The sequence below is a fragment of the Pelagerythrobacter aerophilus genome (assembly GCF_003581645.1).
GTDB lineage: Bacteria > Pseudomonadota > Alphaproteobacteria > Sphingomonadales > Sphingomonadaceae > Pelagerythrobacter > Pelagerythrobacter aerophilus.
Genome location: NZ_QXFK01000016.1, coordinates 337,500 through 395,170, shown reverse-complemented (window position 1 = coordinate 395,170; position 57,671 = coordinate 337,500). Strand labels below are relative to the sequence as shown.

Genomic DNA, 57,671 nt, shown 5'->3' with positions numbered 1-57,671 from the left:
CCGTCATTGCGCGCGGCATGGCTGCTGTTGCCGACGACCGGAGCGACGTTTCACCCGGCCATTTTCGCCAACCGCTCGCGCAGCATGGTGCGGGCGGCCATAACATCGCCCCGGCGGTCGGCAAGCAGGTAGCGCTCCAGCAGAGGCCCTTGTGCAGCAAGGATTTCCAGCAGCGGCTCAAGCCCGGCTTCGGCAGGCGGCGGCCCGCCGCCGTAGCCAAGCTCGCGCAGCAGCAGCGCCTCGTAGCCGACCAGCGCACGGAGCCAACCGCGCGCGGAGGGGGCATGACAGATCGCGTCAAGAAGCGCCGTCAAGGCACTATAGAGATTGGGGTAGGCATTACGCTCCGGCAGCGCGGTGGCGGTCAGCGCGGTGACCCAGCCGATCGCAGCGGCCGGGAGCGGCTCGGCCAACCAGGGGCCGCGGCTCTGCACCAGTTCGAGCCTGGCGAACGGAAGCTGGCTGTCCGACCGCGCGCGCAGGTCGACCTCCACGACATTGCCCGGGATCACCACTGGCCGAAGCTGCCGCCCGCGGCCGCCCGCCACGTAACCGGCGACGAGTCCATGCTCCTCGGTCAGTACGCGCGCGATCACCGCCGTCTCCCCATGCGGCCGCGCCGCGAGGAGGATGGCGGGTGCGCGAAAATTCATCGCGCGGGGCGGTTCAACCGCCGCCGATGCGGGCTTCGAGGGCGGCGAGGCGGTCGGCGAGGGCTTCGTTTTCCTCGCGCGCACGGGCGGCCATGGCCTTAACCGCGTCGAATTCCTCGCGGCTGATGAAGTCCATCCCGCCCATCGCTTCCTTCACCCGCTCGCGCGCGCTTTCGCGTGCCTCGCGGGTCATGCCGGCGAATGTGCCCGCGGCTCCGTTGAGGAGTTTCACGAAATCGGCGATCATCGGGTTCTGGCTCTGCATGCGCGCTATTTGGGCGCGAGAGGCGCGAAGCTCAACTCAAATTTCGATCCGCTGCACGGCACCGCGACCGGCGCCCGCCCCGTCCGCCTCGGGGTTGAGGCGCAGGAACTCGTAGTTGAGCAGCGTCGCGAAGAGAATCCACGCCAGATAGGGCAGCAGGAGCAGCGCAGCCGGCCGGCGTACCCGCCAGAACAACACGATCGTCACCACCACCAGCACATCAAGCGTCAGCAGGATGCCGAGCGCGGCGATGATCTGGTGCAGGCCGAAGAACACCGGCGTCCACGCAAGATTGACCACGAACTGCGCGCCGAAGAGCACGACCGCCGCCGTCCGGCCGCGCGCGCCGGAGGCTGCACAGACGAGCGCGAGCGCGAAGCCCATGACCGCGTAGAGAATCGTCCATACGATCCCGAACCACATCGGCGGCGGGAAGATGCCCGGCCTCGTCAGTCCGGCGAACCACTCGTTGTCGGGGCCGCTCTGCGCGAGATTGCCCGCAAGAAAGCCGAGCAGCATGCAGGCGGGGACAGTGAACAGCGCCCAGCGCACGACGCTGGCGCGCAACTGTCCGCGCGAAGCAAGAGCGGTCATGGAATCTCCCCCAAGGCCTGCGATTCGGCCGCGGCGAATATTGACGGGACTCCTCCGGTCGCACAAGCAAGCCGCCCTGCGGCGTGCCAGTGCGGGATCGCGCTCAATTTCGCGCCGCCGAGATCAGGAACTCGACGTTCCCCTCGGGCCCGGTGATCGGGCTCTCGACGATCCCCTGCACCGCCCAGCCCGCACCTTCGAGCCACGCCCGCACGTCATCGCACACGCGCGCGTGCAGCGCCGGATCGCGCACCACACCGCCCTTGCCGACTTCCTCCCGCCCGACTTCGAACTGCGGTTTGATGAGAGCCACCAGTCGGCACTCGCCTGCAACCAATTGCAGTGGTCTTTCCAGCACCTTGGCGAGCGAAATGAAGGACGCGTCGCAAACGACCCAGTTGCATTCGCGGTCGATCTGCTCGCGCGTGAGAATGCGCGCGCTGGTCTGCTCGAGCACCGTGACGCGCGGGTCCTGCCTCAGCTTCCAGGCGAGCTGGTTGGTGCCTGAATCGACCGCGAAGACATGTTCGGCACCGTTCTGCAGCAGCACGTCAGTGAAGCCGCCGGTCGAGCTACCGACGTCCATCGCCACCGCGCCTGAAGGGTCGAGCGCGAAGTGCTCCAGCGCATGCGCCAGCTTGATCCCGCCGCGCGAAACCCATGGATGATCGCGTCCGCGCACCTCGAGCGGTGCGTCTTCCGGCAGTTGCTGACCGGCCTTGGCGAGCTTGGTTTCGCCTGAGAACACGAGGCCTGCCATCACCAGCGCCTGCGCACGGGTGCGGCTTTCCGCGAGGCCGCGGGCGACGAGCAACTGATCGAGGCGCTGTTTGGCAGGCATGGACCCGAACCCCGTTACCGGTCATTGTCGCTTTGAGAAACCGGGAGATTCGCTTGAACTACCGCTGCGCCCTTGCCGTTGCCACAACTTGCCTCGCGCTCGCCTCCTGCATCACGCCGGCGCCGGAGCCGGCCCCGCCCGCTCCAGCGCCGGAGCCGGTGGCGCCCGCGCCGGCTCCGCTGCCGGTGACACAGCCGACCTACGACAACTGGATGGACGCGCCCGCGACGCCGGGCGACTGGTACTTCCGCAGCACGTCCGGCGGATCGCAGGCGGTCTTCGGCCCGGCGAACAGCGAGGCGATCTTCGCGCTCACCTGCAATCGCGCAGAGCGCACGATCGCAATGACCCGGGCCGGCAGTGCAGCCGGGGCAACGGCGATGCACATCCGTACCGAGACCCGCGAGCGCGCAGTTCCTGCGCAGCAGGCGGGCACCCAGTTGCCGATGCTCGCCGCGACGCTGCCGGCGGCCGATCCGCTGCTGGAGGCGATGGCATTCTCGAAGGGGCGGTTCGCGGTCGAAACGCAAGGCCTGGCGACGCTCTACATTCCAAGCTGGCCCGAAGTGACTCGGGTGATTGAGGACTGCCGGTAAATCCCCGCGCCTGAGCGGCAACAAAAAGGCCCGCGAAAGCGCGGGCCACAGCGATCAATTCTGACGTGGGAAAAGTTTTTTTCAAGGCTTGTTTTCCGCCACTCACTGACTCACATTCCCAGGTGAGGCCAGCGGCGAGCGCGGTTCTCACCCGGCGGTGAAACGCAGGGTTCGGCTTAATAGCGCGAAAGGAGGTGATCCGATGTCTCATGGTTCAGCAGGGAGGTCGGTACGTTTCCGCGCGAGGCACTATCGCTGAGCAGACAGCGATAGAGGTTTCGTGAGCGGCGCTATCGGCCGCTGACCATGCGAAAGGTCGTTTCGGCTCAGGCCGAAGCGGCCTTTCTCATTTTGCGGCTCGGGGCTTTTTCGCGAAAGGATCGGTCTTGCCCTGCCCGCTTCTCCCCATTACGCGGCGCTCATGGATTTCGAACATATCCCCCACGCCGCCCCGGTTCCCTCCGCCACGCGCGATGAGGCGCTCGCCAACCCTGGTTTCGGCACGCTGTTCACCGATCACATGGTCGAGATCGACTATGATGCGGACAAGGGGGGATGGTTCACCGCGAGAGTCTGCCCGCGTGGTCCGATCAGCCTCGATCCGGCCGCGGCGGTGCTGCACTACGCGCAGGAAATCTTCGAGGGCATGAAGGCCTATCGGCAGGACGACGGCGGGATCGCCCTCTTCCGGCCCGAGGCGAACGCACGGCGCTTCAACCAGTCGGCCGACCGCATGGCGATGCCCCATCTGCCCGAGGAGCTGTTCCTCGAATCGATCCGCCGCCTGCTCTCGGTCGACAAGGACTGGTTTCCCACCGTCGAGGGCGGGTCGCTCTACCTGCGTCCGTTCATGTTCGCGAGCGAGGCGTTCCTCGGCGTGCGCCCGGCAAAGCAGTACAAGTACCTGCTGATCGCAAGTCCGGCGGGCAACTACTTCAAATCGGGCGCGCCCGCGGTGAAGATCTGGGTCAGCCGCGACTACGTACGCGCGGCTCCGGGCGGCACGGGCGCCGCCAAGACCGGCGGCAACTATGCTGCGAGCCTGGTGCCTCAGGCCGAGGCGATCGAGAAGGGCTGCGACCAGGTCGTGTTCCTCGATGCGGCGGAGCGCAAGTGGGTCGAGGAACTGGGCGGCATGAACCTGTTCTTCGTGTTCGACGACGGCAGCGTCGTCACCCCGCCGCTCGGCGGCACGATCCTGCCCGGTATCACCCGCGACAGCCTGATCCAGCTCCTGCGCGATGAAGGGCTGGAAGTGCGCGAGGAACCCTATTCGATCGACCAGTGGCGCGACGATGCGAACAGCGGACGCCTGATCGAGACGATGGCCTGCGGCACCGCGGCGGTCGTCACCCCGGTGGGCACCGTGGCCGGGCCGGACGGCGAGTTCACCATCGGCGGCGGCGGCCCCGGTCAGATCACGAGCAAGCTGCGTGAGAAGCTGGTCGGCATCCAGCGCGGTCGGGTGGATGATACTTACGGCTGGGTCACGCGGTTGAGCTAATTTGGCTCCCGCCGCTCGAGCTCCTCACATCGGCGGCAGCGCTCGGCGCAGTTCCTCCAGCCACACGTCGGCCACCGCGTCGCTCGGTGCGCGCCAGTCGCCGCGCGGGCTCAGGGCGCCCCCGGCGCTGACCTTCGGACCATTGGGCAGCGCGCTGCGCTTGAACTGGCTGAAGGCGAAGAAGCGCTTGAGGAAGTTCTCCAGCCACTTCGCGATTTCGGCGAGATCGTATTCGTTCTTGGCCGCTTCCGGAAATTCCGCAGGCCAGAGGCCGCTGCGTGCATCCTTCCACGCATGCCACGCGAGAAAGGCGATATGGCCCGGTGTTTGGCCCCACCGGATTGTGTGGTGGAGGAAGAAGTCGTTGAGCTCGTAGGGGCCGATGATGCTCTGCGTGGACTGGATCTGGCCATCTTCGCCAGCGGGTACGAGTTCGGGACTGATCTCCGTGGCCAGGATCGCTTCGAGCACCGCGTCCGTCTCGGGGTCGAACTGGTCGGTGCGCGTCGTCCAGCGGATCAGATACTGGATCAGCGTCTTGGGCACGCCTGCGTTGACGGCGTAGTGGCTCATCTGGTCGCCCACACCATAGGTGCACCAGCCGAGCGCGAGTTCGGACAAGTCGCCGGTGCCGAGCACGAAACCCGAATGCTGCCCGGCGAGGCGGAACAGGTAATCGGTGCGCAGGCCCGCCTGCACGTTCTCGAACGTCGTATCGTAGACCGGCTCGCCCCCCGCAAACGGATGGCCGATGTCCTCGAGCATGCGCTGCGCGGCGGGGCGGATATCGATCTCCTCCGCGGCGATGCCCATCGCCTCCATCAGCTTCCAGGCGTTCGACTTCGTCCCTTCCGACGTGCCGAAGCCGGGCATGGTATAACCGCGGATCGTGGTGCGCGGCAGGCCGAGCCGGTCGCAGACCTTGGCCGCGACGAGCAGCGCGTGGGTGCTGTCGAGGCCGCCCGACACGCCGAGCACGATGTGCTGGCCTTTCGTGGCCTGAAACCGGCGCGTGAGCGCGTCGACCTGGATGTTGAACGCCTCGTAGCAATCCTCGTCGAGCTTGTGCGGGCGGTTGGGGACGAAGGGAAAGCGGCGGATAGGGCGGATCAAGCCGCTGTCGCCCGGCACCGCGGCATGCTCGAAGCGAACGCGTCGGTAAGAATCCTCGGGCCGTCCGGCAGCCTCCGTGCCGTCGTTGAAGGTCTGCATCCGCATCCGGTCGCCCAGGATGCGGCGGACGTCGACGTCGGCAAGGCACAGCTCGGGCTCCAGGTCGAAGCGCTGGCTTTCGGCCAGCAGATCGCCGAGCTCGTAGACCATGCCCTGCCCGTCCCACGCGAGATCGGTCGTGCTCTCGCCGTGACCGCTGGCGGAATAGGCATAGGCGCAGACCGCCCGGCTCGACTGCGAACGGCACAGCATGTGCCGCTCGTCGGCCTTGCCGATCGTGATGTTCGAGGCCGAGAGGTTGAGGACGATCGTTGCCCCGGCCAGCGCCGCGCGGGTAGACGGGGGCTCGGGAGCCCAGAAGTCCTCGCAGATTTCCACGCCGAAGCAGAAGCCGGGCAGGTTCTCCGCTTCGAACAGCAAGTCGGTGCCGAAGGGCGCAAGCTCCCCGTTCACCGCGATCTCCAGCCCGGTGCAGCCGCGCCCATGGGCAAACCAGCGCTTCTCGTAATACTCGCGGTAGTTGGGCAGAAAGCTCTTGGGTACGACCCCGAGCAGGCGCCCGCCCGCGATCACGAGCCCGCAGTTGTAGATACGGCCGTTCCTGCGCAGCGGGGCACCGATGACCGCGACCGGCGACAGCTCGGCGCTCGCCGTCACGATCTCGCCCACACCGCGTTCGACCGCATCGAGCAAAGCCGATTGCAGATGAAGATCGTCAATCGCGTAGCTGGAGAGGGAGAGCTCGGGAAACAGCACCACGTCCGCCTGCCGTTCGTGCGCATTGCGCAGCTCGGCGAGGATGCCCGCGGTATTGGCCGCGACGTCGGCGGTCCGCGTGCGGGGGGTGGCGGTGGCAACGCGCACGAACCCATGGGTGCGGCGGTCGAAGAACGGGTGATCGTTACGGTCGGTCATGCGCGGAGCGCGTTGTCCACCATGTCCAGCGCGACTGCAAGCGCGGCGATGCGCACGCCGTCGCGGCCGATCGCACCGAAGTGCTCCTCGCGGTGGGCGATCTCCCCGTCATGGGCACCGCAGGCGAAGTGGACCAGGCCTTCTTCATCGTCATCGTCCCCCGGCCCCGCAAAGCCGGTGATCGCCACGCCGATCCCCTTCCGCGAACGGTCGAGGGCGCCCTTCACCATCGCGATCGCAATCTCCCGGCTCACCGCCCCGCACCGCTCGAGCTCGCCGCGGTCGACCAGCAGCAAGTCGCACTTGGCATCGTCCGAATAGACGACGAAGCCGCGCTCGAAGATATGGCTGCAGCCCGGCACATCGGTCAGTAGCGCTGCAAGCAAGCCACCGGTGCAGCTTTCGGCGGTGATCAGCGGGACCTCACGCTCGGCCGCAAGCTCGAGCACCTCGCAGGCTTTTTGCGACAAGTCTTCCGGCAGGATCGGGTCCAGGGTTTCGGTCTTGGTCACGCGGCAAGCAACTCCTCGGCACCGGGCGCCTTCTCGAGCAATTCAATAAGTCCGCGTTCTTCGCGGGTCAGCCACTGAGTCGACCGCGGAAGCCGCAACGAGGAACGCCATTCCTCCTGCTGTTCGACCAGATCGATGACCGCCGGGTGGACATAGCTCTTGCGGGTTATCGCAGGCGTGTTGCCGAGATGCTCGGCGACGACGTCGAGCATGGCCTTGAGCGTCAGCCGCTCTTCCGCCCTGGCCAGCATCTGAAAGCCCAGCACGCTCGCATGCCAGGTGCGGAAGTTCTTGGCGGTGAAGTGCTCGCCCATTGTCTCGCACAAGTATTCGTTGACGTCGTGCGAGCCGACCGCGTGCAACTCACCCTCGTCATCGACGTACTGGAATACGTGCTGCCCGGGCAGGTCCTGCATCGTGCGCACCACTCGCGCGAGCGCCCCGTCGGTCAGCGAGACTTCGCGCAGCTTGCCGGACTTGCCCTTGTAGCGCAGCCGCAGGGTCCTGCCGGTCACTTCCGCATGGCGCTGGCGCAGCGTGGTCGCGCCGTAGCTGCGGTTCGTCTTGGCGTAGCCCTCGTTCCCGATCCGCATCGCGCCGAGATCGAGCAGGCGAACGACGCTCGCGATCGCGCGCTCGCGGGTGAGCTTGCGGCCGGCGAGATCATCCTCCACCCGCTTGCGCACCAGCGGCAGGAGATTGCCGAAGACAAGGCAGCCGTCGAACTTCTCGCCCTCACGCGCGGCGCGGAAATCCGGGTGATAGCGGTACTGCTTGCGCCCCTTGGCATCGATCCCCGTGGCGAGGATGTGCCCATTCGGCGCGGGGCAGAACCAGGCATCGGTGTAGGCGGGCGGCAAGGCGATCGCGTTCAGACGCTTGCGCTCCGCCGGGTCGCGGATCAGCTTGCCGTGCGCGTCGTAGTACGCCCAGCCCCTCCCCGACCGCTTGCGCGTGATGCCCGGCAGCTCGTCGTCGACATAGATGAGCTTGGGCGGGCGGGTGGCCATGCGAAGTGGAACCGCGCTTCCCGCTTGCGGTTCCGCAAGTGCCGACCCATTTGGTGCTCTCGACGCACAAACAGGGAGCACGCGATGGCCGATCCGACCTACACCCCGCCCGAAGTCTGGACCTACACCGAGAGCGGCGGGAAGTTCGCCGGGATCAATCGCCCGACCGCGGGCGCACGGGAAGAGCGCGAGTTGCCTGTGGGCGAGCACCCGTTCCAGCTCTATTCGCTCGCCACGCCCAACGGGGTGAAGGCCGGCGTGATGCTGGAGGAACTGCTCGAAGCCGGTCATGCTGCCGAATACGATGCTTGGACGATCCAGATCTCCGATGGCGACCAGTTCACCAGCGGCTTCGTCGATGTGAATCCGAACAGCAAGATCCCCGCCCTGCTCGACTGCAGCGGCCCCGAGCCGGTGCGCGTGTTCGAAAGCGGCGCGATCCTGCTGCACCTGGCGGAGAAGTTCGGGACGCTGCTCCCCACCGACCACACCCGCGCCGAAGTGCTGAGCTGGCTCTTCTGGCAAGTCGGCAGCGCACCGTTCATCGGCGGCGGCTTCGGTCACTTCTACGCCTATGCGCCCGAGAAGTACGAATACCCGATCAATCGCTACGCGATGGAGACCAAGCGGCTGTTCGACGTCGCCAACCAGCGCCTGGCGCAAAGCGAATACCTCGGCGGGAAAGGCTACACGATCGCCGACATCGCAACCTGGCCCTGGCTCTCCCCGTTCGTCATCGGCGGCATCTACGGCGAAGCGCGCCAGTTCCTCTCGATCCACGAATACGAGCATGTCGAGCGCTGGGTCAGGCAGATCGCCGAGCGCCCCGCCGTCCGCCGCGGCCGTATCGTCAACAAGACCTGGGGCGAGGACGACGAGCAATTGCACGAGCGCCACTCACCCGCCGATTTTGCCGGAAAGAAGCTCTGATCGCCCCCTTCCCCTGGCGGATCAAACCGCTATAGGGGCCCGCGCTGCTGGGGCGTCGCCAAGTGGTAAGGCACCGGTTTTTGGTACCGGCATTCGCAGGTTCGAATCCTGCCGCCCCAGCCACCGAGTCCTCTGGATTCGGTTCCTTTTGCAGCGCTTAGAGCGAAATCCCGCAGCTGAGAAAAAAGACACCGCCAACCCGTTAGACTGGATTCCGCGGTTACTTTGAAGATTTCCGCAATAATTTCATCTGCCGGGAGCAGCCGGAGTCGGTTCTGCAAGGAAAGTTGCGCTCAGCTGCGGCCGACATTGCTGACGCTGCCATTGCGCCGCAGTTTGGAGAAGTCACCTGTTGTCCGTCCCTTGCTAGTCGCAATCTTCAGCGACAAGAATGTGGAGCAGGCCGCCGCCCGCGTCGTGGATGTGGCGGATCTTCGGCTTCGACCGCAAGGCCGAGAGGTCGAACGCGGTCGGTTCGGCGAGGCGGACCATGATGCGTCCTGGCGCGCGCGCGATGCTGACGACATTGGCCTGCCCGCCCAGGAGGTCGTAAAGGTCAGGAACGGCCGCATGCGGCTCCTGCGGTGGCGGCGGCTCGGGCTCGTCCCCCGACGCCGCCATATCTCCCCGAGCGCGTTGCCCGGCATGGCCAATCTCGGCGCAGAGCAGCTCGGCTGTCGGCCCCACGATCACCTGGAGCGTATCGGCGGTCGGACGGATGGTGCCTCTAGCACCGAGCGCCGTGAGCGCGGTCTCGTCGACGCGCTCTGGATCGCGGAGAATCAGCCGCAGCCGCGTGGTGCATGCGCCGAGCTGAACAATGTTCCCGGCCCCGCCGAGCGCCTCCAGCCAGGCGCCGCCCTTGTCGCTCTCGCCGCCTTGCGTATCCCCTTGCGCGGGAATCCCCTCGGCGCCGCGTCCGGGCGTCGCGAGGTCGAAGCGTCGGATCACGAAGCTGAAAGTGAAGTAGTAGATCGCGAAATAGGCCAGCCCGACCGGCAGGAGCAGCAGCGGGTTCGTAGCGATGCCGTAGTTGAGGACGTAGTCGATCAGGCCGGCGGAGAAGCCGAAGCCCAGCTTCACCTCGAGGAGGTCCATCACGACCATCGACAGCCCGGTCAGCACTGCGTGCACGAGGTAGAGCAGCGGGGCGAGGAAGATGAAGGTGAACTCGATCGGCTCGGTGATGCCGGTCAGCGCGGATGTCAGCGCCATCGAGAAGTAGAGGCCCGCGACCTCCTTGCGCCGGGCCGGCAAGGCCGCGCGGTACATCGCGAGGCAGGCGGCGGGCATGCCGAACATCATCACCGGGAAGAACCCGGCCATGAAGCCACCAGCGGTGGGATCGCCCGCGAAGAACCGCCTGAGATCGCCGGTCGTGCCCTCGAAATCGCCGATCACGAACCACGCGACGTTGTTGAGGATGTGGTGCAGCCCGGTGACGATTAACAGCCGGTTCAGCGCACCGTAGAGGAACAGACCGACTTCGCCCGCACCGACGATGGCGCGGCTGGCGTGGTCCATCGCGCTCTCGGTCTCCTGCCAGAATTCGCCGAACAGGAAGCCGAGCGCGAGGCCGGCCGCGCCGCTGACGATGGGGACGAAGCGGCGGCCGCCGAAGAAGGCGAGGAATTCGGGCAGGCGGATGTCGGAGTAACGATTGAACAGCACCCCGGAGAGGATGCCGCACAGGATTCCGATGGGGACGCCCAGCTTGGCCATGGCCGCGTCGCGGTAATCGGCGAGCGCGCGGGCGACCTCCTCCGCCGTTCCTCCGTCGAGCGTCCCGGGCGGCAGGTCGATCAGCATCTTCGCGCTGTTGGTGGCGACGAGGAAGGCAACCAGCCCGGCAAGCCCCGCGGCGCCATGGTTGTCGCGCGCGAAACCGATCGCGACGCCAACCGCGAAGATAATCCCGAGATGCGCGAAGATCGCCTCGCCTGCAGCGGAGATGAAGCCGATGTCGAGCAGGTCTGGCTGGCCGAGGCGCAACAAAAGCCCGGCAATGGGAAGGACGGCAATCGGCAGCATCAGCGACCGGCCGAGCTGCTGAATGCCAGCGAACAGTCGCCTCACTCCGCCCTCCCCAACAGCCTGCCAAGCTCGCCGCGCGCTTCTTCCGCCGACGCGGCGGCTAGCGCCGCCTCGGCAGCGGCGCGGCACTGCTCAAGCGTGAGCGCCGACAGCCACTGCTTGATTTCAGGCACGCGCGCGGCGCTGACCGACAGTTCGCGCGCGCCTAGGCCGACGAGCACCGCAGCCGCCAGCGGGTCGCCAGCCGCGCCGCCGCAGATGCCGAGCATTCGGCCGTGCGCACGGCAGCCCTCGGCCGCGATTCCGACGAGACGGGTCACGGCCGGATGCAGCGCGTCGAGGTCGCGCGCGAGATCGGAATTGGTGCGGTCCGCCGCGAGCGTATATTGCGTGAGATCGTTGGTGCCGACCGACAGGAAGTCGGCCTCCCGCGCGAGGGTGCCGGCGATGAGCGCCGAGGCGGGCGTTTCCACCATCGCCCCCAGCCTGACCGGTGCCGCATGCCCGGTCTCCGCAAGAACGCGATCGAGCATCGCGCGCAACTGCGCGAATTCGCCGGCCGAAGACACCATCGGCGCCATGATGTGCGCGGTGCGCCCGCCGGCGCCGCGCAGGATCGCGCGCATCTGCCCGGCGAGCAGCTCGGGATAACGCAGGCCCACACGTATCCCGCGCACGCCGAGCGCAGGGTTGTCCTCCTTTGCAAGCGGCAGGTAAGGCGCCGGCTTGTCGGCCCCGATATCGAGCGTGCGGATGCTGACCGGCCGATCGCCGAAGCTCTCGATGATCGCGGCGTAGATTTCCGCCTGCTCCGCTTCGCTCGGAGGCTCGGCGCGGTCGAGGAACAGGAATTCGGTGCGCACGAGGCCCGACCCTTCGGCGCCGAGCCGCACGGCCTCCTCGGCATCGGCAACGCTGCCGATATTGGCGAAGACCTCGATCCGCTCGCCGCTGGCAAGCCGGGCTTCGCGCTGCGCCGTCGCCAGCGCCGCGCAGTAGCTCGCTTCGCGATCGGCCAGATTTTTCCGCAGCTCCTCGACTTCCTCTCTCGCCATGGCATGACGCAGCGTTCCCGCGTCGCCGTCGAGATAGACGAGTTCGCCTTCCTCGACCCCGCACAGCGGCTCGCCGAACGCCACCGCCATCGGAATGCCGGCCGATGCAGCGAGGATCGCCAGATGCGAGGTCGGGCCGCCGGCGACCGTAGCAATGCCAGCCACGCCCGCGGCCCGGAGCGGCTTGAGATCGGACGGATAGAGATCGCTTGCGATCACGATCGCGCCCGCCGGCGCGGTGGCTTCGCTCTCCCTGCCGAGCAGAATCCGCAACATGCGCTGTTCGAGATCGAGGAGATCGTCGGCGCGCTCCGCAAGCCGCGCGTCGGACAAGGCGCGGAGCGCCTCGGCTTCGCGCTGCATCACCGCCTGCCAGGCCCCCGCGGCGCTCCCCCCGGCGTCGATCTTCGCCTCCGCCACGGCAACCAGTTCCTCGTCCTCGAGGATCGCCAGTTGCGCCGACGCGATTGCCGCACCGGCGCCATCGTCTTCGTCGGCGAGCCGAGCGCGAAGAACGGAGAGGGCATCGCGAAGCCGCGCCTTCTCGGCCGGTGGACTTTCGGCATTGCCGGTGACTTCGATGCGCGCGCGATGGACGTAGTAGGCCGGGCCGATCGCCTTGCCCGGAGCGGCCGCGACGCCGGACAGCAGACCCGGCTCGGTGGGTCCGTCGGGATTGGCGCGGCGCAGGATGACGGGCTGCCCCGGCGCTTGCGGAGCCGCGTGTGGTTCGGCGATCTCGTCTCCCGCCCCGCGTTCGATCAGGGCGGCGATGGCCTCGACCGCGGCTTCGGCTTGCTCGCCGCGCGCCTCGATCTCGACCCGAGCGCCCAGAGTCGCGCCGAGCTTCATCAGACCGACGGTGCTCCCCGCTGCGGCGCTACGCCCGTCTGTCCGGAGCGTGACCATAGCGGGCCAGCGGCGCGCCTCCGCGGCGATCGCCGCACAAGGGCGTGCGTGGAGTCCATGCGGGAGGGGCAGGATCACTTCACGGGTCGCTACGGGCCCGTTCTCGACGCGGGGATCGCCGTTCGCGCCGCGCGCTCCCTCGCGGTGAAGCTCGAACAGCTCGGCTCCGGGCTCAACCAGGCCGTCGGGATCGGAGCGGAAGCTGAGCGAGCAGCCCCCCGCCTCCACCAGCACGATCGGCGTGGCGGCGCTCTTTCCGGCGGCGACGAGGGCCTCCAGATCGACCCGCAACAGCGGATCGCCCGTCTCCACCCGGTCGCCCACCGCGACTAGCGGCTCGAACGGCTCGCCTTTCAAGGAAACGGTGTCGATCCCGCAATGGATCAGGATCTGCGCCCCATTGCCGCAATCGAGCGTGACCGCATGGCGCTCTCCGGCGACCGCCGCCACTTCGCCTGCGCAGGGCGCGCGGATCACATCGTCGAGCAGTTCAAGCGTTACCCCGGGGCCGAGCGCGCCGCTCGCGAAGGCCGGATCGGGCGTCGCTTCGAGCGGCAGCAGCCAGCCCTTCGCCGGTGCATGGACCCGCAGCCTCACGAATTCGGCCGCTGATCCACCACGCGCCACACCTGCCTCCATCGTCCTCGACCCCGGTAGATTCCCGCGGACCCATGCGAGCCGCGGGAAATCAGTCCGTCAATACTCGAAACGGGCGCCGAAGAAGAAGTAGCGGCCGTTGTCGTAGATCGCACGAGGGCGGAAGGATTCGCCCGCGAACTGGCGGATTTTCTCGTTGGTGAGGTTCACCGCGTCGAAGGTCAAGCTTGCCCAGTCGGTCAGCCTGAAGTCGAGCGAGGCGTCGAGCGATCCGAAGCCTTTCTGGTTGAGCGGCGAGGCGCGGTCGAAGGTGATGAAGAAATCGTCGCGCCAGTTGTAGGTCAGCCGCGCGCTGAGCCGTTCGTCTTCGTAGTAGCCGCCGACTTGGAACGCGTGCTTCGAATTGCCGGGAATCGGATCACCGCTGTCGGTCTTGGCGTCGGAGAAGCTGTAGTTGGCGTTGATGCCGAAGTTGCCGAACAACGGAGTTTGCGCGATCAGCTCGAGCCCCTTCACTTCGGCCGTGCCGCCGTTCGTGCGCCGGTTGATCGCGAACTCGCAGTCGTAGAGATCGGGATTGGTCGAGCCCGGCGTCGACACGCAGCGGGTCAGATCGGGCGCGCTGGTCTCGACCGAGAAGACTTCGTTGACGATGCGGTCGGTGACGAAGTTCTGCACGTCCTTGTAGTAGAGCGCGATGGCGAACAGCGCGTTGTTCGGCGCGTAGTATTCGAGCGACAGGTCGAACTGGTTCGCCCGGTAAGGTTGAACGTCGGCGCTCCCCCCCGAGCCGGTCAGCGCGCCCGGATTGAGCGCCACGCGCGGGGCGATATCGGTGTAGTCGGGCCGAGTGATGGTCCGCGCCGCGGCCGCGCGCAGCACCAGATCGTCGGTCAGGTCGAATGTGACGTTCAGGCTCGGCAGGATGTCGGTGTAGCTGCGCTCCTCGGTCACCGGGAGGAAGTCGCCGAAGGCGTTGGAGACCTGCCCCGGTCCCTCGGCGCCCTGGACGTATCCGCGCGAAACCTGATCGGTGCGCACCACGCGCACCCCGAGATTGCCGCGCCAGCCTTCGCCGGCGAAGCGCCCCATGACGTAGCCACCGTAGGTCTTCTCATCGACCGAGAAGATGTCCGAGTAGAGCGGGATCCGGTCGGTGGAGGCCGGGAAGCTGCCGATCAGGTCGCGGATGCGCGCGGGATCGGGCAGGAAGTAGTCGGTCAGCGTGCCCGAGATCGCGATATTGTCGAGATAGTCGTCGGGGGTCAGCCCGCCGCCGAACGAGGCAGCGGTGCACGCGCCGCCGTTGCAGCCGGTGTCGCGGAACGGGACGAAGAAGTCGCCGTAGGTGGTCGCTTGGAAGTCGGTCTTGCGGCTGTGGTCGGTATACTTGACCCCGACCTTGATCGCTTCGAGCACCCCGAGCGCGACCTCCTGTTCGGCATCGAGGTAGGCGAAGAACTCGCTGTCGTCGTTGCCGATCGAATGGTTCGAGGCAAATTCGAAAGCGAAGTCGTCCGGGTTGGTCGGATCGACGCTGTCGAACGATACCGTCGGTGCGTCGCCCGTCAGGTCGTAACTGAAATCGCTCGACCCGAGGAATTCCACGAACGGTTGGCGCACGGTGTCGCCGTCGGCATCGGTATAGCCGAGCTGCCCGCTGAGCGTGAGGCCGCCATCAGTCTCGTAGGAGAAATTGCCCGCGATATAGCGCGATTCGGCGTAGGCCTCGCGGTCGATGATATCGTAGACCTGCCCGAAGCCACCGGCTTCTCCGACGTTACGGATCGTGCCCGCGACGATGGTGTCGCCGACCACGGTCTCGTCGGTCAATTCGGTGGTTCCGCCGCCGAGACCCGAGCGCGAGGGCCAGGCGAGGAAGTTGTAGTTGGTGTTGTTGGCGTTGAAGCGCGTCCACAGCCCGCTGATGCCGAACTCCAGATTGTCGCTCGGGCGGAACTGAATCTCGATATTGCCGCCGAGGCGTTCGCGCTTCTGCAGAAATAGCGCCGAGCCGATCAGCACCGGCACCTGCCGGCCCTCTCCGGTCGGATCGAGCCCGGGATCGTAGCCCAGCACCTCGATACCGTCGCGGCGTACATCGCGCTGCTGGAAGACGCCGGCGGCGAGGATGCCGAACGTCCCCGCCTCGTTCGACCAGCTCACCACGCCCGAGATCTGCGGATCGAGCGAATCGGCCTTCTCGGTATAGGCGCCTTCCACCGAAAGCGCGGCGACGAAGGGGTCGAGATCGAGCGGCTTGCGGGTCAGCACGTTGATCGTGCCGCCAATGCCGCCTTCCTCGATGTCGGCGGTCGGGCTCTTGAACACCTGGACTTCGCCGACGACGTCGGAAGGCAGCACAAGGTAGTTGAAGTTCCGGGTCGCGGTCTGCTGGTCGAGGATGAACCAGTCGGCGGTGGCGACCCCATGGCCGTTGACCAGCGTGCGCGTCTGGTTGGGCGCGAGCCCGCGCAGCGAAACGCGCTCGCCCTCGCCATATTCGCGGTTGGTCACCACGCCGGGGACGCGCTGGAGCGACTCGGCGACGTTGCGGTCCGGAAACTTGCCGATGTCCTCGGCGGCGATGGCATCGACGATGGCGCCGGCGTTGCGCTTGGTGGCGACCGCATCGGCGAGCGAGGCCCGAATGCCGGTGACGATGATCGGCTCGCCGGTCGTGCCCTCAGGCGGCGCCGGATCGGCCTCCTGCGCCAGAGCGGCGCCGCCGCTCAGCGCAAACGTCGACACACCAAGCACCCATGCTACGGACTTCCTCATAGCTTTCTCCCCTTTGTCCGACGCTGCCGCGGAGCCTTCCCACTCCGGAACCGGGCGGTCGGTTCTTCTGCAGCATGGTTTAGGACAACCTTGTTGCCAATTGCAATACCAAACTATAACCAATGGTTGTTTCTGAAGCGAATTGGTAATATTGGTCTTATATGGCTTTGTCGGTGGTTTCGTGCTGGAACGGCAATAAGCGGCAACTTTCAGGGATTTGAGCGGGTGAACGCACTTCAGGGCCTCAAGAGCACCTTCAATACCACGGCCGGGACACCGCTATACCAGCGGCTCACCAAAGTCCTGAGAGGCGCGATCGAGTCGAGCTTGTGGGATGCCGATGACCCGCTCCCCTCCGAACGGGACATCGCCGAAACACTGGAGATTTCGCGAGTCACGGTGCGCAAGGCGATCGACGGGCTGGTCGAGGATGGCCTACTGGTCCGCAAGCGCGGATCGGGTACTTTCGTTGCCGGCCGCGTCGAGAAAAGCTTCGCCACCCTGACCTCGTTCACCGAGGACATGGTCTCGCGCGGGCGCAAGGTCCGCAGCGACTGGTTGATGCGCGAGCGCGGGCTGGTCACGCCCGAGGAATCGCTCAGCCTCTCGCTCAGCCCGGGCGCGGCGGTGCTGCGGTTCCACCGCCTCCGCTGCGCCGACAACGTCCCCATGGCGATCGAGTACGCCACCGTCCCCGCCGCATGCCTGCCGTCGGAACATGCGGTGGAGGATTCGCTCTATGAGGCGCTTCGCATCCGCAACCAGCGCCCGGTCCGCGCGCTCCAGCGCTTGCGCGCAGTGCTCTTTACCGAGGAACAGGCGAAACTGATGCTGGTCGAACCCGGCAGCGCCGGGCTGTTCATCGAGCGCATCGGCTTCAACGCCGCCGGCGCCGCGGTCGAGTGGACCCGCTCCTACTATCGCGGCGATGCCTACGACTTCGTAGCCGAACTCAATCTCGGCAACTGACATCCGGCAAGGATCGCGCATGACTGACACTGCCCGCGAAAACGCCACGCTGATGTTCGCCGAAGCCGGCGAGGCGCACGAATGCGTCGCCCGGCAAGCAACCGATTCGGCCGAGGCGATCGCGGAGATCGGTGCGGCTTTGCGCGCGCTCGAGCCGCGACTGATCGCCACCGTCGCGCGCGGAAGCTCCGATCACGCCGCGACTTATGCCAAGTATCTGGTGGAGACGGCAGCCGGCGTGCCTGTAATCTCCTGGGCCCCCTCGGTGAGTTCCCTCTACGACGCCGAGAGCGCGCTCGAGCGGGCGGCCTGTCTGGCGATATCGCAATCCGGCCGCAGCCCTGACATCATTGCGGCGGCGCGAAGCGCGCGCGAGGGCGGCGCACGGCTGGTCGCACTGGTGAACGAGGTTTCGTCCCCGCTCGCCGAGCTGGCCGACCACGTCGCGCCGCTGCATGCCTTTCCCGAGACATCGGTCGCCGCGACCAAGTCCTATCTCGCCTCCCTCGCGATGATCGCCCGGATCGTGGCCGCCTGGGCGGAGGATGAGGAACTGCAGTCCGCGCTCGCGGCGCTGCCCGAGCGGATGGCCGAAGCCTGGGAGCTCGACTGGAGCGCGGCAGACGAGAAGCTGGCGGGCGCGCAGAGCCTGTTCGTCATCGGGCGCGGCATCGGCCTTTGCGTGGCGCAGGAAGCAGCGCTCAAGTTCAAGGAGACTTGCCGCATCCACGCCGAAGCCTACAGTGCCGCGGAAGTCCTGCACGGCCCGGCGGCCATCGTCCGCCCTCGCTTCCCCGTCCTCGCGCTGGCGCAGGACGATGCGACCGCCGGCAACGTCATCGAAACCGCGGAGAAGCTCGCCGAAATGGGCGCCGAAGTGATCATTGCCGGAGCGTCGGCGCGCGGATGCCTCACGCTGCCGACCCTGGCCAGTGACCCGCGCCTGCAGCCGATCCTGCTCGCCCAATCGTTCTATCGCCTCGTCAACCGGCAAGCGGTAGCGCGGGGGGAGAACCCGGATTCCCCGCCGCACCTCAGCAAGATCACGGAGACGACATGACTGCGAAGGCTTTCGTTGGCGGCAGGATCCTCGCCGGCGGGCGCTTCCTGGAAGGGCGCGCCGTTGTGGTCGAAGACGATCGGATCGCCTCGGTCGTCGACGAATCCGAGCTTCCCGGCGATGCAGAGCGGATAGAGCTCGATGGAGCGCACCTCCTGCCCGGCTTCGTCGACATTCAGGTCAACGGCGGCGGCGGGGTGCTGTTCAACGACGATCCCTCGGTCGCCGCGATCCGCACCATTGCCGAAACCCACGCGCGCTTCGGCACGACCGCGCTGCTGCCGACGCTGATCAGCGACGACCTCGACAAAGTGGCCGCTGCGATCGAAGCGGTCGAACGCGCGATCGCCGAGGGCGTCCCCGGCGTGATCGGCATCCATCTGGAGGGCCCCTTCCTCAGCACCGACCGCAAGGGCGTCCACGACGAGACCAAGTTCCGCCCCTTCCTCGAAGAACATGTCGAACTGATGTCGCGCCTGCGCGGCGGGACCATGGTCGTGACGCTCTCCCCCGAGCAGGCCGACCCGCCCGTAATCCGCGCGCTGCGCGGGCGCGGCGTGCGCGTCTGCGCCGGCCACACCAACGCGACCTACGACGCGATGCGCGCGGCGCTGGACGCCGGAGTGACCGGCTTCACGCATCTGTTCAATGCCATGTCGCCGCTGACCAGCCGCGAGCCCGGCGTCGTCGGCGCGGCGCTGGAGGATCTCGAAAGCTGGTGCGGGCTGATCGTCGACGGGCACCACGTCTCACCGGTCACCTTGCGGCTCGCGCTGCGATGCAAGCCGCTCGACCGATTCATGCTGGTAACCGACGCCATGCCCTCGGTCGGGATGGAGGATGGCTGCTTCTATCTCCAGGGCCGCCGCATCCATGTCGAGGCGGGCACCTGCCGCGCCGATGACGGTACGCTTGCCGGTTCCGATCTCGATATGGCCCGCGCGCTGCGCAACGCGGTCGAGACGCTCGACCTCGATCTGGCGCAGGCGGCGGCGATGGCCTCGACCCACCCGGCGGCCTTCCTCGGGTGCGAGCGGGACCACGGGGTGCTGCGTGAGGGCGCACGCGCCGACTTCGTGGTGCTGGGCAGCGGATTGCAATTGCAATCGACCTGGATCGGAGGGCGCAAAGTTCATGGCTGACGTGAGAAGACCAGGGATTGCGACCGCGCTCCTTGCGCTGATCGCCGGAGCCGGGATGCTGACGCCGGCTATTGCCGAAGCGCCCCGAAGGCCCGCTGGGGACGCCGAAACGATCGGCGCGACGCTTGATCTCACCTATCGCGTGCGCGCCAATCGCGGCGAGGGATCGTGCCGGCTCCCGGACGGCCGGGTCAGCGGAGACCAGCCCTGCGCCGAGGCGGAGATCGTCCTCAGCACTTCGCGTCCGCTCGCGCTGGCGGGGCGCGAAATCTACTTCAGCCAGGTCGATCCGGTGGCGCTCACGTCAAACGGCGGCGCGCATGTGGAGCATATCAACGGCGATCTCCACGTACTGCGCTTCGCGTCGGATGCGCGGCCGTTGCAGCCGGGCGAGAGCCGCCGCATTGCCTTCGTCGTCGGCGGGTTGATCCTCACCCGGGCCAAGGTCATGCCCAACTACTACGTCGTCGATCCGCGAGGCGACGCGGCGATCATCGACAGCACGCGCGAGGTCGCAGGGCTTTACCAGGGCAGGAAGACTCTGCCGCATCTTGCGCCGCTACCCGGCTCGGTACGCCGATCGAGCCGCGACCTGACGCCGCTGGAGACGCCGGAACTGGTCGGTGCGGAAAATCGCGACGTGGCTTTCGCCCCCGACACGGTGGATAGCGGGATCATCCCCATGCCGAGCCACGTCGAACGTGATCCGGGCGGTGCGCGGCTCGATCTCGCGCGTGGTCTCACGCCAAGCGGCGATGCCCGACTGACCGCAGCACTGGCGCCGGCCATGGCGCGCCTTGCGGCGCTCGGCGTTCCGCAGGCGCGCGCTGGTGTCCCACTCGTCGTCGAAACCGATCCGGCGCTGGGCCACGAGGCATATCGGTTGCGGATCACGGGCGAGACCATCTCGGTCGCCGCGGGCGATGCCGCGGGCGCATTCTATGCGGTGCAGAGCCTCGCGGCGCTGGTGCGTCCCGGTCATAGCGACATCCCCGCACTCGCGATCGAGGATGCCCCGCGCTTCGGCTTTCGCGGACTTCACCTCGATATCGCGCGCAACTTCCACGGCCCCGAGACGATCCGCGCGCTGATCGATCAGATGGCCGCCTACAAGCTCAATCGGCTCCACCTCCATCTCGCCGACGACGAGGGATGGCGGCTCGCCATCGAGGGCTTGCCCGAACTGACCGAAGTCGGCGCACGGCGATGCCACGATCTGGAGGAAGACCAGTGCCTGCTGCCCCAGCTCGGCAGCGGTCCGTTTGCCAAAGGTTCGGGAAGCGGCTTCCTCTCCGCCGAAGACTATGTGGGCCTGCTTCGCTACGCTGCCGAGCGGCAGATCGAGATCATTCCCTCGTTCGACATGCCCGGCCACTCGCGAGCGGCCGTCCGCGCCATGGATGCGCGCTACCGCAGGCTGGTCGCAGCCGGGCGGCCGGAGGAAGAGGCTGCGCAGTTCCTCCTGTCCGATCCGGAAGACACCACCACCTATCGCTCGATCCAGCACTATTCGGACAACACGATCAACGTCTGCCGCCCGTCGACGTACCGGTTCGTCGGACACGTTCTCGACCGCCTGATCGCAATGCACGAAACGGCTGGAACGCCGCTGGAGCGCTATCACATCGGCGCCGACGAAACCGCGGGCGCCTGGGTCGAATCGCCGATCTGCCGAGAATTCCTCGCCCGCGGCGAAGGCCCGTCGGAGGTCGGGGATCTCGGCGGCTACTTCATCGCGCGCGTGGCGAATATGGTGGCCGAACGGGGCGTGATCCCGGCCGCATGGAGCGACGGCCTGTCGCATGTTGATGCGGCCGCGCTGCCCGATCGCGTCCAGTCAAACGTCTGGGGAACGCTGGCCGGCGGCGGCGCCCAGACCGCCCACCGGCATGCGAATCTGGGGTGGGACGTGGTCCTCTCGATCCCCGATGCACTCTATTTCGACATGCCCTATGCAGCCCATCCCGAGGAAGGCGGATACTACTGGGCGATCCGCCGGGCGCCGACTCGCAAGCTGTTCTCGATGATGCCCGAGAACCTGCCCGCATTGGCGGCCTACTGGCGCGACAACGACGAGCGCGCGCTGACGGTCGACGACCGGCCGGGCCGCGGCGAAGCCTCGCATCGTCCGCTCGAGGAAGGCCGCAGGTTCGCCGGTATTCAGGGCCATCTCTGGACCGAGACGATCCGGGATCGCGGGACGTTGGGATACCAGCTCTTTCCCCGAATGTTCGCACTTGCCGAACGTGCCTGGCACCGACCGTCCTGGGAGGTGCCCTACGACCATGCGGGCACGCGGGTCGGTTTTGGCGACCCTTTGGTGGGGGCCGATCGCCGCGCCGCGATAGCCGCTGACTGGAACCGCTTCGCCAGCATCGTCGGTGCGAAGGAACTGCCCAAACTCGCCGCGGCCGGCTGGAGCTTCCGTCTGCCGACAGCGGGCGTGGTGCGCGAGCACGGCGTCGTGCAGACCAGGGTCGCGATCCCGGGCCTTTTGATTCAGTGCGATGCCGGAGCGGGATGGACAGAACTGGCAAGCTGCAAGCCGGGACCCGACAGTAAAATCGAATTGCGCACCGCTCTTGAGGCAGATGGACCTTATGGGCGTGCGACCGAGATCGACGTCGCTGATGGCACGCAGGTGGCTCAGGTCGAGTGATTCCCGTGAATGCTCCGGTCACTCGACACACCGATCCAAAGCACCGTCCAGCAGATATCACGCCGAATTGGATCGTCACCCTCGCCTGCGCCCATAACGATACGCGGCTCGCTGGCTCGTGGCGACCGCCTTCCTGCTCCTTCCGTCCTTGGCCACTCAGGCAAGTTGAATTGCTGTCGGCCTCCCCTCCGCGTCGACGGCGACTAAGGTGAAGCGCGCAGTCGCGGCGTGTCTTCGGGCCCCGCTCAGAAGAGCCTCGGACCACAGCTCGACGGTCACATGAATCGAACTGCGACCGGTCTTCGTCACATCGGCCACCAGCTCGACCATGTCGCCTTCGCCGATCGGTGCGGTGAAGTCGATCCGCTCGGAGGACGCCATGACCAGCACGGCCCGTGCGCGGCGCGTTGCGGCGATGAACGCGGCTTTCCCCATCATCCGCAGCGCATCGCCGCCATAGAGGGTGCCGTAGTGATTGGTCTGGCCCGGGAAGACCATTTCGGCGAGCCGCAGCACGCCTTCAGGCTTGGCAGTTGGGTTCAGCGCGAGGGGCGGCAGCGGCAGTAGGGTGTCCGGCCCCTTTCGTGCCACGAGTGTGAAGCGTCCACGGGTGCAAAGGCGACGCTCTCCCGATACCGGCGCCTCGGCGATGAGTTCTACCTCGATCTCGAGCGAACTCGTGCCGACGCGCACCACGCGTCCGGTGACCTCGACCATTTCGCCTTCGAACGCGGGGGCGGCGAAGTCGATCTTCTTCGACGAGGCGGTGACGAAAGGCGCACGGCCGTGTCGCGACGCCGCCAGGAACGCGACTTTGTCCATGTGCGCGAGGGCGACGCCCCCGAACAAGGTGCCGTGATGATTGGCGTCGCCCGGGAATACGATGTCGATGAGCTGAACCGCCGGCCCCACCCTCTCGCTCGGGTCTTGAATCGTCACCAACACATCAGGCTCCCACTTGCGCTTTCGAACGCAGCTTCCGCGCCGCCCCAACCATCGACGCGATTGCCGGCTTCACCTCTTTCCAGGCCCGCGTCTTGAGCCCGCAGTCCGGATTGACCCACAGCTGCTCGGGACGCAGATGCGTCTGCGCCAGGCGCATAAGAGCGACCATCTCATCCTCGTCAGGCACGCGGGCCGAGTGGATGTCGTAGACTCCGGGCCCGATCGCGCCGGGATAGCGGTACTGCGCGAAGGCTTCGAGCAGTTCCATCTGCGAGCGTGCGGTCTCGATCGAGATCACGTCGGCGTCCATCTTCCCGATCGAGGGCAGAATGTCGTTGAATTCCGAATAGCACATGTGGGTGTGGATCTGGGTCCCGTTCCCGACGCCTGCTGCGGCAAGGCGGAAGCAATCGACCGCCCAATCGAGGTAAGACTGCCAGTCGCGCCGACGCAGCGGCAGCCCTTCGCGCAGCGCCGCCTCGTCGATCTGGATCGCCTTGCATCCGGCGCCTTCGAGGTCGAGCACCTCGTCACGAATGGCGAGCGCTATCTGGCGACAGGTCTCATCGCGCGGTTGGTCGTCGCGGACGAAGCTCCAGTTGAGGATTGTCACCGGCCCCGTGAGCATGCCCTTGACCGGTTTGTCAGTCAGATCCTGCGCATAGCGCCACCAGTCGACCGTCATCGGCGCGGACCGCGATACGTCGCCGTAGAGGATCGGCGGACGCACGCAGCGCGATCCGTAGCTCTGCACCCAGCCGCTGACGGTGAAGGCGAAGCCGGCGAGTTTCTCACCGAAGTACTGCACCATGTCGTTGCGCTCGAATTCGCCATGCACGAGCAGATCGAGTCCCACCTCCTCCTGCCAGCGGATCGCCCGTTCCGTCTCGGCGCGCAGGAAGGCGCCGTAGGCCGCCTCATCCATTGCGCCGCGCTTGTACTCCGCGCGCGCCTTGCGCACCTCCCGCGTCTGCGGGAACGAACCGATGGTGGTGGTCGGGAAGGCCGGTAACGCAAGCACATCGGCCTGCACTCGAGCGCGTTCCACATAACTCGCGCCACGCTCTCGCATCGCGGGCGTAAGCCCCGCGACACGCACACCCACCGCCGGATCATGGATGCGCGCCGACAGATGGCGAGACGCGAGCGCTTTTTCGGCCACCTCGAGTTCCTCGGGCACCACTTCGCGGCCATGGTTCAGCACACGCTTGAGCAGATCGAGTTCCTCGATCTTCTGCACTGCGAACGCGAGCCACTGCCTCACTTCTTCGTCCAGTCTCGTCTCGAGAGCGAGATCGACCGGCACGTGGAGCAATGAACATGAGGGCGCGAGTACGAGATCGCGCTCCGCCGCAAGTGGAGCGAGCCGATCAATCAGGCTTGCGATATCGGTCCGCCACACGTTGCGCCCATCGACGACGCCCAGCGATAAAAGGCGGTCTTCCGGCACTGATTCGACCACCGCGCCAAGTTGATCGGGCGCGCGGACGAGATCGATATGGAGCCCGGCGACCGGAAGCGATGCGGTCAGTCCGAGATTATCGCCCAGGCCACCAAAGTAGGTCGTCAGCATCAGCTTCGGACCGGCGCCTGCCAGTTTGGCATAAGCGCGAGTGAAGGCGCGCCGCTGGCGTTCGGACAGATCCGTGGCAAGGATCGGCTCGTCGATCTGCACCCATGCGGCGCCCGCCTGCGCGAACAGGCGGAGGAGGGTCGCATAGTGGCCGAGGACATCGTCGAGGAGGTCGAACGGATCGACTCCGCGTCCCTTCGCGAGGCTGAGCCAAGTGATGGGACCGAGCAGCACCGGGCGCGTTTCGAAACCTTGCGCCCGGGCTTCGCGGTATTCCTCGAGCGGCTTGAAGTGACCGAGCCGAAGTGTGCAGCCCGATTCGATCTCCGGCACGATGAAGTGGTAGTTGGTGTCGAACCATTTGGTCATTTCGCCGGCGGTGACGTTCGCGGGTGCGTTGCCGCAGCAATCGCCAGTGCCGGCCGCGCCTCTCGCCATCGCGAAATAGGTTTCGAGATCGGCAGGATCCATTCTCTCGCCACCATAGCGTGCCGGAATGGCCCCGAGCATGACGCTGGTGTCGAGCACGTGGTCGTAGAGCGAGAAATCGTTGGAGGGCAGCCAGTCTGCGCCGAGCTCGTCCTGGCGGGCCCAGTTGGCTCTACGCAGGTCGGCGGCGGTCTTTTCGAGTTCCATCCGGGTCATCGTCCCGGCCCAGAACTTCTCGAGCGCGAACTTGAGTTCGCGGCGCGGGCCGATACGCGGAAATCCAAGTGTAGCAACGGTGACGGTCATCTTCATAGAACCCCGATGAGGACGGGGGACCGATCGGGCACGCACGCCGGACACGCTGCGGGAAGCCCAGCCGCGCGTCATGCAAGCGACCAGACCGGGCACCCCGCCGGTGGACGTTATCGCGTCGGAGGCAGGTCTCCTGGCTCGCGGGTCAAAGCAGACAGTCAGGCCTTCCCGGCGGATACCCGCCAGTGACATATCTCGACTGTCCGCTCGCCGCTTACAGTTGCGGGGGCAGCGCCGGCATCGCACCGGCTTCCCGTCTTAGCTCCGGGACGGCAGAGGCCGCCGCGGAGAACCTCGACATGCGCTTACTCGGAGGTCTGCTCCTCGAAGTCAAGTCGGATATAAAGACATCTTTATATCGCTATGTTGGGGAATGCACGAGACGCGCTTGGAGTTGAAATTTCAGCACGATGTGCCGGAAGGACGCCTGCCTTGTTCCAATTTCCGCACCGATACGCCACAGGGACGCGCGATGACACTGGGTACCGAGCTAGCGTTCATACGGGAGAACCGCCGCTGGTTAGGCGCCGGCTTCCTACTGACGCTATTCTCTTCGTTTGGCCAAACCTTCTTCATCGGTCTGTTCGGCAACGACCTGCGGCGGGATTTCGGCCTCACTGCGGGCGGTTTTGGCGCTATCTACATGGTCGCGACGCTGCTGAGTGCAGCGAGCCTCCCTTGGCTCGGGCGAACGCTCGACCTCATATCCGGTTGGAAGGTGGCGGCGTTCACCATTCCCATTCTGACGCTGGCATGCCTGTTGATCGGCACCGTCCAGGGAATTGTCGGCCTTACCATTGCGCTCTTCATGCTGCGCCTGTTCGGTCAGGGCATGATGACGGAGATCGCCTTCACGGAAGTGGGGAGGTGGTTCGAGGCCAACCGCGGCCGTGCGATGGCCATTATTACGCCCGGTTTCCAAGTCGGGAACGCCGTTCTGCCGGTCGTCGCCGTGTGGCTTGCTGCGCTGGTCGGATGGCGCGACGTATGGCTGGCATCGGCACTGTTGCTGGCGATTGTCGCGTGGCCGATGCTCGTCGGGCTGCTACGTGTCGAGCGGGCGCCAGTCACGACGATGGCGCCTCAGCCCCAGTCCCATCGAGCGAAAGATTGGACGCGCGCCGAGGTACTCCGGGATCCGGTTCTCTATATATTGCTCGCGGGAACGCTGGCGCCGCCGTTCATCGGGACGACGATCTTCTTTCACCAAGGCTATCTCGTCGAACTTCGTGGATATGATCCGCTCGTGTTTGCCTCCGCCTTTCCTGTCATGGCGGTGACAACGGTATTCTTCGGCTTTGTCTGCGGCTATCTGATCGACCGCTTCGGCGCGCTTCGCATTCTTCCCTTCTTTCTCCTTCCGCTGGCGCTCGCCTCGATCGCCGGCGGCCTCGTGACGCCAGCGTGGGGCATCTACCTTTTCATGCTGCTGCTGGGCGTAAGCAATGGGTTCACGCAGACGCTGCTCGGCGCCCTTTGGCCCGAAGTTTACGGGACTGCGAACCTGGGAGGAATTCGGGCGATCACCGTTTCTGCGATGGTTTTTGCAACGGCTCTCGGGCCGGGAATTTCGGGTGCGCTCATCGATAGGGGCATCGACTTGCCCGTGCAAATGATCTGGATGGGGATTTGGTGCCTGGCGGCTTGCGCTGTCCTTACCTCTGCAGCATCGCGAATACGCAAACGAAAAGCTGCGTAGCTATTGCCGGTCGGCACCTTCAGTCCACTGCGGCACCAGTCGCGGTCATTTCGAACCCAGATGGCAACCCAAAAATCCGTCGATATCGGCGGTATGTTCACCTCCTGATCGGCCGCACGGGTCATGCCATCGGCCTTCTGAAAATGCACGGCGCTTGACGATATACCTACTAGAAGGTAGGCAACTGGTGTGAGCAAACCGACGTCCACTTCCGAGGCCATCCTGGCATGCGCGCGCTCACTCATCGTTGAGGGCGGCTATAATGGCTTCAGTTATGCCGACATCGCGAAGGTAGTGGGAATCCGCAAGGCGAGCATCCATCACCACTTCCCCACCAAGGCCGATCTGGTTCGTGTGCTGGTCGCACAGTATCGCGAGGAAGCTGAAGCGGGAATGGCCTATCTCGAACGTCAGTCCCCTGACCCGCTCGATCAGCTTCGGTTCTATGTCGGCTATTGGCGATCCTGCATCACAAGCGCCAGCGCGCCATTCTGCATTTGCGCGCTGTTGGCGACCGAGATCCCTGCTCTCCCCGAAGAGGTAGGGCTCGAGGTGCGGGCGCATTTCCGGTTCCTGTCAGCTTGGCTGACATCCGTCCTCGATCGCGGTGTGCGCCTCGGCAAGGTTCATTTGACGACAACTCCCCACGGTGAAGCCGAAGCATTCATGGCGACCGTTCATGGCGCAATGCTCTCGGCGCGGGCCTATGGCGATCCGGCCATGTTCGGTCTCGTGACGGATCCACTGATAGAACGACTGGCCCCGGCGATGGCCGCCTGATCTCAGACCACCGTAGATGCAATCCGCCTATAGATATTTACCTCATGCACCTACCTACTAGTAGACAGAAAGAGTTATATGTTCGGAATTTCCCCGCTCGGCTGGGTTCATACGCTCGGCAGCCTTCCCGCCATTCCACTGGCCGTTTATATGTTTGCCCGCCACGGACGGATCGTGCCGCGGTCGACCGCTGGCACGCTCTATTTCATTTCGATGCTGATCGGCGCAGTCACGGCGTTCGTCGTTGCGCGCCAGCCGGTGAGTTATGGCATCGGTGCGGCCACTCTCCTACTGCTTCTCGCGGGCTATGGCGTCGGGCGAGTTTCGATCCTGGGCCGCGCGGGCCGGTATCTCGAAACTGTCTTCCTCAGCCTGACCGCATTCCTACTGATGGTGCCCACCGTAACCGAAACTTTGCGCCGGGTCCCGGACGGCCATCCGCTTGTTACCGATCCAAAAGCGCCGCTACTCCTCGGATCGCAGGTTACGCTCTTGGCCATCCTCGTCATCGGCTTGACCGCGCAGCTTATCCATTTGCGCCGGCTAGACCGGCTCGCGCTGGAAACCGGGCCGGGCAAAACGAATATCCGATAGTCGGGACGATAGTGGTCCGGCCTTCTCGTTCCGCCGACAAACCGGTTGCTGTCGCATCCCTTGGACAGCCCGGAGCGGACGGTCACGCTACCCTGCCGTAGACCAACACCGGAAGCAGAGAAATGCTCACTTTGCCGACATTACTGTTGCTCGAACACGCTTGAGCGCGCCGAAAGCTGCCCTCCGTCCTGTGAGATGCGGACAGAACCAATCGTACGAATTAGCTTCAGAAACTTTTGGTGAGCATCAGGCCAATCGTGCGGGGGGTGGGCGGCGTGTTGTAGGGATCGTACCCCAGCACGCTACCGACAATGCGTGGCGGCCTTGTATCGAACAGATTGGCGATGACCAGCTGCATCTCGCTGTTGGCCAGCCTTGAGCTGTTCGTCAGCCGTTCAAGATCGAAACCGAAGAACAGCGATGCGGTGGTGTAGGAGCCAATCTTGCGGAGCTGTTCCCCCGGACGATTGTCCGTAAAGCCATCGACATAATTGACGACGCTGCCGATGGAGAAGCCCTCCCTCCCCCAGATGAACGTACCGTTGAGCCGCAGATCGGATGGCTGCGCATAGCCGTCGAGCCGGGAAACAGCCTGTCCGTCGCTCGCCGTGAGATCCAGGTTCAGGATATATTGTCCAGTCATATGCATGCTGGCCCTTCCGTCCAGCAAAGGTGCTTGATAGCTCAGCTCGAAGTCGAGACCATCGGTCTTCTCGACGGCGAAGTTCTGGGGCCGGATGTCGGCGATGGCCTGAACTTGTGAGAGCAGCTCGTCGGGAATCTGGCTCGCGCTGCTATAAATTACTGTGCCGCCATCGTTCACAAAGGGAATGCCCGTGGCGAACCAGCGAAATACCGTGGGATTGGTGACGATGCTCCGGACCAGTTCGGGGCTGGGATTGGCAACGTTGAAGGCCTGAAGATCGGGGAGTGTGGCGCTGTCATTCTGATCCGGCGTGACGACACGGCCGGAAATCCGGATGCTGTAATAGCCGGCCTTGAGCGTCAGCCCTGGAGCGAAAGCGGGCGTCAGGTCCGTACCGATCGTAAAGGTGTCGGCATTCTGCGTCTTGAGGTCCGGATTGGCACCGGCGCGAAACATCATCAGCGCATTCCCGTCCGGCAGGGCCGGGTTCTGGTCGGCCGGATCGAGGAAGGTATAGGGATGGCTCCAGAACGACACCTGCTCGGCAATGCCGATCGTGTCGCGCAAGCGCGGCACAAGGAACGAGCGGGCATAGGTCCCGCGCAAGGCGATCGCATCGTTGATCTGCCAACGCGCGCCGATCTTGGGCGCCAGCGCATCATCGAAGCCCAGGTCCTCATAACGCAGCGCGCCGGTGACACTGAGCGAACGAACGAAAGGAATGTCCTGCGACGGTCCGACCAGCGGCAGATTGATCTCGCCGAAGAGAGATTTGATCTCCCGCTCGCCGCCATCGAGGTGGAAGAAGATCGCCGCGTCGGTGCGTATCGTCTCCTTGCGATACTGCGCCCCGCCTGCAGCAATCGCAGCCCCGCCGGGAAGATTGAATAGCGCGGTCTGGCCGCGCAGCTCCGCCACGAACAAGCTGTTCGTGTGCTGATAGCTCGTCCAGGGATCATCAAATGGCGGCAGACCATAGTGCAGCTTGCTGCCGGTCTTGTTGCGCCCGTAGTCGACATTGAGGTCGACCGAGGTGCTCCCCGCGCCCTGCCAGTGCAGATTGCCGTAAACCGAATATCCGGTCGTGCGGGTGTCGTAGAAACGGTTGTCTTCCGGTTCGTCGATATAACGGATCACCGCGTCGCGATCGCGCTGAAACCGGGACGCATCGACCGAGAAGGTGAAATCGCCAAAATCCTGTTCCAGCCCGCCATAGAAGCCGGTGACGGTTTCATTGGGAAGCTGCGTGATCTGAAGCGGCGTATCCGACACCATGATCGGGTCTTCGATGAAGGCGTCGCGGCGCTGGTACATCGTCATGCCATAGACATGGCCGCTACCCCATGAATGACCGGCCAGTGCGCTGGCCTCCCAGTTTTTCGCCCCGGTCTCTGTCGCCGTCGAACCCCGCACGCGCAGTTCCACACCGTCCTCCGGTTTGCGTGTGACGATATTGACGACCCCTGCCACCGCGTCGGCGCCGTAGGTGGCCGATGCGCCATCGGAGATGATATCGATGCGTTCGATCAGAGCAGAGGGAATGACAGAAACGGTAGAAGCTTCGACCATGCCGACCGAAGCCATGCGGCGGCCGTTGAGCAGCGTCAGCGTCGCGTCCGAGGCTAGCCCGCGCAGGGCAAATCCGGCAAAGGCATCATACTGATTATAGGTGGTCCCTCTGCCGAGAGTTGAACCGATCTGCGCTGCGGAGGTGCCAAAATCGCTGAGATCGCCCGTAAAGTTCTGAGGGATGGTCAGCATATATTCCGAGAGCGAGCCTGCACCGGACTGGACGATATCGGCCTTCCCGTAAGTGAAGACCGGACTGGCGACATACTCCTTCGGCAGCCCCCGGATCAGCGAGCCGGTGACGACAATCTCACCTGATGAGCTGCTTTCATCACGTGTGTCTGTCCGCGTCTCTTCTCTGGGTGCGCTACCCCTATCTCCATCCTCGGGGGCTTCCTGCGCATGGGCGGGAAACGGCAACGCGCTGGCCAGGGAAAGAACGACAGCTTGTCGCGAGAATGAATGCAGCAACGTGAACCCCCAAAAATGATATGTAACATCATAACTTTGAGGTGCTACGTTGCGGAATGTCAACCGATAACCGAATACGGAACTGAGAGGTTAGCCCGGGAAGCCCGCTTGATGCCTAATGATGCCTCCTGGTTTTTATATCTGCCGGCACCGCAGTGCAACATTGCAACCCTCGCCAGCGAATTGCTGGGTTCTACTCCTTTGCGGATGTGCCTTACCCTCTCCCGATCAGGAACAGGCGGCGGCACGGGCAAGAAGGAAGGCTTTCTCACGCATGTTGCGGGTAAGCCCGGCAGCGGTCTCGAACTCGGACCGGGCCTCGGCCATGCGGCCAGCGCGAAACAGAAAATCCGCCCTCGCCGCTGGCAAAGGCGCGTAGTTCCGCAGTGCAGCAGCGTCAGCGATCTCGTCCACCAGCCTCAGCCCTGCCTCGGGTCCGAAGGCCATACTATGGGCGACGGCACGATTCAGTTCGACCACTGGCGAGGGCATTGTCGTTCGCAACCGGTCGTAGAGCTCGGCGATGCGGCGCCAGTCGGTGTCTTCCGCCCGACGAGCCCGTGCGTGGCACGCAGCAAGCGCAGCCTGCAGCGCGTAAGGGCCGTTCGCTCCGCCGAGCGCTTCGGCTCGGCCTAGCGCATCGAGACCGCGGCGGATCAGCAGTTGATCCCAGCGCGCACGGTTCTGCTTGGTGAGCGGTGTGAACGCGCCGTCGGGCCCAGTGCGGGCGGACAGCCGCGAAGCCTGCAATTCCATCAGCGCGAGTAGGCCGAGTACCTCCGGTTCGTGCGGCATCAGGCCTGCGAGGATGCGCCCGAGCCGCTGCGCTTCAGTGCAGAGTGCCGGACGAACGAGATCGTCGCCCGTGGTCGCCGCATAACCTTCGTTGAAGATCAGGTAGATCACCTCGAGCACTGACGCGAGCCGTGCCGTCCGATCGCTTCCGCGCGGCACCTCGAAGGCAAGGCCGGCCTTACCGATCGTCTTCTTCGCCCGAACGATGCGCTGGGCGATCGTCGGTTCACGCGAGAGGAAGGCACGCGCGATCTCCCCGGTCGTGAGGCCGCCGATCAGCCGCAGCGTCAACGCCGCACGCGCTTCGGGGGAGATCGCCGGATGACAGGCGGTGAAGATCAGGCCGAGCAGCTCGTCGCCGAGATCGTCGTCCATCGCCGCCTCGAGTTCCTCGACACTGGTGTCGCGAGCATTGTCGAGCTCGCGGGCGATCTCGGCGTGCTTGCGCTCCTGCATCCGGTCACGGCGGATGCCGTCGATCGCGCGCCGCTTGGCCGCTGTCATCAGCCAAGCCCCCGGATTATGCGGAACGCCGCTCTTCGGCCATTCGGACAGCGCGATCAGCAAGGCCTCCTGCGCCAGCTCCTCGGCCTCGTCGACGTCCCGCATCATGCGAGCCAGGCCCGCAATGAGCCTAGGTCGCTCGATCCGATAGACCGCCTCGATCGCCCGGTGGGTCTCGTCCGCCGCCATGCTGCCTTCTTCCGCCAAAGGCGCGAGGGAGGCAAGCGAGGCGGCGAAACGAGCGGTTACTGGCCGGCGAGCCGCTGCTCGTTGCGGGCATGGATCTCGGCCCCTTCCGGCGTCATGGTTTCGGCGAAGTCCTCCATCGAGACCACCGGGCGCAGTTCGAGCTCGCTTGGCCCCGGCATCGGATTTGGGCAGCGCTTGGCCCAGGCCAGTGCCTCGTCCATGTCCTTAACCTCCCAGATCCAGAAGCCGGCGACCAGTTCGCGCGTCTCGGCGAATGGACCGTCGATCACCGTCCGACCTGGACCGTCGAACGCGATCCGCTTGCCTTGCGAGGACGGCTTGAGCCCGTCGCCGCCGACCATGATACCGGCATTGATCAGTTCCTCGTTGTACTTGCCCATCGCCTCGATCAGCTCTGCAGAGGGCAACGCCCCCTGCTCACTGTCCTCGGTCGCTTTCACGAACACCACCACACGCATCATCTGTCTCCTTGTTTGAGCCAGCCTCATCAGCCTGGCATCGAAACGACGAACGAGGTTTCCGGAAATCGACAGCGTTGGCCACTTTTTTTCCATCGATAAGTGCGACCCGACTGACCGCTTCAGGTCAGGGCTCGCGATGGTGCTGCGACGTTGCAATGTCGGCGTTCCGGATCGACTGGGGGCAAAATGGGGAACGTCGCTACCGTCCCTCGCCTTAAACAGCCGATAGAGTTTCTTGAGGCCTGCCGTCCGTTCAGACTTCGCTGCGACGGAAACAGTCGGTTGCGTGATCGTTGACGATGCCGACCGCCTGCATCCAAGCATACACGATCGTCGGCCCGACAAACTTGAACCCTCGGTGCTTCATCTCCTTCGAGATCTTCTCCGACAATGGCGAGTTGGCGATCCATTCTCGGCCGCTGCCCTGGATCCGCTTGCCATCGGTAAATGACCAGCAGAAGTCGGCAAAGCTCTCGCCGCCCGCGGCCATGTCGCAATAGATCCGCGCGCCTGCGATCATGGCCCGGATCTTGGCCTGGGCGCGGATGATATCCGGGTTAGTCATCAACCGCACGACATCCTTCTCGCCAAAGCTGGCCACAATCGCCGGATCGAACCCGGCGAACGCTCTGCGGAATGCTTCCCGCTTTCTGAGAACAATGATCCAGGCCAGGCCGGCCTGAAATCCCTCGAGCATCAACATCTCCCACAGCATGCGCGAGTCATGCTGCGGCACACCCCATTCCTGGTCATGATAGGAGGCCATCAAGGCGTCGCCCTCGGCCCATGCGCATCGCGGGTGCTCTTTCATCATCTCGCAGACCTTCATCAAACAGTCGGAATGGTACCGCCGTCGATCACATATTCGGCGCCGGTGATCGTGCCGGCCCGGTCAGACGCTAGAAACGCGATCAGGCTCGCCACCTCCTCCGGTTTCGAAGGCCTGCCGATCGGGATGCCGCCGAGCGAGTCCATGATCATCCGCTTGCCTTCCTCGATATCGGCACCGTGCTCAGCCGCCAATCGCTTCGCCAGATCTACCGACGCCTCAGTTTCGATCCAGCCCGGCGCGACGCTAGCTACACGCACGCCCTTCGGCGCAACTTCCTTGGAGAGGCTCTTGCTGTAGGTCGACAGCGCCGCTTTGGCGGCAGCGTAAGCCGTCGTTGCCTCGGGTAGCGGTAACGCGCGCTGGATGGAACTCACGTGGATCACGACGCCGCTGCCACGTGCCACCATCTCGGGAACGAGCTCTCGATCGAGGCGTACCGCGGGCATCAGGTTGAGAGCGAGCTCCTGCTGCCATTGCGCGTCACTCAGGGCGGCATAGCCTCCCGCCTGCGACGACGAGCCGCCCAACATGTGGATGATGATATCGGCACCGCCCAACCGTTCACGCACGGCTTCGGCCAAGACTGCGCCATCTTCGGCCCGCATAAGATCGGCGGCGACGAACTTCGAGGCCGCCAGACTTTCGGGCTTGGTCCGGGCCGTCGTCAGGACACGGGCGCCCAGTTCCTCGAACAAGGCCACCGTGGCGGCTCCCGCTCCGCGGGTGCCGGAGGTGATCAGCGCGCGCTTGCCTGCAAGTGTGACGAACGGGATCACGAGACGATCTCCAGTTCGGCGATCTTTTCGCCATTGAGGACAAAGAAGTAGCGCAAGTCGACGGGACTGCCGGGGAAGTCACCGACCAAGTGGCAGGCAACGACGATCCGCCCATCTTCGTCAGCGATCGAGAATGGCTCCGCGGCGTAGTTGTACTTTGCCGAGGACTGATCCTTCCACCGGCGGATCGCGTTGCGCCCTGCATAGGTGTGCCCCTCGTCCCTGACGACAGCCGCCGGAGTAAAGCATGCGGTGATTGCCTCAGCGCTCGGGCGTTTGTCCGCTTCGAAGTAGCCAGCAATTGGTTTGGGTAGCTCGATAGCCATCGCTCATCTCCTTTGGCGAATGACCGGACTGGTCGTTCGCGGCTTGGCCCAATTTAGCTATGGACGAACTCGCCGATAATCGGGACAAAGTTGGATGAAACGTCACGATTTGAGGGACAATGATGAGGCAAAGGCTGGTCGAACTCGATGCGGTTCTCGCGATCGCCCGACGACGGTCGTTCCGTGCCGCGGCACTTGATCTCGAGATGTCGACCACCGCGCTCAGTAACGCGGTCGGCAAACTGGAGCGGCAACTCGGCGTACGCCTGTTCAATCGGACCACCCGCAGCGTTTCGTTGACGGATGCCGGACGAGACTTCGTCGAACGGATTGGGCCAGCGCTGCAGGACATCCACGATGCGATGAACGCGGCACGCTCGCAGCAGGAGATTCCGTCGGGCACGCTACGCATCAACGCCTTCGCGACGGCGGCACGCGAAATCCTGTCCCCGCTCATCCTGAATTTCCTGAAGCTCTATCCTCAAGTCAACATCGATCTGGTCACCGAAGGCAGGCTTGTCGACGTCGTCGCCGAGGGGTTCGACTTCGGCGTTAGGTCCCGGGATCTGGTGCCGAGTGATATGATCGCCGTGCCATTGGGTCCGGCCCGAAGAAATGTGGTGGTGGGCTCGCCGGCGTATTTTCAGACGCACGGCAAACCGCTGGTGCCACCGGATCTCCTGCACCATGCATGCCTGCGGATACGGCTTCCCAACGGCGCTCCATATCGCTGGCAGTTCGAGAAGAACGGTCAGCCGGCGCAGATCGACGTCGCCGGCCCGATCACGCTCGACGAGGCGAGCCTTTCACGCATCGCCCTGCTGGAAGGCGCGGGCATCGGTTATGTCATGGAATCCGACGTGCGCGACGATCTCGAAGCGGGGCAGCTGGAGATGGTGCTCGAAGACTGGACCCCGCAACTCGCCCCCTTGGCACTCTACTATCCGGGCAGCCGACATCCCTCCGCCGCGTTTAAGGCCTTCATCGATCTCGCGCGTAGGTTCTCGAAAGAATCCAGCGGGAGGAAGTAGCTGTCACCGACAAAGCGGCCGTTCGACGACCCGTTCGTGATACTCAAAAGCTGCCTTCCATTCAGATTGCGACCTCGCATTGTCGCCAACGCATAAAGATCAACGCTGGATGCCGCAGTTCAAGCGCAAGATGCGGGATGTAGCACCGAGGGTCTCTACCTATTGCTGCTGCCATGGAAACAATCAAACACCGCATCGCGACGTGCGACTACGCTGGCCTTGCGGAGAGCCTGGACGCGCAGGGTTGGGCCCGTGTGCCGAGTCTCCTCACGTCCCATGAATGTCAGGCAATAGCCTCGCTGTACTCAAGCGTCGGGCACTTTCGCAGCCAGGTGCACATGGCCCGGCATGGCTTTGGCAAGGGGGAATACCGGTACTTTTCGTACCCGCTGCCACCGCTCGTCGCAGAGCTGCGGAGAGGCTTCTACCCCTACCTCGCCCCCATCGCCAATCGTTGGCACGAGCGCATGCATATCGACGTACGCTTCCCCCTCGACCATGAGGGTTTTCTGAAACGCTGCCATACGGCAGGACAGCTAAGGCCGACACCGCTCCTGCTTCGCTACGGTTCAGGAGACTTCAATTGTCTTCACCAGGATCTCTACGGCGAGCACGTGTTCCCTCTGCAAATGGCCATTCTACTGTCGGACCCTGCAACTGAATTCTCAGGCGGAGAATTCGTTGTGACCGAACAGCGGCCACGCATGCAGTCCCGGGTCGAAGTCCTGCCGCTCACGCAGGGCGACGCGGTGGTATTCGCCGTCAATGCGCGGCCGATAGCGGGAAGCAAAGGCGACTACCGGGTAAAAATCCGGCATGGTGTCAGCACCGTGCGTCATGGTCTGCGCCATAGCCTCGGGATCATATTCCACGATGCAACCTGATGGCGCCGTCTCCGATCTGTTTGCCGGGGCTCGCAAACGAGTACCGCTGGATTGTGGCGCGTGGTTGCTGGGCGGCTTCGCCCTGCACGAGACGCCGGTCCTCCTCTCCATGATAAGGGAGATCGCTGATCAAGCCTCGTTTCGTCACCTCGAGACGCCGGGCGGAAGGCGCATGTCGGTGGCCATGACGAATTGCGGCAGCGCCGGTTGGGTCAGCGACCGCCGCGGATACCGCTATACGGACCGTGACCCGTTGTCGGGAAGAACCTGGCCATCGATGCCCCCATTGTTTTCGGCTCTGGCGCGCCGCGCCGCAGAGGTGGCGGGTTACGGCAGCTTTGCGCCTGACGCCTGTCTCATCAATCGCTACGCGCCGGGCACGCGCCTCACACTTCATCAAGATCGAAACGAGGCTAACCTTGATGCGCCGATCGTCTCGGTATCGCTCGGGGTGCCGGCAATCTTCCTTTGGGGAGGTCAGAGGCGCAGCGATAGAATCCGCCGCCACGCGCTTCATCACGGCGATGTTGTAGTTTGGGGAGGCCCTGCACGGATGACGTTTCATGGCGTCGATACGATCGCCAAAAGCAATCACGATGATACGGGCGAACTGCGGTTCAATCTGACTTTCCGAGCCACGTAACCACGGAGCGTCGCAGAAGGCTGCACCGACTCACATCAGTGCGCGCTTTAGGCAACGTCAGGGGAAGGAGTGGCGCTTCGCGCGATTACGCTCCCTAGTGTTGCCCGTTGGACCAGAACGCTGAACAGGACGGCGGCGAAGGTGGCGGCGAGCAGCAGGTCTCGGGTCAGCCCCTCAGGCAACGAAAGGGCAAGTGCGATCGAGATTCCGCCGCGCAGCCCTCCCCACCACAGGATGCCGAAGGCGGCCGGCCCGTGCTTGCGGGAGGCCGGCAGCAATCCGGCCAACAGCTTCAGTGCCGCAGCGCGCGCCGCAAGCGTGACCGGAATTGCCGCCACCCCCAGCAATGCATGCGGCACGCCGGGCACGAGTGCGATCATCTCGAGCCCGATCAGCAAGAACAGCACCGAATTCAGCAATTCGTCGACGACTTCCCAGAACTTCACCACATAGTCGCGAGTCACGTCGCTCATGGCATAAGTTACGCCGTGATTGCCGATCAGCAGCCCGGCCACCGCCATTGCCAGCGGGCCGGAGATGTGGAGCGCCGTACAAAGCGCGTAGCCGCCCATCACCACCGCCAGCGTTATCGTCACTTCCAGAGCATATTCGTCCATGGAGCGCATCGCGTGGAAGCCGAGAAAGCCGACCAACAAACCCACCAGCATGCCGCCGCCAGCCTCCAGCGCGAACAGCCGCACGCCCTCTGCCAGCGAGAAATCCTGCCCCGTGACTGCTGCACCCAGCAGGATCGTGAAGACAACAATGCCGACTCCGTCGTTGAACAGACTCTCGCCCGCCACAGTGGCCTGCAAGCCTCGCTCGACTTTTTCCTCCTTGAGCACACCCAACACCGAGACCGGATCGGTGGGCGCGATCAGGGCACCGAAGACGAAGTACCAGATAGGCGCAATCGGCAGTGCCAGCAGATAGCCGATCCCCCACATCGCGGCCCCGACCAGCAAGGTAGAGATAATGACCCCCACCGTTGAGAGCAGCAGCACCGGTAGCCATCCGGCACGCAATCGCTCCAGATCGACATGAAGCGCCCCGGCAAAGAGCAGAAAGCTGAGCATGCCTTCCAGCAATGTCGTGGTGAAATTCATCTCTCCCAGCAGGCGTGCGACAGTATCATCCAGTGTAATGCCCGGGATAAAGGCATCGGCGATCAGCAGCCCTACCGATGCCAGTGCACCCATCACGGTTAAGCCGACCACGTGCGGCAGGCGCACGAAATGATGATTGAACCAGCCAAGCAAGGCGGAGGCGACCACCAGCATCGCGGCGAGATCGAATGGGCTCAATGAGGCGGCGCTCTCATGCATCTGGCAGAGGATAGCCCCCAAGGAGTCTTAATCATACCGCCTTGCAGGCGCGGAGAGAACAATTGGCCGGTCCGAACCTGTTTGACCGAACGCGGTAATTGGGCCGCTTCTGCCCGTTCCGTTCGGGCCCAAGAATTGGGAAAGCTGACATCTGCGAACCAATGATTCCGTTAGCAGCCGCCGACATGGTCGTCATTCTCAAGCCAAATTCTGGCCGTCCGAACCTACCATCCATTCATGACGCCGCGCCATGACGCTCTAATCAAACAAGTGCGGCAGGGTTCGTTTAAAGAACTGGGTGCTGATCAGCATGCCATCATGCACCGAATAGGGCATATCTTCGCGGGGTGCTGCAAATGGCGTGCCGACAATCGCGGTCGGCGCCCTGACGCGCCGGTCGAGTTCGCCGTTGTCTATGATCGCCATGCAAGTTTGTCGCATTTCTTCGTACTGGTGCTCCAACCCAAGCCGGTCGTTCAAAAATCCGACGCGGTCGCTTCGCTCACACAGGGCTGTCAGGATTTCGATCAGCTCAGGGATCGCTATGCCCATCGCGAACATGGAAGCGCGATTACCGGTCAGGAATTCGCGAAATGGCGACGCGAGCAGTATCCACCCGGCCGTCGCCCTGTCCATTTGCGGCTGCTGCACGAGCCATGTGAGAAAGCCATGCTCATCGCCCACATAGGCAAGCGCAGCAATTGCTGCCTCGTGCCAGATCGCAGGATCGGCGCGGGCCTTCACCCAATCGACATCGGCTGCTTTGGTAATGTCGATTTCGTCCGGCAGATCGGCATCCTGACGCAATCTCGGCCTCCAGATTCGCCGCGCTGTAGCGTATATCGACGATATGCAGCCGTTGCCATCTTGACTGCTGCCCCGTTCAAAAACGATAGCTCGCACTCAGTTTCACCGAACGGCCGTACCGGTAGTACCCTTGGGATAGCAGCGGATTGCCGTTCAGGCTGTATGTCTGTTCGGAGTCCAAGAGGTTCTGTCCGTCGAGTGCGATGGTGATCCGGTCGGTGATGTCGTAGGATATGTGGGCCGTCACCCAGGTGATGGCATCGGCCTCTTCGTTATACCCTTCGCCAAGCACGTTGATCGCGGTGGTGAAGCTGTCCGTGTGGTCGGCCGTGAAGGCTATCGACAGCGGGCCCTTCTCGTATAGCAGGCTGAGCGAGTAGACGGACGGCGCGATCCCCTCCAGCGGCCGGACTTGATCGCCGACATAGCTCTTCGACCAGTTGCGGGTGAATTGCCCGCGGACACCGAAGCCGTTATCGAACAGATGCTGCAGGCCGACTTCGATACCCTTCACTTTGGCATAGTCGCCGTTGATTGGACGGATAATGTTGAACAGGTAGCCGGGCACGCCGATATCGACGCCGGGCTCCCAGCTGGTCGTGATCTGGTTCTTGATATGCTTGTAGAAGCCGGCAATGTTGAAGATTGAGCTCGGAGCGAAGTACCATTCAAGCGAGACGTCGAACTGGTCGGCCTGATAGGGTTTCAGGTCCGCGTTTCCGCTATAGACCTGTGTAAATTCGCCCCACGAGACACTCTCGGTCGTGTTGGTCGGGGCGAGGGTCTGCACCGAAGGACGCGCCATCGTGCGGGCGGCGCTGAGACGCAAGCGAAGGTCGTCGATCAGGTTGATGCTCAGATTAGCCGAGGGCAGGAGATAGGTATATTCGCTGTCCTGGGTGATCTCGGAGGGATCGTCGTAGACAGCGGTGTAGTTGAACGGCCCGTTGGCGATGATGTTGAGGATCTGCGCATCCCACGCCTGTGCGGTGGTCTTCGTATTTACTATGCGCAAACCTACGTTACCGCTCCAGCCCGCGCCCGAAAGGTTGGCCTGGAAATACGCCGCCAGCGTGTCTTCCGTGACGCGGTAGCTTTGCAGCGGGTTCCACACCGGGGCGGCTGCCGAGAAATCGTAAGTTCCGCCGCTGGGACGCGGAGTGCCGTCATACTGTTCCAGCGCGGCAAGGTAGCCCGGGATGTCGAAGGACAGAAAAGATCGCGGGAATGTGGCGTCCACTCCGCTCATGAAATTTGGCAGTGACAAGCTACGCGAAATGACGTTGCCGCCCAGGTCCGCGACGTTGATGGCGTTGAAGCCAGAATAATAGTCGGCGCCCCCGGTAAGAGAGTTGTTAACCAGTTCGCGCGCCTTTTCACGGCTGTTGTAGGTGACCCCGAACAGAATCGATTTCAACGTTCCGTTATCGACCGACCAGTCGCCGGCAAAGGACGCACCGGTAATGGTGTCGTCGATATTGTCGCCCGCCAGCGAGAAATAGTGTGTGTTGAAGTCCGCCGGACCGAATGTACCGTCGGCGAGCCCGCTGACCAGATCGCGCCCGTCGTTGAAGGTGACCCGGACATCGGGCACCGCGGAACCGTTGAGCATGAAGCTAGCGGTGTTGGGCTGGTTCATGCGCAGCACGACGTAACTGTCCTGCCCGCCCGAATATCGCGAGGAACTGGAGCGGTATAGGTCGGCCACCAGCGTCAGATTTTCAGTCACCTCCCAGCGGGCATTGGCGCCGTACAGGTCGGTATCCACCACGCGGTAGGAAGTCTGGTTGAGCAGTTCCGGATTCAGGGCCAGCTCCGGATCGGGATTGTTCATGTCGAAGCTGGTGACGATGCCGTCCTGGATTTCCATGGTCGACCAGCGGCCGGGGGCGAACAGCGTGTAGTAGGACTGCTGAAAGCCGACCTGCGGCGAATCCAGCTTCGTCTTGATGCCGTCGAGAGTGAGGGTGAAGCTGTCCGTAGGACGCCATTCAACCTTGGCGGTGAACGCCTGGCGACGCTTTTCTTCCAGGATCGAACCGACGCGGAACTGGCCCAGCCCGATCAAGCCGTATTCGTCTGGGTCGAGCGTTCCGTTGCCATTGGGGTCGATGCTGCCGCCCCAGGCATTGCCCCACAACCAGCTTTCGTCGGTCGGATCGGCGTTCCGCGTCCAGCCGCCGTCGTTACCTGCAACGTCGGTGCGGTCCTTGCGTCGTTCCAGGACCACACCCAGCATCACGCCGATGGTGTCGTTGGCGAAAGTGTCGCTGAGCACGCCGGAGAACTTCACGCCCGCATATTCGGACATCAGATTGTAGTCGCCCTGCAGGCGCACCACGCCGTTGAGGCCGATCTTGTCGAAGGGGCTGGCGGAGCGCAGGTTGACCAAGCCGCCGATCGCGCCTTCCGTTAGGGAAGCCTCCGCCCCCTTAATGACGTCCGCACCGCTGATCACGTCGGACGGCAGAACGTCGTAGGCAAAATCGCGGCTGGCGCCGTCGGTGGCAAGGGTGCGACCGTTGAAGGTGGTCAGCGTGTATTCCGGACCCAGGCCGCGGACGCTGACATACTGGCCTTCGCCTCCGGCAGTGCGGCTGATGGCGACACCGGTGATATGCGCGAGCGAGTCAGCGACGTTGTCGTCCGGGAAAACGCCGAGTTCCAGGGCGCTGATGGAATCCTGCACCGTCGACGCATTCTTCTTCAGATCGACCGAACGAGCGATACTTCCCCGAACGCCGCGGACCACGATGGTGTCCGACGATGTCTCGGCATCAACAGCCTGCTCCTCGTCCGGCGAGATGTCCTGGGCAGCCAAAGGATTTGTGGAAACAAGGGCCGCGACGCTGCAACCTGCGACGGCTATGGCACGAAACTGGCGACACGCTTTCATCTGAAACCCTCCCTGAAACTGCCAGGCTTCGACCGCCTGCGGCAGCGTTCCGCCGTCCGCAAACAGCGTCTTTTTACGTGAAACGAGGGCCCTCACCCTCAATATGTTTCGTTTTGCATCGTAAGCAGCTAATTTTTGGAACGCAAGCACAATATAATGGTAGTTTATCGTCGTGACTCCTAGGCCCACGCTGGTCATCTCGGTGAGCAAGGCACCATTATCGTGCGTTTCCTGAATGGTGCGAAATCATGCTGTATTGCGAAAGATACCGCCAACTCTTACAATCGGCATTCAGACTGAATCACGGGACACAATGACCAAATTACGAGACACCAGCGGTCGGCGGCAGAAGATGATCGCCATGCTCAAGGACCTCGGCAGCATCCAGGTGGCGGAGCTGTCGCGACAGTTCGATGTGTCCTCCCAGACGATTCGCAAGGATCTGGATTTCCTGTGTGAGCGAGGGCTGGCGGAACGGTCGTATGGCGGTGCAATTTCGACCGATGTCATTAGCAACGGCAACGAACCCGCCGTCGAGGCGAAGCAGGTAATCAACGTCGAGGAGAAGCGGCGGATCGGGAAGCGCGCCGCCGAAATGGTCGTGGCAGGCGATTCCATCGTCCTCGATTCCGGCACCACGGCAATGGCGATCGCATCGCACCTGCCCGATCTCGAAGACATCACCGTCGTTACGAACGACTTCAACGTGCTGTCCATACTGGCGCGCAAGGAGCATATCGTCGCGGTAATGCTGGGCGGGCAGATGCGCCGGCGCAACATGGCGTTCTACGGCGGCCAGACCGTCGACGCGCTGGATGCGCTGCACGTCGACAAGCTGTTCCTGGGGGTCGACGGCTTCGACCTGCAGCGCGGCATCACCACGCATTACGAGCCCGAAGCGATGCTCAACCGCAAGATGGTGAGCCGGGCGCGCTCCGTCATCGCGGTTACCGACAGCTCGAAATTTGGACGCACATGCCTGCACAGGATCATCGACGTCAGCGAAATCTCCGCCCTGGTGACCGACACCGACGCGCCCGACTACATCCGCGATGCAGCCAAGACCGTCGGATTCGAGCTCTACGAAGCCTGAGCGAAGGCCGGGAAGACCCGCAGCGCATTTTCATAATAGATCTTGCGGATGACCGAGCGCGGCAGCGCAAGTCCGGGCGTATCCGCTTTGAGCGTATCGACATACTGGCTTTCCGGAGTGGCGAGATAGGTCCAATCTGACCGCCACACCTCCTCGGCCGCCTGGGCGAAGTCTGCTCCGGGATCGATCGGTGGATTCTGAGCCTTCGCCGCATCCGAAAGCGGGCTGAGCGTCAGGTCGGTCGCGTACAGCACGCGGTCCTGATATTTAATCAGAAAGTCGCGCACTCGATCACGGTCGCGGTTCGATTGATACTGCAGATTGCTCATCCTCGCGGCCATGTCGACGACCGCGTTGGGATGGGCATCGAGGAAGGTCGCCAGTTCGTCGACGCTCCACTCGATACTACCGAGATGCGCACCTATCAGCGTCAGGCCGGGATGAGCCTCCACGAAGCGGTCGCGCGCATCCATCAGTTGCCGGTAGCTCGGCATCTCGGGGTGCAGGTACATGTGATATTCGGGGTGCGCCTGAAAATACAGGCGATCGTTTTCGGTGGTCATCTGGTCCAGCGGCAGCCAGCAATTGTAGGGCTCCGCCTGGTGGGCGATCAGCGGCACGCCGCGCTGCTCGATATGCGCCATGACGGTATCGAAGCCGGGATCGTCCAGCATGACCAACTCTCCCTCCCGGTTGCGTTCGACCATGCCGATGTTCTTCCAAACCTTCACGCCGATTGCGCCAGCGGCCAGTTCCCGGTCGATATGGGCGTTGGTTCGGGAGGACCATCCGGCGGTCTCGAACCCGTCCATCGAAAACGTGGTGGTGAATTGGAAAAGCCCAGCATCTTCCGCAAAGTACCGGTGCGCCACTTCGGCTTGGCCGTCGAGCGAGGGGAAGTCGGGATAATCGACGTTGATCGACAGCACCTGGAAGCCGTTGTCCCGCACCAAGGCCAAAAACGACGGGTCGTACATGTTGGCGTGCACATGGGCATCTATCTTGGGGATGCGACCAAAATCGGCTTGGGTATAGGGAATATCCGGCCCCGAAAGGGCCGCGGAAGGGCCGTTCGCAGCCGGCGCGCAACCGGCCAGCGTAATCGACAGAGCGGCGAGCAACAGCGGTTGCTTCAAGTCCGGGTTCCTCATCTCGTCTCCTGCTCGAATGAAAATGAAAGTATAGCCTTGCGTCCGATTTCATTATGTTACATCTGTCTCAGCGAAGAGCAATGGGAAAATCCGGGCGGGGTCGTCCGGCGAGTTGAGCGCTTGGAGGCGAGGAATGGTTCGGAAAACGGGTTTGCGACGTCGGCAGGTACTGTATCTCATGAGCGGCACTTCTGCGGTGCTCGCGGCCGGAGCGATCGCAGCCCCTCCGGTCTTCGCCGCGCCAGTCGCAAACCGCTTCGGCAACGATGCCCTGACCATCGAGATCGACAGCGCCATGCGCACCCGTCTCGTTGTCGGCGGACGCGCCCTGACCAGCTTTTCGGACAGCGAGACGCTGCTGCCTGCCAAGGGGGTGGCGCTCGCTCCGTTCCTACTGACCGACCAGGGTCAGGGTGCATCGAAGGTCGCAGGCCTGTCCGGCAAGACGCACAGCGCCACAGGCGTCAGCGCAGACGGCATCGAGAAGACGGTCGAATTTACCTTCGACCCCGACCGCCCCGGTATTGCGGCCATCGTCGCCATTTATCGCAACATCGGACGCGATCCGGTGTCGCTGCGCGGCTGGCGCAATGCCGCCCATAGCCTGACGCGCGGCCCGCGTGGATTATGGACTTTTGCTGGTTCGTCCCACGCGGACAGGCGCGATTGGATCCAGCCTGCGCCCGCGGGTTTCGAGCAGCGCAACTACATGGGCATGAATGCCTCCGATTATGGCGGGGGCACGCCCGTGGTCGATATCTGGCGACCCGATGCCGGCCTGGCTGTCGGACATCTCGAGCTGACGCCGGAACTGGTCGCGCTGCCTGTGACAAGCACTGGCAGCGAAACGAGCATCGCGCTTGAAAGCGACCAGCCGTTTGAGTTGCTCCCAGGGTCGGAGGTCGCAACACTTACGACCTTCGTCGCTGCGCACACCGGCGATTGTTTCGCTCCACTGGCCGCTTATCGCGAGATAATGGCCGCGCGCGGACTGACAGATGCCTTTGTGCCTGCTTCCGCCTATGAAGCGATGTGGTGCGCGTGGGGCTACGAGCGCAATTTCAACACCGCCCAGGTCGTTGGCACGCTTCCCAAGGTGAAGGAGCTCGGCATCGAATGGGCGGTGCTCGACGACGGCTGGCAGACCGCAGAGGGCGACTGGTATCTGGACCCGGAGAAGTTCCCACGCGGCGATGCCGACATGATCGAATTCGTCGACCAAATCAGGGGCGCTGGCCTGCGCCCCCGCCTCTGGCTCGCACCATTGGCCGTCGACCCCGGCACCGACCTGCTGCACGACCACGCCGACATGCTGCTGCTGGACGAGAACGGCGCGGTCAACGACGTGACATGGTGGAACGCATTCACGCTGTGCCCCGCCTACCAGCCTACCATCGATCATTGCACCGCGCTGGTGCGCAAGATTATCGGCGAGTGGGGATATGAAGGCCTGAAGCTTGACGGGCAGCATTTGAACGGTGTTCCGCCGTGCCACAATCCGGCGCACAACCACGCCTATCCCGAGGAAGCCAGCGAAAAGCTGCCCGCTTTCTGGCAGGCAGTTCACGAGGCGGCGACGTCCATCAATCCGGACGCGATCCTGGAATTCTGCCCCTGCGGCACGTCCTTCGCGTTCCATTCGTTGCCGTACATGAACCAGGTGCCTGCGTCCGATCCGCTGTCCTCCTGGCAAATCCGGACCAAGGGCAAGACGACCAAGGCGCTGATGGGCCGGTCGGCGCCCTACTCCGGCGATCACGTCGAGTTGAGCGACGGGGGCACCGACTTCGCTTCCGCCGTGGGCATCGGCGGCGTGGTATCAACCAAGTTCACCTGGCCGCGCGACACCAACAATCCCAGCGGCGAACTGCCGCCTGGCGGATATGTCCTGACGCCCGACAAGGAGCGCCATTGGCGTAAGTGGATCAGCCTGTACCAGGAGCACGATCTGGCACGCGGCACCTATCGCGGCGAACTGTACGATATCGGTTTCGATCGGCCCGAGACGCATGCCATCGACCAGAACGGCCGGTGCTACTTCGCCTTCTACGCAGACGAGTATTCCGGCCCTGTGGAATTGCGCGGCCTTGCTGCCGGACGTCACCGCGTGACGAATATCGCAAGCGGCAAGGTTATAGGCACCGTCGATGCGGCCACTCCGAACCTGGCCGTGACGTTCAAGAAGCACCTGATCCTTCAGGCCGAACGGGTCGGGGCTTAAACATGACTCAAGTTTCATCCCATGCCGCCGGACGCAGTTGGCTGGTCTACGCCCTCGCTACCGTCGCTCTCTGGGGCGTTTGGGGAGCGATCGCTGGGATATCGGCTGAGCGGGGCTTTCCCGAAACGCTGGTCTACTGCATCTGGGCGCTGACCATGATCCCCCCCGCACTGATCGTGTTGGCAATGTCCGGATGGCGCCTGGACCGTGACGCCCGCTCGATATTCTTCGGATTCACGATCGGCCTTCTCGGCGCGGGCGGACAGCTGGTACTGTTCTATGCCGTGACCCGCGGGCCGCCGTACCTGATCTTTCCGGTCATCTCGCTGTCCCCCATCATCACGATCACGCTGTCGCTGCTGATTTTGAAGGAGCGGACCGGCAAGCTGGGCGTGTTGGGTATCGTACTGGCGCTGATGGCACTGCCGATGTTCGATCTTTCGCTGTCGGGCGAGGTGGGCGGACTTGGCTGGGCGCCGCTGGCGCTGCTGATCATGCTGTGCTGGGGCATGCAGGCGTTCTTCATGAAGCTGGCCAACAACACCATGAGCGCGGAAAGCATCTTCTTCTACATGATGCTCTCGGGCCTTCTGCTGGCGCCTGTCGCCTATGCGATGACCGATTTCACGCAACCGATCAATTACGGAACGGACGGGCCATGGCTAGCGGCAGGCATCCAGATGCTGAACGCCATCGGCGCACTGACGCTGGTCTTCGCCTTCCGATACGGCAAGGCGATCGTCGTTGCGCCCTTGTCGAACGCCGGTGCCCCGTTGGTCACGGCCATGCTCTCCCTGCTGATCCTGGGTGCAGTGCCCGGCCCGCTCAAGATCGTCGGTCTCGTGCTGGCGCTGATCGCCTCCGTCCTGCTGGCGATCGAGCCCGAGGCTGCCGACGAGCCCGAACCCCAAAACGATGGAGACCCCGCATGAACCTGTTGCTTGATCGCGTTGCCCGCCACAAAGCAGGCGAGGAGGTCGGCATCTATTCGGTATGCTCCGCCCATCCGCTGGTGATCGAGAGCACGTTTCGCCATGCACAAATGCACGATGCGCCCTTCGTCCTGATCGAAGCGACCTCCAACCAGGTCAATCAGGATGGCGGCTACACCGGAATGAAGCCGGCGGACTTCCGGGACTACGTTTCGCAGATTGCCGAGCGCGTAGATTATCCGGCCGAGCGCGTTGTGCTGGGCGGCGATCACCTGGGACCCAACGCGTGGACCGCCCTGACCGCGGACGAAGCGATGGAGCGGGCCGATGTACTGATCGACCAGTATGTCCGTGCCGGTTTCGCCAAGATCCATCTTGATTGTTCTATGTCTTGCGCCGACGATCCGATCCCCTTGCCCGAGCAGACGATTGCCGAGCGGGCTGCGCGGCTGTGCGGGGTGGCGGAAGCGGCCCACGCCGATGCCGGGACGCAGGCGCCGGTCTACGTCATCGGGACGGAGGTTCCGGTGCCGGGCGGCGCGACGGAAGATCTGGAGCCGTTGCAGGTGACCTCCCCCGAGGCCGCACGTGGCACCATCGCCATGCACAAGGAGCTGTTCCCGGCCGAGGCCTGGGATCGCGTCATCGCGCTGGTGGTGCAGCCCGGGGTGGAATTCGACCATCACCAGGTGCTGGATTACCGTCCCGAAGCTGCGCAGGAACTCAGCCGCACCCTGAACGATGTTCCCGGCATGGTCTTCGAGGCGCATTCCACTGACTACCAGACCAAAGAGGCGCTGACCGCTCTCGTGCGCGACCATTTCGCCATCCTTAAGGTCGGCCCGGGCGTGACATTTGCGCTGCGCGAAGCGCTGTGGGCTCTCGATGCCATGGAACGCGACATGCTGGGAGAGCGCGCATCGGATTTCCGGCAGCGGGTACTGGAGGTAATGAACGACAAGCCCGGCAATTGGCGAAAATACTATCATTCTAGCGGGGCCGAATTGCAGCTGGACCTGCAGTACAGCCTCAGCGATCGCATCCGCTATTACTGGCCCGATCCGCAGATCTCCGATGCGCAGGAGGAGATGTTCGCCAATCTACGCGCATCCCCGCCGCCGCTGCCGCTGGTCAGCCAGTACCTGCCACACGCCTATGTGGCGCTCCGCAAGGGAACCATCACCAATGATCCGGCCGAACTGGCCATGGCACAGGTCATGGCAACGCTGGATATCTATTTGCAAGCGTCGGACGCTGGAGAAAATGGCGATGCTTAGGCTTGGATACAACGAGCAGGAACTGGAGGAGAAAGGCGCTCTCTGGACTGCCCGCGAGATCGAGCAGCAGCCTGAAATGCTGCTGGAAACCGATGCGATCATGGCGGCAACAAAGGATCGGATCGCAGCCTTCGCAGGCCCGTATCTTTCCGATCCGCTGGCACGCATTATCCTGACCGGCGCGGGTACCTCCGCGTTCATCGGCGAGTGCCTGGCTCCGTTTCTCGACGCGCAGGTTGCGGCGCGAGTGGAAGCCGTGGCGACCACCGACATCGTCAGTTCGCCATTCATCTACCTGCGAAGCAATGCGCCGACCCTGCTGGTGTCCTTTGGCCGGTCCGGGAACAGTCCGGAAAGCAAGGGCGCCATCGAGATCGCCGACAAGCTGGTGGCCGACGTGAGCCACCTCGTCATCACCTGCAACGCTGGCGGCGCGATCGCCAGCCAGGGCAAGAACAACCGGCTGACCGTGCTGCTGCCGGACGCCGCCCACGACCGAAGTTTCGCGATGACATCGAGCTTCACGGCCATGATGTACGCTGCCTGGGCAGCGCTATCTCCCGAGCCGACCGATCCGTCGCGCATTTCGGATGGCTGCGCTAATCTTCTGCAGACGACCGTTCCAATGATGCAGCAACTGGCCAAGGCCCGGTTCGATCGGGTCGTGTACCTCGGCAGCGGCCCCTTTAAGGGACTAGCGCGCGAGGCGGCGCTCAAGCTGATGGAGCTGACGGACGGCAAGATCCTGACCAGCTTCGATTCCCCGCTCGGTTTCCGTCACGGGCCAAAGGCCATGGTGACCGATCGGACGATGGTGATGCTGTTCATGTCGAACGATCCGCTGACGCGGGCATACGACATGGATTTGCGCGCGGAACTCATCGCCGACGGGAACGCAGCGCGGATTGTCACTTTGTCCGCCATCGACGATATCGACGATGCCGTCCTGGTCCCAGGAATGGCGGACGCAAAGGACCCCGAACTGCTCTATCCCTACATCATCCCGCCGCAGGTCTACGGCGTCTTCGCATCGCTCGATGCAGGCCTGACACCCGACAATCCGAATGTGAGCGGGACGGTCAATCGGGTCGTTCAGGGCGTAAGGCTCTATGCATGCGAAACGGTTTGATCGAAGATATCTACCTCGGCGTCGATGGTGGCGGGACCAAGACCGCATTTACCCTGGTCGACAGTTCGGGCAAAGTACTTGCGCAGCATCTGGCGGGGTCGAGCTACTATCCGCAGATCGGTATCGAGAATCTGACCGACATGCTAATTTCGGGGGTCGCCAAAGTCTGCCCCGATCCGGACGCGCTGGGCTTCGCATTTTTTGGCCTGCCGGCATTCGGGGAGGACAGTAGGATCGATCCTCTGATCGCGCAGCTTCCGCTCGACATGCTGGGCCACGATCGCTTCGCCGTCGGCAACGACATGGTATGCGGCTGGGCCGGCTCGCTGGGCGGTCAAGATGGCATCAATATCGTTTCGGGGACTGGGTCGATTGCCTATGGCGAGTGCCGGGGCAAAAGCGCACGAGCCGGCGGCTGGGGCGAGATTTTCAGTGATGAAGGATCCGCATACTGGATCGCGACCCGAGGTCTGCAGCTGTTTTCCCGAATGAGCGACGGCCGATCGCCACGCGGGCCGTTGCTGGAGGCGCTGCGCGATCACTTTGCGTTGCAGGAAGATCTCGACCTTTGCGGGCATGTCATAGGTGCGGCGGGAAATCGCGACAGCATCGCGGCGCTCAGCCAGATCGTCGCTTCGGCGGCGAACGCCGGGGACGAGGCAGCGGCAGATATTTTCCGGGATGCCGCGAATGAACTTGCAGAGATCGTGCACGCGGTGGCGAAGGAGCTGGCCTTCGGGGCGGAGGAGCACATACCTGTATCCTGGTCCGGGGGCGTGTTCCGGTCAGGTGATCTGGTCACCGCGCCTTTTAAGAGAAGGCTGACGAGCATGGATTCCCGCTACCGGTTCGTAAAACCGATCGCCGATCCGACGCTGGGGGCCGCCCTGTACGCGGTACGACGTGCAGCGACCTCGCGCGCCAGGCTTTGCGAAAACGCATCCCCGCTCAACGCGCGAAAGAGCTGACGGCGCACCAAATCAGGCTTGCCGTTCAATCAGCATGGCGAGGCCCTGACCCTTGCCATGCACATGTTGACGAGCGCGCCGGCCAAGGAAGCGCTTCGGTCCGTCCGACATTGCGACCGTCGAAGCTTTAGCAATCCACGGCGAACTTGCGGAGCTCTGCTCTACGGATGACCATCGCTCGCCTTCCGAAACGGATCCTCCCTAGGACGAGCGGCGCATTTGGCTGGAAGAGATCTCCACCTGCGCCTGCCCCGCTGCAGCGCGCCAGCCACAGGCGTGACTGACGAGCATGCTGGGAATCTGTCGCTTACCTGCGGACGCGCTACCTCCGTCCGGTCTGCAAACTCGCGATGTAAGCGTCGATCCGCTCCTCCAGCACATCGAGCGGCAGCGGGCCGCTACCCAGCACAACCTCGTGAAAATCACGAACGTCGAACCTGTCGCCCAGCGCTCGCTCCGCCTTGCGGCGCAGTTCGAGGATCTTCAGCTGCCCTATCTTGTAGCTGGTCGCCTGACCGGGCCAGTTGATGTAGCGCTCGACCTCCTTGACGATGTCGCGTTCCGACAGGAGGGAGTTCTCCTGGAAGTAGCGGATCGCGTCCTCGCGCGACCAGCGCTTGGCGTGAAGCCCGGTGTCGGTCACCAGCCGAACGGCGCGCCAGAGCTCCAAGCTGAGATGGCCGAACTCGGAATAAGGGTCCTGATAGAATCCCATCTCACGGCCCAGTCGCTCGGCATAGAGCCCCCAACCCTCGATGTAGGCTCCATAGAAGCCGAAGCGACGAAACTTGGGTAGCCCCTCCATCTCCATCGCGCGGGCGATCTGGAAGTGATGCCCCGGCGCCCCCTCGTGATAGCTGATGCCTTCGATCTGGGGTTTGAGCACCTGGGTCATGTCAGCAAGATTCACATAATAGATGCCGGGCCGCGAACCGTCCGGCGCGGGCCGGTTGTAGAACGCGACCGAGGCGGTGGCCTCGCGCCACTCCTCCACCGCGCGAACCTCCAGTTCCGCTTCGGGCAGACGGTGAAAGTACTCCGGGGCCTTATCCATCACCTGGGCGATGAAGCCACGCGCATCCTGAAGATATTGCTCGCGGCCTGCCTCGGTGTTCGGATACTTGAACTCCTCCCCAGTCTTGATGTGCTGGAAGAACTGCTGGAGCGTGCCTTCGAAGCCGACCCGCGCCATGATCGCCTCCATCTCGCCATGGATCCGTTCGACCTCGTCGAGACCAATCTGGTGAATCTGATCGGCCGTCAGCTCGGTCGTGGTCGAGTTACGCAGATTGTTCGCATAGTACTCGTCGCCGCGAGGTAACCGCCAGGCGCCGTCATTGCTGGTCGCCTGCGGCTCGACCGCATCCATCGCAGCGAAGAAAATGTCATAGCCGCGCCTGAATGGGCCGGTCAGCGCTTCGCGCGCGGCAGCGATCAGCCGCGCCTTCTCTTCAGGCGGAGCCGAGAGCGCTTCGACTTTGGTGGTAAAGTCGGCAAGCAGTGTGCTGGGAGGGCCGTCTTCGAAAGGCGCGCCTTCCAGCACCTTCTGGGCATCGGCGCGAACCGGGGCGAACACGAACTTGGGCGGCACGATACCTTTGTCCGCCTGCGTGCGGATATTCGACGAGACCTCCGACATCACTCGCTCGACTTCGCGCAGCCGCGACACATATGCTTCGGCATCGGCTACGGTGTCGATCCGGTGCTGGTTGATCAGAAAGGCCGGAATCTCACCTGCGGGACTGCCATTGGTTGAGAAGATGAAATTGTGCCAGCGCCATTCGAGATTGCGCCGGTCACGCTCCACTTCCCGCTCGAACAAGTCGTAAGTGAGCTGGCCTTCGGGGCTGAGCGCCTCATAGTCGACTTCTTTCTTGATGCGCGCCAGGTGCGCTTCGGCGAGGGCTACGTCCCCAAGGCGGTGCGCATCGGTGTGGTCGTCAAGACGTCCGTAATCCTGCTTGATGCCAAGGCTGGTGAGCGCCTCGGGGCTGCGCGCCACGGCCTCGTCGAAGGCCGCATCGACCAAGGCCAGCAGCCGCGCATCCTCGGACGCCTGTGTGGGCGCAGAGCTGGCCGGGAGACCTGATGCCGGGGCAGCAGCGGCGCCGGGCGACGCCGGCGCGGACGCGATCCGGTCCGACGGCACGGTGCAGCCGGCAAGTCCCGCAGTCGCAACAAGCAAGATTGATCTGAGCTTCATGATGATCCTCCGTTGCGGAGCGTTCTCGCAAGTGCCAGCCGATTTGCAACAGACTTGTTCGTCACCTCATTGAGGGACAGGTCTGCCGGCAGATCCCCACTGCCAGGAATTCAGCGGGCGGTGCCGGCGAGGCGAAGATCTTCCATCGGATAGTCGGAGGTTGAGCCAACGCCGCTGGCGAAGCGTTGCAGCACGACCTGGTCACGGCCAGCATGTTTCGCTTCATATAACGCGTGGTCCGCGATGCGGTACAGCCGCTGAAAGTCACAGGCGGGCTGCACTTCGGCGACGCCGACACTGACCGTGACGAGCCTGTCGCCAATCGTCTCGCTGTGATCGCAGGCAGCGATTTCGCGACGCATGCTTTCCGCAAACCGATCCAGTGCAACCCCTTCCATCCCGATCGCGAGCACTCCGAATTCCTCGCCGCCCAGGCGGGCCGCGGCACAGGCTGGACCTTCCCACTGTGCGAGGCGATGCGCGATTGTGCATAGCACTTTGTCGCCCGCCTCATGGCCGTAGATGTCGTTGATCGACTTGAAGCGATCGATATCGACGACGAGCAACGCTGCCGGCAATCGATCCGATCGCGCCCGGTCGAGCAACGACGTTACGTTTTCGATGAAACCGCGACGGTTGGAAAGACCCGTCAACGGGTCGCGCCCCGCCAACTCCCGCGCTTGCGCCTCGGCCGCGCGGGCGCGGTCACGCTCGATGCGCAGGTGTGCCAGGCGGCGCGTCGCCGCAGCGGAAAGCCAGAGCGCTTGCCAGGTCGCGGCAACCAGGATCAGAAGCTTCGACCCGCCGCCCCAGAAGTTGTCATCGACATCGACCAGATTGATAAAGGCGAGGATCGCCATCGGCAGTCCCCAAGACGCTGCAAAATCGCGCGCCTCGGGAGAACCCCGCCGCCAAGCCCAGAGCAGGCAGCTTGCCACCGCAACAAGATCGCCCAAGATGACCAGGCCGAGAAGATCCGCCCAGCGGTCGATATCGCCGCTCTGCATCAATGCGAGCGGAATGCCGGCGACGCCAACGGTTAAACCGAGGCCTAAGGTGGCAACTCTGATGCGGCGCGAAATCCCGCTGCGGTCGAGCCCGGTCACCGCGCTCGCCGTCGCCAACGCAATAGCAAGGCAGGCGAGAAAGGTGCATATCCGCGCCGAAACCGTGCCTGCCATCGAGGGAAGCAAGGCAAGGTGAACCTGCGACCACAGTCCGCCCCATAAGAGCATCGCGGCCGCCCACGCCGCTTGCCAAGCCAAATACTGGCGGCGGACGGCGATGGCGAGCGACAGACTGTAGATGCAGCTGACGAGGAGAAGTGTGAGCGCGGCGCCTACGACGGCGGCCATGCCCGCCGATCGCAAGCCGCTCTGATCTCTCGAAAGCAAATGCGCACGCACCAGTTCGTGGCTAGCCAGCCGATCGAAGCGCATCGTCACCGCTATGAGAGGCACCGAGCGCTCCGGGGCCTCGAACACGATCTGACCGCCGGTGCGCCAGTGCAATCCATAGTTTCCGTGGCGCACCTGCTGCCAGCGCACCGTCCCGTCCGCATAGGAAAAGGCGACGGCAAGCCGGTCGAAGCGCGAATGATGAACCATCAACGCCGCCCCTCCGCGCCCAACCCCGATCTGCCGCAAATCGGTGCGGAGCCATAGACTGCGCTGCTGATAATCGTCGGGGCTTCCGGCGCAGACATAGCGGAGAGCGTTAATCTCGGCATCGCCCTTGCCGAGATCGCTCACGGCATGACACATCGATTCATTGATGCGCAGCGTGGCCGCGCCGGCCGGAGCCGGACCGCAGAGGGCTACCGCGCCCGTTAGCGCAAGCAGCAACCGAACCCACACACGGATCGGGCAATTCCCCACCGATGCCATGGCGAGTATTCTCGCATCCATATCTTGGGAAAACTTTACCGGATGCGCAAAGATCGCCTCTGTTCAAAGAACGACCGGCATTCCAGGTTTGAGCGCGAACATGTCGCGAGACGAGTGCGCCACGCGAAGGACGCTGAATCTGTAGCGGGTTTCAGAGTCAGAAGCTGTGGGGCTGCACCGCGAGGAACGGGAGCAAGCTGACGGTAGCGTCTGCCAAAGGGGATGGCTTATCACTCTTTGCGCTCCAAAGGAGACGTTCCGATTAGTCCGGCGGAGCTGTCGAATGTCCTGACGCTCTCGTGTCCTTCAGCGAGGTCGGAAATAGCTACGGGCTGATCTTCAGCGACGGTGGCAGCTCGGTCGTCTCGACAACTTTCAAACTGTCCACGAAACCTAGTAAGCTTGGCTGCCTTGCCGGCGGTCGTAGCTGAGGCCTGCGCGTGCCGCCATTACCGCAGCCTGCGTTCGGTTGGTCACGTGAATTCGGTCGAGAAGCCCGCGCACGCGAACTTTGACATTGCTTTCCGTGCAGCGCTCGATCCGTGCAATCTCCTTGTTGGACAGACCTTCCGACAGGTAGCGCATGAGCTGCCACTGCTGGTCGTTGAGCGTTGCACCGACGGTGCTTTGCACGGGGGATGACGGGCACGCATCGCAGTGCGCACGGATGCAGAAGCGCCTGCTGCGGGTCGCAAGAACCACCAGGTGCGGCAGTTCACGGCGCGACACCTCGAGCGGCACGGCGCAAGCCGGCATCTGATCGCGCATCAACCGCGTGTAGATGGGGTTATCCCGCTGATCGCTCAACACCAGCCAGTTGTGCGCGCCCACTCCCTTGAGCAGGTCCGCATCCTGCGCGGCAAGGACACCGCGCGTTTCGGGAGCAACATAGAGGCCGACATCGAACCCCACGTCGGTTTCGGGAACAAGTTCACGCAGAGTATCGACGCACCGAACCTCCCGGACCGATCCCTCGAGGCCGTCGACGATAGTTTCACGCAGGAGCCCAGTCGGGCAAACGAGAAGCACCCTGAGAGCTTGAGACATGCTAACCCCCGTTGGCATCAAACATCCACATCGGGGTTCAGCAAGCTGCCTAGCTCAACTGCCCCCATCGAATGCGACCCGTTTGGGTTCTCGTTTTTTTCTAAACCCGCCCACGGCTACAGCGAAACTCTCGCGAACGGACGCGTTCCGCTCCGGGACGGCATGGGCTTTCCAACCCCCGCCATGTGTCTCGCAGTCATTGTCGACACACCGCGGCAACTGCAAAAGCACCTTGCTGGACAGGCGCGTTAAACGCCGTCAAGCAACCAAAGCTAACACCCTCCTTCTAGCAAGGTGATTTCGCGAACAAAAGCGTAAATCACACGCTAAAGATAAAACTAACATCTTAATCGCGCCAACTGCCTCGATTGGTGCTCTTGACATCACAACAAGTGTACGCGCCGGGTCTCATACGACGCGAGTCGGAGTCCTTTGCCCGCTCGTCGTGGTTAAAGCTTTGCCTATGCTTGAGGCGGAGCAATCCTCGTCCTCGGATGATCGTCCCAAACCCGCCTGCCGGGCGGGAGGAGCACGAGGTCGCCGTCGTCGACGGCGGGGACTCTCCATAGTGTGCAACAGCTAGTTGGAGAACCTACCATGAAGACGTTTGCTAAACTCGCCGCCTGCGTCGCCGTCCCCGCCCTGTTCGCTGCAACCCCCGCCATGGCGCAGGATTCGGAATCCTACACCGTGGCGCTTTCCGGGTCGGTCGCGAGCAACTGCGAGCTCGTTCCCGAAGGCAGCGGCAGCTACAATGTCGACATGCTCGACACCGGCAACCAGGGCGTGCTCACGATCCTCTACTCGTGCAACTCGCCTTACACCGTGTCGCTGCAATCGCTGAACGGCGGCATGCGCCATAACGAGAGCTCGGGCGCCGTTCTTATCGACTACGACGTCGAAGCGAGCTTCCTCGGTCTGGGAATCGGCGCGACGACGACCAACTCCGCGTCGATGCAAGCCACGCCTGTCGTGATCGTGACGAACAATGACTGGCAGAACATCCTCACGAACGGAGGGACCCGCACGGGCAACCTCGACCTTTCGTTCGACTCGC

Annotated in this window: 44 protein-coding genes, 1 tRNA gene, 2 pseudogenes and 1 riboswitch (1 of these 48 only partly in view); of the genes and pseudogenes, 22 read left to right on the top strand and 25 right to left on the bottom strand. The window is 63.8% G+C overall.

All coding sequences use genetic code 11. The features are described 5' to 3' along the window. Positions 1–50: 50 nt before the first annotated feature. The 4 genes from recO to D2V04_RS10120 all read right to left on the bottom strand — a co-directional run bounded on the left by recO (position 51) and on the right by D2V04_RS10120 (position 2,353). Complete coding sequence (gene recO, locus D2V04_RS10135) at positions 51–653, bottom strand: DNA repair protein RecO (protein WP_119513544.1); 603 nt, start codon at positions 651–653, stop codon at positions 51–53. 13 nt (positions 654–666) lie between these two features. Continuing rightward, positions 667–918: an accessory factor UbiK family protein gene (locus tag D2V04_RS10130; protein WP_119513543.1), complete on the bottom strand. Its 252-nt coding sequence runs from the start codon at positions 916–918 to the stop codon at positions 667–669. A gap of 36 nt (positions 919–954) precedes the next feature. Continuing rightward, complete coding sequence (locus tag D2V04_RS10125) at positions 955–1,512, bottom strand: TspO/MBR family protein (protein WP_119513542.1); 558 nt, start codon at positions 1,510–1,512, stop codon at positions 955–957. Between the two features lie 103 nt (positions 1,513–1,615). After that, positions 1,616–2,353 (bottom strand): TlyA family RNA methyltransferase, encoded by a 738-nt coding sequence (locus D2V04_RS10120; RefSeq protein WP_119513541.1) that lies wholly within the window; start codon positions 2,351–2,353, stop codon positions 1,616–1,618. A gap of 53 nt (positions 2,354–2,406) precedes the next feature. On the opposite strand from D2V04_RS10120, the gene D2V04_RS10115 reads away from it, so the two are divergent. Together D2V04_RS10115 and D2V04_RS10110 are read left to right on the top strand one after the other, a co-directional pair. Next, positions 2,407–2,949 carry a hypothetical protein gene (locus D2V04_RS10115; RefSeq protein ID WP_119513540.1) on the top strand — a complete coding sequence of 181 codons (543 nt, stop codon included), beginning with the start codon at positions 2,407–2,409 and terminating at the stop codon, positions 2,947–2,949. Positions 2,950–3,370: 421 nt separating this feature from the next. Next, complete coding sequence (locus D2V04_RS10110; protein ID WP_119513539.1) at positions 3,371–4,453, top strand: branched-chain amino acid aminotransferase; 1,083 nt, start codon at positions 3,371–3,373, stop codon at positions 4,451–4,453. Positions 4,454–4,477: 24 nt separating this feature from the next. On the opposite strand, the gene D2V04_RS10105 is transcribed toward D2V04_RS10110, so the two are convergent. The 3 genes from D2V04_RS10105 to D2V04_RS10095 are packed head-to-tail and all read right to left on the bottom strand — an operon-like array spanning position 4,478 to position 8,063. Then, positions 4,478–6,541: an NAD(+) synthase gene (locus D2V04_RS10105; protein WP_119513538.1), complete on the bottom strand. Its 2,064-nt coding sequence runs from the start codon at positions 6,539–6,541 to the stop codon at positions 4,478–4,480. Beyond that, the gene (locus D2V04_RS10100; protein ID WP_119513537.1) at positions 6,538–7,053 is read right to left on the bottom strand and encodes a CinA family protein; all 516 of its coding nucleotides are present in this window, start codon (positions 7,051–7,053) and stop codon (positions 6,538–6,540) included. Before D2V04_RS10100 ends, D2V04_RS10105 begins: the two co-directional genes overlap by 4 nt. Beyond that, positions 7,050–8,063: a DNA topoisomerase IB gene (locus D2V04_RS10095; RefSeq protein ID WP_119513536.1), complete on the bottom strand. Its 1,014-nt coding sequence runs from the start codon at positions 8,061–8,063 to the stop codon at positions 7,050–7,052. The genes D2V04_RS10100 and D2V04_RS10095 overlap by 4 nt, the downstream gene beginning before the upstream one ends. 84 nt (positions 8,064–8,147) lie before the next feature. Between D2V04_RS10095 and yghU the strand changes: the two genes are divergently transcribed. Together yghU and D2V04_RS10085 are read left to right on the top strand one after the other, a co-directional pair. Continuing rightward, on the top strand, positions 8,148–8,993 hold the full coding sequence (gene yghU / locus D2V04_RS10090) for a glutathione-dependent disulfide-bond oxidoreductase (RefSeq protein WP_119513535.1): 846 nt from the start codon (positions 8,148–8,150) through the stop codon (positions 8,991–8,993). 48 nt (positions 8,994–9,041) lie between these two features. After that, positions 9,042–9,116 (top strand) — tRNA-Gln (locus tag D2V04_RS10085). 243 nt (positions 9,117–9,359) lie between these two features. Here D2V04_RS10085 and nagE read toward each other — a convergent pair. From nagE to D2V04_RS10070, 3 genes are all read right to left on the bottom strand, one after another. Beyond that, positions 9,360–11,069 carry an N-acetylglucosamine-specific PTS transporter subunit IIBC gene (gene nagE / locus D2V04_RS10080; RefSeq protein ID WP_267463452.1) on the bottom strand — a complete coding sequence of 570 codons (1,710 nt, stop codon included), beginning with the start codon at positions 11,067–11,069 and terminating at the stop codon, positions 9,360–9,362. Next, positions 11,066–13,618, bottom strand: a complete 2,553-nt coding sequence (ptsP, locus tag D2V04_RS10075; protein ID WP_182849729.1) for a phosphoenolpyruvate--protein phosphotransferase — start codon at positions 13,616–13,618, stop codon at positions 11,066–11,068. Before ptsP ends, nagE begins: the two co-directional genes overlap by 4 nt. Positions 13,619–13,687: 69 nt before the next feature. Next, on the bottom strand, positions 13,688–16,369 hold the full coding sequence (locus tag D2V04_RS10070) for a TonB-dependent receptor (RefSeq protein ID WP_119513533.1): 2,682 nt from the start codon (positions 16,367–16,369) through the stop codon (positions 13,688–13,690). A 225-nt stretch (positions 16,370–16,594) separates the two neighbouring features. Here D2V04_RS10070 and D2V04_RS10065 point away from each other — a divergent pair, with 225 nt between their 5' ends. Genes D2V04_RS10065 through D2V04_RS10050 form a run of 4 tightly spaced genes read left to right on the top strand, consistent with a single transcriptional unit; the run spans position 16,595 to position 22,199 of the window. Beyond that, a complete protein-coding gene (locus D2V04_RS10065; RefSeq protein WP_119513532.1) occupies positions 16,595–17,338 on the top strand; it encodes a GntR family transcriptional regulator in 744 nt (247 codons plus the stop codon). 19 nt (positions 17,339–17,357) lie between these two features. Continuing rightward, positions 17,358–18,398 carry an SIS domain-containing protein gene (locus D2V04_RS10060; protein WP_228766363.1) on the top strand — a complete coding sequence of 347 codons (1,041 nt, stop codon included), beginning with the start codon at positions 17,358–17,360 and terminating at the stop codon, positions 18,396–18,398. Then, positions 18,395–19,540, top strand: coding sequence for an N-acetylglucosamine-6-phosphate deacetylase (gene nagA, locus D2V04_RS10055; RefSeq protein ID WP_119513531.1), 1,146 nt, complete (start codon positions 18,395–18,397; stop codon positions 19,538–19,540). The genes D2V04_RS10060 and nagA overlap by 4 nt, the downstream gene beginning before the upstream one ends. Continuing rightward, positions 19,533–22,199: a family 20 glycosylhydrolase gene (locus D2V04_RS10050; RefSeq protein ID WP_119513530.1), complete on the top strand. Its 2,667-nt coding sequence runs from the start codon at positions 19,533–19,535 to the stop codon at positions 22,197–22,199. Before nagA ends, D2V04_RS10050 begins: the two co-directional genes overlap by 8 nt. A 156-nt stretch (positions 22,200–22,355) precedes the next feature. Here the strand turns inward: D2V04_RS10050 and D2V04_RS10045 are convergent, their stop codons facing one another. Together D2V04_RS10045 and metE are read right to left on the bottom strand one after the other, a co-directional pair. Beyond that, positions 22,356–23,138, bottom strand: a complete 783-nt coding sequence (locus D2V04_RS10045; RefSeq protein ID WP_228766362.1) for an acyl-CoA thioesterase — start codon at positions 23,136–23,138, stop codon at positions 22,356–22,358. A gap of 7 nt (positions 23,139–23,145) precedes the next feature. Beyond that, a complete protein-coding gene (gene metE / locus D2V04_RS10040; protein WP_324186870.1) occupies positions 23,146–25,458 on the bottom strand; it encodes a 5-methyltetrahydropteroyltriglutamate--homocysteine S-methyltransferase in 2,313 nt (770 codons plus the stop codon). Between the two features lie 106 nt (positions 25,459–25,564). Continuing rightward, a riboswitch (cobalamin riboswitch) is annotated at positions 25,565–25,757 on the bottom strand. Between the two features lie 74 nt (positions 25,758–25,831). Between metE and D2V04_RS10035 the strand changes: the two genes are divergently transcribed. The 3 genes from D2V04_RS10035 (at position 25,832) to D2V04_RS10025 (ending at position 28,531) form a co-directional block, all read left to right on the top strand. Then, entirely contained in the window at positions 25,832–27,157 is a 1,326-nt protein-coding gene (locus D2V04_RS10035; RefSeq protein WP_228766361.1) for an MFS transporter, read from the top strand. 189 nt (positions 27,158–27,346) lie between these two features. Continuing rightward, complete coding sequence (locus D2V04_RS10030) at positions 27,347–27,937, top strand: TetR/AcrR family transcriptional regulator (protein ID WP_119513528.1); 591 nt, start codon at positions 27,347–27,349, stop codon at positions 27,935–27,937. A 78-nt stretch (positions 27,938–28,015) separates the two neighbouring features. After that, a complete protein-coding gene (locus tag D2V04_RS10025; RefSeq protein ID WP_119513527.1) occupies positions 28,016–28,531 on the top strand; it encodes a hypothetical protein in 516 nt (171 codons plus the stop codon). 226 nt (positions 28,532–28,757) lie between these two features. Here D2V04_RS10025 and D2V04_RS10020 read toward each other — a convergent pair whose 3' ends face one another. The 6 genes and pseudogenes from D2V04_RS10020 to D2V04_RS09995 form a co-directional block, all read right to left on the bottom strand. After that, a complete protein-coding gene (locus tag D2V04_RS10020) occupies positions 28,758–31,217 on the bottom strand; it encodes a TonB-dependent receptor plug domain-containing protein (protein ID WP_182849728.1) in 2,460 nt (819 codons plus the stop codon). A 228-nt stretch (positions 31,218–31,445) separates the two neighbouring features. Next, positions 31,446–32,705: an RNA polymerase sigma factor gene (locus D2V04_RS10015; protein ID WP_119513600.1), complete on the bottom strand. Its 1,260-nt coding sequence runs from the start codon at positions 32,703–32,705 to the stop codon at positions 31,446–31,448. 128 nt (positions 32,706–32,833) lie between these two features. Continuing rightward, a pseudogene (locus D2V04_RS10010) lies at positions 32,834–33,184 on the bottom strand (YciI family protein); the annotation flags it as partial. A 256-nt stretch (positions 33,185–33,440) separates the two neighbouring features. After that, positions 33,441–33,998 carry a DNA-3-methyladenine glycosylase I gene (locus D2V04_RS10005; protein ID WP_119513598.1) on the bottom strand — a complete coding sequence of 186 codons (558 nt, stop codon included), beginning with the start codon at positions 33,996–33,998 and terminating at the stop codon, positions 33,441–33,443. A 17-nt stretch (positions 33,999–34,015) separates the two neighbouring features. After that, the gene (locus D2V04_RS10000; RefSeq protein WP_119513525.1) at positions 34,016–34,795 is read right to left on the bottom strand and encodes an SDR family oxidoreductase; all 780 of its coding nucleotides are present in this window, start codon (positions 34,793–34,795) and stop codon (positions 34,016–34,018) included. Continuing rightward, a complete protein-coding gene (locus tag D2V04_RS09995) occupies positions 34,792–35,121 on the bottom strand; it encodes a nuclear transport factor 2 family protein (RefSeq protein WP_119513524.1) in 330 nt (109 codons plus the stop codon). Before D2V04_RS09995 ends, D2V04_RS10000 begins: the two co-directional genes overlap by 4 nt. Before the next feature lie 119 nt (positions 35,122–35,240). Here D2V04_RS09995 and D2V04_RS09990 point away from each other — a divergent pair, with 119 nt between their 5' ends. The 3 genes from D2V04_RS09990 to alkB all read left to right on the top strand — a co-directional run bounded on the left by D2V04_RS09990 (position 35,241) and on the right by alkB (position 37,679). Further along, complete coding sequence (locus tag D2V04_RS09990) at positions 35,241–36,152, top strand: LysR family transcriptional regulator (RefSeq protein WP_119513523.1); 912 nt, start codon at positions 35,241–35,243, stop codon at positions 36,150–36,152. A 173-nt stretch (positions 36,153–36,325) separates the two neighbouring features. Continuing rightward, positions 36,326–37,036 (top strand): 2OG-Fe(II) oxygenase, encoded by a 711-nt coding sequence (locus D2V04_RS09985; RefSeq protein WP_119513522.1) that lies wholly within the window; start codon positions 36,326–36,328, stop codon positions 37,034–37,036. After that, positions 37,026–37,679 carry a DNA oxidative demethylase AlkB gene (alkB, locus tag D2V04_RS09980; protein WP_119513521.1) on the top strand — a complete coding sequence of 218 codons (654 nt, stop codon included), beginning with the start codon at positions 37,026–37,028 and terminating at the stop codon, positions 37,677–37,679. The genes D2V04_RS09985 and alkB overlap by 11 nt, the downstream gene beginning before the upstream one ends. Positions 37,680–37,726: 47 nt before the next feature. Here alkB and D2V04_RS09975 read toward each other — a convergent pair whose 3' ends face one another. The 3 genes from D2V04_RS09975 to D2V04_RS09965 form a co-directional block, all read right to left on the bottom strand. Further along, complete coding sequence (locus tag D2V04_RS09975; protein WP_119513520.1) at positions 37,727–39,004, bottom strand: cation:proton antiporter; 1,278 nt, start codon at positions 39,002–39,004, stop codon at positions 37,727–37,729. 258 nt (positions 39,005–39,262) lie between these two features. Then, complete coding sequence (locus tag D2V04_RS09970; RefSeq protein WP_119513519.1) at positions 39,263–39,811, bottom strand: hypothetical protein; 549 nt, start codon at positions 39,809–39,811, stop codon at positions 39,263–39,265. A 76-nt stretch (positions 39,812–39,887) separates the two neighbouring features. Beyond that, on the bottom strand, positions 39,888–42,917 hold the full coding sequence (locus tag D2V04_RS09965) for a TonB-dependent receptor (protein WP_228766359.1): 3,030 nt from the start codon (positions 42,915–42,917) through the stop codon (positions 39,888–39,890). Positions 42,918–43,020: 103 nt separating this feature from the next. On the opposite strand from D2V04_RS09965, the gene agaR reads away from it, so the two are divergent. Then, complete coding sequence (gene agaR, locus D2V04_RS09960; protein ID WP_119513518.1) at positions 43,021–43,800, top strand: transcriptional repressor AgaR; 780 nt, start codon at positions 43,021–43,023, stop codon at positions 43,798–43,800. On the opposite strand, the gene D2V04_RS09955 is transcribed toward agaR, so the two are convergent. Continuing rightward, complete coding sequence (locus tag D2V04_RS09955) at positions 43,788–44,936, bottom strand: amidohydrolase family protein (RefSeq protein WP_228766358.1); 1,149 nt, start codon at positions 44,934–44,936, stop codon at positions 43,788–43,790. The two genes, agaR and D2V04_RS09955, sit on opposite strands and share 13 nt — an antisense overlap. Positions 44,937–45,324: 388 nt before the next feature. Here D2V04_RS09955 and D2V04_RS09950 point away from each other — a divergent pair, with 388 nt between their 5' ends. From D2V04_RS09950 to D2V04_RS09930, 5 genes are read left to right on the top strand one after another with little or no spacing between them, the layout of a single operon-like run. Next, entirely contained in the window at positions 45,325–47,172 is a 1,848-nt protein-coding gene (locus D2V04_RS09950; protein ID WP_228766357.1) for a glycoside hydrolase family 36 protein, read from the top strand. A 2-nt stretch (positions 47,173–47,174) separates the two neighbouring features. After that, positions 47,175–48,104 carry a DMT family transporter gene (locus D2V04_RS09945; RefSeq protein WP_119513515.1) on the top strand — a complete coding sequence of 310 codons (930 nt, stop codon included), beginning with the start codon at positions 47,175–47,177 and terminating at the stop codon, positions 48,102–48,104. Beyond that, entirely contained in the window at positions 48,101–49,381 is a 1,281-nt protein-coding gene (locus D2V04_RS09940) for a D-tagatose-bisphosphate aldolase, class II, non-catalytic subunit (RefSeq protein ID WP_119513514.1), read from the top strand. Before D2V04_RS09945 ends, D2V04_RS09940 begins: the two co-directional genes overlap by 4 nt. Beyond that, complete coding sequence (locus tag D2V04_RS09935) at positions 49,368–50,510, top strand: SIS domain-containing protein (protein ID WP_228766356.1); 1,143 nt, start codon at positions 49,368–49,370, stop codon at positions 50,508–50,510. Before D2V04_RS09940 ends, D2V04_RS09935 begins: the two co-directional genes overlap by 14 nt. After that, the gene (locus D2V04_RS09930) at positions 50,495–51,478 is read left to right on the top strand and encodes an N-acetylglucosamine kinase (RefSeq protein ID WP_119513513.1); all 984 of its coding nucleotides are present in this window, start codon (positions 50,495–50,497) and stop codon (positions 51,476–51,478) included. The genes D2V04_RS09935 and D2V04_RS09930 overlap by 16 nt, the downstream gene beginning before the upstream one ends. A gap of 322 nt (positions 51,479–51,800) precedes the next feature. Here D2V04_RS09930 and D2V04_RS09925 read toward each other — a convergent pair whose 3' ends face one another. Next, positions 51,801–53,681 carry a DUF885 domain-containing protein gene (locus D2V04_RS09925; RefSeq protein WP_119513512.1) on the bottom strand — a complete coding sequence of 627 codons (1,881 nt, stop codon included), beginning with the start codon at positions 53,679–53,681 and terminating at the stop codon, positions 51,801–51,803. Positions 53,682–53,791: 110 nt separating this feature from the next. Further along, positions 53,792–55,525, bottom strand: coding sequence for a GGDEF domain-containing protein (locus tag D2V04_RS09920; RefSeq protein ID WP_228766355.1), 1,734 nt, complete (start codon positions 55,523–55,525; stop codon positions 53,792–53,794). A gap of 332 nt (positions 55,526–55,857) precedes the next feature. Here D2V04_RS09920 and D2V04_RS18430 point away from each other — a divergent pair. Further along, positions 55,858–55,998 (top strand): annotated as a pseudogene (locus D2V04_RS18430) (hypothetical protein); the annotation flags it as partial. Here D2V04_RS18430 and D2V04_RS09915 read toward each other — a convergent pair. After that, positions 55,961–56,479, bottom strand: coding sequence for a helix-turn-helix transcriptional regulator (locus D2V04_RS09915; protein WP_182849727.1), 519 nt, complete (start codon positions 56,477–56,479; stop codon positions 55,961–55,963). The pseudogene D2V04_RS18430 and the gene D2V04_RS09915 sit on opposite strands and share 38 nt — an antisense overlap. 732 nt (positions 56,480–57,211) lie before the next feature. Between D2V04_RS09915 and D2V04_RS09910 the strand changes: the two genes are divergently transcribed. Next, a protein-coding gene (locus D2V04_RS09910; protein WP_119513509.1) for a hypothetical protein crosses the window boundary here: on the top strand, positions 57,212–57,671 show its 5' portion. It continues 68 nt past the right edge of the window; only the first 460 of its 528 coding nucleotides appear in the window; it begins with the start codon at positions 57,212–57,214; its stop codon lies beyond the right edge, outside the window.

Coding starts and splice junctions, on each gene's coding strand:
- recO (WP_119513544.1), bottom strand. CDS start 653: ATGAATTTTCGCGCACCCGCCATCCTCCTCGCGGCGCGGCCGCATGGG.
- D2V04_RS10130 (WP_119513543.1), bottom strand. CDS start 918: ATGCAGAGCCAGAACCCGATGATCGCCGATTTCGTGAAACTCCTCAAC.
- D2V04_RS10125 (WP_119513542.1), bottom strand. CDS start 1,512: ATGACCGCTCTTGCTTCGCGCGGACAGTTGCGCGCCAGCGTCGTGCGC.
- D2V04_RS10120 (WP_119513541.1), bottom strand. CDS start 2,353: ATGCCTGCCAAACAGCGCCTCGATCAGTTGCTCGTCGCCCGCGGCCTC.
- D2V04_RS10110 (WP_119513539.1), top strand. CDS start 3,371: ATGGATTTCGAACATATCCCCCACGCCGCCCCGGTTCCCTCCGCCACG.
- D2V04_RS10105 (WP_119513538.1), bottom strand. CDS start 6,541: ATGACCGACCGTAACGATCACCCGTTCTTCGACCGCCGCACCCATGGG.
- D2V04_RS10095 (WP_119513536.1), bottom strand. CDS start 8,063: ATGGCCACCCGCCCGCCCAAGCTCATCTATGTCGACGACGAGCTGCCG.
- yghU (WP_119513535.1), top strand. CDS start 8,148: ATGGCCGATCCGACCTACACCCCGCCCGAAGTCTGGACCTACACCGAG.
- D2V04_RS10070 (WP_119513533.1), bottom strand. CDS start 16,369: ATGAGGAAGTCCGTAGCATGGGTGCTTGGTGTGTCGACGTTTGCGCTG.
- D2V04_RS10060 (WP_228766363.1), top strand. CDS start 17,358: ATGACTGACACTGCCCGCGAAAACGCCACGCTGATGTTCGCCGAAGCC.
- nagA (WP_119513531.1), top strand. CDS start 18,395: ATGACTGCGAAGGCTTTCGTTGGCGGCAGGATCCTCGCCGGCGGGCGC.
- D2V04_RS10050 (WP_119513530.1), top strand. CDS start 19,533: ATGGCTGACGTGAGAAGACCAGGGATTGCGACCGCGCTCCTTGCGCTG.
- metE (WP_324186870.1), bottom strand. CDS start 25,458: ATGAAGATGACCGTCACCGTTGCTACACTTGGATTTCCGCGTATCGGC.
- D2V04_RS10035 (WP_228766361.1), top strand. CDS start 25,832: ATGCACGAGACGCGCTTGGAGTTGAAATTTCAGCACGATGTGCCGGAA.
- D2V04_RS10025 (WP_119513527.1), top strand. CDS start 28,016: ATGTTCGGAATTTCCCCGCTCGGCTGGGTTCATACGCTCGGCAGCCTT.
- D2V04_RS10015 (WP_119513600.1), bottom strand. CDS start 32,705: ATGGCGGCGGACGAGACCCACCGGGCGATCGAGGCGGTCTATCGGATC.
- D2V04_RS10005 (WP_119513598.1), bottom strand. CDS start 33,998: ATGAAAGAGCACCCGCGATGCGCATGGGCCGAGGGCGACGCCTTGATG.
- D2V04_RS09995 (WP_119513524.1), bottom strand. CDS start 35,121: ATGGCTATCGAGCTACCCAAACCAATTGCTGGCTACTTCGAAGCGGAC.
- D2V04_RS09990 (WP_119513523.1), top strand. CDS start 35,241: ATGATGAGGCAAAGGCTGGTCGAACTCGATGCGGTTCTCGCGATCGCC.
- D2V04_RS09985 (WP_119513522.1), top strand. CDS start 36,326: ATGGAAACAATCAAACACCGCATCGCGACGTGCGACTACGCTGGCCTT.
- alkB (WP_119513521.1), top strand. CDS start 37,026: ATGCAACCTGATGGCGCCGTCTCCGATCTGTTTGCCGGGGCTCGCAAA.
- D2V04_RS09975 (WP_119513520.1), bottom strand. CDS start 39,004: ATGCATGAGAGCGCCGCCTCATTGAGCCCATTCGATCTCGCCGCGATG.
- agaR (WP_119513518.1), top strand. CDS start 43,021: ATGACCAAATTACGAGACACCAGCGGTCGGCGGCAGAAGATGATCGCC.
- D2V04_RS09945 (WP_119513515.1), top strand. CDS start 47,175: ATGACTCAAGTTTCATCCCATGCCGCCGGACGCAGTTGGCTGGTCTAC.
- D2V04_RS09940 (WP_119513514.1), top strand. CDS start 48,101: ATGAACCTGTTGCTTGATCGCGTTGCCCGCCACAAAGCAGGCGAGGAG.
- D2V04_RS09935 (WP_228766356.1), top strand. CDS start 49,368: ATGGCGATGCTTAGGCTTGGATACAACGAGCAGGAACTGGAGGAGAAA.
- D2V04_RS09930 (WP_119513513.1), top strand. CDS start 50,495: ATGCGAAACGGTTTGATCGAAGATATCTACCTCGGCGTCGATGGTGGC.
- D2V04_RS09925 (WP_119513512.1), bottom strand. CDS start 53,681: ATGAAGCTCAGATCAATCTTGCTTGTTGCGACTGCGGGACTTGCCGGC.